The sequence below is a fragment of the Aliihoeflea sp. PC F10.4 genome, assembly GCF_054612275.1.
Genome location: NZ_JBTSWH010000001.1, coordinates 3,047,938 through 3,103,110, shown reverse-complemented (window position 1 = coordinate 3,103,110; position 55,173 = coordinate 3,047,938). Strand labels below are relative to the sequence as shown.

Sequence of the window (55,173 nt, the reverse complement as noted above, 5' to 3'; positions counted from 1 at the left end):
TCCAAGGGCATGCGCTCGATCGTCGAGAAACTCGACCTTCGCCGTGCGCTCGCCGACGACAAGACAGTCTCGCAATTGCGCATGGCCGGTTTCCGCGGCCAGAACCCTCTGACGAAGTTCCTGTTCTTCCGCCTTGTGCTGCCATTCGCGTTTCTGGCCTTCGCGGTCTTCTATGTTTTCGTGCTGGGCGTGCTTGGCGACAAGCCGCTTTTCGTGCGTCTGTTCGCCTGCATTCTTGCGGCCTATGCGGGCTTTTACGCGCCGGTCCTTTACGTTTCGAACAAGGCGACGAAGCGCAAGCAATCGATCCAGCGGGCCTGGCCCGATGCCCTCGACCTGATGCTGATCTGCGTTGAATCGGGCAATTCGGTCGAGGCGGCATTCCGGCGCGTGGCCGAAGAAGTCGGCTCGCAATCGGTGGAACTGGCAGAAGAGCTGGTTCTGACCAATGCGGAACTGTCATTCCTGCCCGAGCGGCGTCAGGCCTATGAAAATCTTGCCAGCCGCACGGGGGTGGAATCTGTGCGTTCGGTCAGCCAGGCTTTGATCCAGGCCGAGCGCTACGGCACCCCGGTTGCGCAAGCCCTGCGCGTTCTTTCGGCAGAAAGCCGCGAGATGCGCATGACCGAAGCCGAGAAGAAAGCGGCCGCTCTGCCGCCGAAGCTGACCGTACCGATGATCGTTTTCTTCCTGCCCGTTCTTTTCGCGGTCATTCTGGGGCCGGCTGGCATCCAGATTTCGCAGCAGGGAATGTTCTGAAGCCGGCCTCAGGCGCAGGAACGAAAAGCCATTCGCAAGCGTTTCTCCAACCATCCGCACACCGCGGACAGGGTAGGGGAACCGCGCCATGAAAACCGATCCGCAGCCTGCCGTTCCCGGCCCGTCGCAGCCCGACGCCGGGACGAGGGATCTTCGTCTTATCCGCAGGTTCATGCTCGGGCTTTTCCTGTTCGCACTCGTCTACGTGCTCTATTTCGCGCGCGACTTTTTCCTTCCTGTCCTGCTCGCCTTTCTTCTGGCGCTAATGCTGACGCCGATCGTCCGCTTCCTGAAGAAGCGCGGCGTGCCGGAGGCGCTGTCGGCGACGCTTCTCGTCTTCGCGTCAATGATGGGCATCGTGACGGCGGGGTACATGCTGTCCGGTCCGGCGATCGATCTGGTCAACAACGCCCCGCAGATCGGCCGCCAGCTCTCCGACCGCATGGAGGATTTCCGCCGTCCCTTCGAACGTTTCATGGAGATGTCGCGGCAGGTCGATGAAGTCGCCGAAACAGCCGGCGAGACGGACATCCAGCGTGTCGTCGTCTCGCAGCCCGGCATCATTTCGCGCGCGGCCGGCAATGTCCTGTCGGCTGGTACGACTGCCGCGATCACATTCGTCCTGTCGCTGTTCCTGCTGGCTTCCGGCACGATGTTCTACGAGAAGATCGTCCAGTCCTTCACGAGGCTGAGCGAAAAGAAACGTGCGCTGCGCGTCGTCTACGATGTCGAGCGCGAGGTGTCGCGCTACCTTTTGACGATCTCAATCATCAATACCTGCCTGGGCGTCGTCATCGGGACAGGGTTGTGGGTTATCGGGATGCCGACGCCGATCGTCTTCGGCGCGGCTGCCGCGCTGCTCAATTTCCTGCCCTATGTCGGAGCGGCGACCACCATCCTGCTCGTCGCCGTGATTTCCATCGTATCCTTCGACAGCTTTGCCTTTGCGCTGGTGGCGCCGCTTTTCGTCATGACCTGCACCATTGTCGAGGGCAACATGATCACGCCGCTGGTTGTCGGGCGGCGGCTGGAGATCAACGCGGTGGCCATCTTCATCGCCGTCGCCTTCTGGTCATGGCTGTGGGGTTTCGTCGGCGCGTTGATCGCGGTGCCGCTGCTCGTCATCATCAAGGTCTTCTGCGATCATTTCGACAGTCTGAGCCATGTCGGAAATTTTCTGTCCGCGCAGCAGACCGTTGAGGAAGCCGACGAGGACAAGGATGAAGCCAAGACGGTCGCGCCCTGACATTTGCGCGCGCCGACACCCTTCCTATATCCGGGGTCACAACAAAACCTGGATGATGCCATGACCCGCCTTTCCGTACTCGACCTTTCGCCCGTGCCAGACGGCGTTACGACGCGGCAGGCGCTGGCCAATACGCGCGACCTTGCGCAAAAAGCCGAGAGGCTTGGCTATCACCGCTACTGGCTCGCCGAGCACCATAACATGCCCGGTATCGCGAGCGCCGCGACGTCGGTCGTGATCGGACATGTCGCGGGCGCGACCTCGCGCATCCGTGTCGGCGCAGGCGGCATCATGCTGCCGAACCATTCGCCGCTCGTCATCGCCGAACAGTTCGGCACGCTGGCAGAGCTTTATCCCGGACGGATCGATCTGGGGCTGGGTCGCGCGCCCGGCACCGATCAGCTTACCGCACATGCCTTGCGGCGTTCCCTTTCGGGTGACGTGAACCAGTTTCCAAACGACGTGATCGAGCTGATGTCTTATTTCAAGTCCGCCGAGCCGAACCAGCGCGTGCGCGCGGTGCCCGGTGAGGGAACGAACGTGCCGGTCTGGATACTTGGCTCGAGCCTTTACGGAGCGCAGCTTGCGGCTGCGCTCGGCCTTCCCTACGCCTTCGCCTCGCATTTCGCACCTGCCGAACTCGACCGTGCGCTGGAAGTCTATCGCACGCGTTTCGAGCCGTCCGAACATCTCGACAAGCCGCATGTGATGCTTGGGGTCAATGTTGTCGCGGCGCCGGAAGACGAGGAAGCCGAATATCTGTTTTCGTCGCTCCAGCAGGCTTTCGTGAACCTGCGCTCGGGACGGCCAGGCAAGCTGCCCGCGCCGGTCCGGAACTTCACGGCCGGCATCGATCCGATGGCAAAGGCGATGCTGGATCAGGCTCTCACCTGCGCAATCGTCGGTTCGCCGCAAACGGTCAAGACCGGCATCGACGCGTTCATCGCACGCACGGGTGCTGACGAGTTGATGGTGACCGCGCAGGTCCATGATCACGCCGCGCGCGTCAGGTCGTTCGAAATCCTGGCAGAGGTAAGCGGCCTCTCAGCCATGGCCGAAGCGGCCGAATAGAAAAAGGCCGGCTTCGCGCCGGCCTTTTCCTTGTGTTTAGCCGATCAGCACTCGCCGCTGCGGCGGATGCGCCAGCCTGCAGCTTCCGCCTCGCAGGAATTGCCGAATGTCTGCTGCCGGTTGCCCTGAACGGCACAGACCGGCGCGTATTCGCGTGTACATGCCTGTGGTGGTCGTCCCGGGCGATTCCAGCCTGAGCCGCCGCCTGGCCGTCCGGGGCGATCCCATCCACCGCCGGAGCCACCACCACCGCGACGGCATTCGCCGGACGCGATGATGCGATAGCCTTCGGCGTCGGCCATGCAGGCATTGCCGAATGTCTGCCGATCGCCGCGCCGTTCTCCGCAAACCGGGTCGTATTGCTGCGTACACATGACCGGTCCGCCTGGTCCTGGTCCCGGACGAGGCGGCAACGGTCTCGGTCCCTCGTCAACGACGACGCAGGATGCGAGAATGCCGGCAGCGGCCACGGCAAGAACGCCGGCATGCCAGCTTCTGAATTGGATTTTGGGCATCGATTTCCCTCCGAATGGTCCCGTCCCGAGATCAACAATGCGTGAAACGGGCGGCCGGTTCCAGTCGGTTATCGAAGCTGCCGCACGATTTCTGCGTCAGGAAAGCAGGTCGGCGTCATCGAATTGCGCGCCTGCCAGTCACCGATCGCGCGGCGCGTGCGAAAACCTGCCAGTCCGTCCGCCCCACCCGTGTCGTAGCCGAGACGTTGAAGTCCGGTCTGCATCGCCGCAACGTCCGAGCGCATCAGCCCACCGACGCGCCCCCATGTGCCAGTAAAGGGCGCGGAATTGTAGGTGATGCGGTCGCCCGCATGGCCGACGAAGAGCGCGTAAAGGTCGCTCTCATTATACTCCTTCAGGACGTAGAAATTGGGCGTCACGATGAAGGCTGGACCGGAACGGCCGGCGGGCATCATCAGATAGCCTTCGCCGCGCAATTCGTGGCCGGGAAACGGTCGGCCGGAAACGCGCGTGACACCCATCGCCGCCCATTCCGAAATGGGCTTGCCGCGATCCGGCCCTTCCAGCGCGCAGGACACGTTCGTCGGCAAGTTCACCTCGAACCCCCAGTCGCGCCCGCGTACCCACCCGAAATGCGATAGATAGTTGGCGATCGAGGCAAGCGTGTCGGCCTCCGAATTCCAGATGTCGGCACGCGGGCCGCCCGAATGCGCGACGGCGTGTTCGAGATAGGAGGTGGGCAGGAATTGCGGCTGACCGAGCGCGCCTGCCCAAGAGGATTTCATGTCCGAAGCCCGCACATAGCCGCGCTCGACCATCTGGAGGGCGGCAATCGTTTCGGCACGGAACATGTCCTTGCGCGTTGCCATGAACGCCTTGGTGGCGAGCACCTGGAAAGCGTTGTGCGGAATGCGTGCCGTGCCGAATCCGCTTTCGCGTCCCCATACTGCGAGCAGGATGCCGCGCGGCACGCCATAACGATCTTCCAGTTCCTTCAGGACGCCCGAGAGATAACCCGCCCGCTGGCGTCCGCCGGCAGCCACGCCGCCGATGATGTTCTCTGCGAAATAGGAGCCGGGCGATCCGAACTCGGCCTGATGCTGGCGCTGTGGAGTCTGCGCGGCTTGGCCGGGCATGACGAGGTCGGGCAGGTCGAGATTGGCGCTGACGCCTGAAAAGGCGGCGTCGAAAGTCTGTTGCGATACGCCTGCGCGCGAGGCTTCGGGCCAAAGATCGTTGCGCAGCCACGACTGGAACTGCTGCTCGACCGATTGGGCGAGCGCAGGGGAGGCGGCGGCGAGAATGGCGATGAAGGCCAGCGCCCTGAAAATGATAATCACGCGGCATCTCCCGAAATGGCGATTCGGGCGCAGTGTGTCAGAAGGCGGTGCGCGACTTCAAGGCGGCCGTCAGCGTGCCTTCGTCGAGATAGTCAAGTTCACCGCCAACCGGCACGCCATGCGCAAGGCGAGTGACCTTGACCTCGAAGCTCGACAATTGGTCGGTGATGTAGTGCGCGGTGGTCTGGCCCTCGACCGTGGCGTTGACCGCAAGGATGATCTCAGAAACGTCGCCTTGCGCCACGCGGTCGATCAGTCCCTTGATGTTGAGATCGTCCGGTCCGATGCCGTCGAGCGGCGAAAGCGTGCCGCCGAGAACGTGATAACGCACATTCATCGCGGCCGCGCGCTCAAGCGCCCACAGATCGGCGACGTCCTCGACGACGATCAGCGTTGCATCCTCGCGGCGCGGATCGGTGCAGATCGTGCAGGGGTCGGACGTGTCGACATTGCCGCAGGTGGAGCATACGCACACCTTATCCACCGCTTCGCCCATGGCGGCGGTGAGAGGCACGAAAAGCTGCTCTCGTTTCTTGATGAGGTGCAGCGCCGCGCGCCGGGCCGAGCGCGGCCCAAGCCCTGGCACCTTGGCCAGAAGCTGGATCAGGCGTTCGATCTCGGGGCCGGCGATTCTTTTCGACATGCCGGCGATGTAATGCGTTTTGGGAGGTTTGGGTAGCGTGGCCAGCAAAGGCTCGCTATCTTTGGTGTAAGGAGGACACAGCATGGGAAGTAGCGACGTCGTCATCCGTAGGGCAGCGCCTTCGGACCATGACACGCTCGCCGCGCTGATCGGGGCCGCCTATGCAACACTTGACGACGAGCGGTATGATCGAGAAGCTCTCGTCGCAGCCATTCCGCTGATGTCCCGGCCCAATCCACAGCTGCTTGCCTGCGGGACCTATTATGTCGCGGAACTGGACGGCGAGCCGGCAGCGTGTGGCGGCTGGACCCGAGAGGAGCCAGGAACCGGCAAGGTGGACGAGGGCGTTGCGCATATCCGCCATTTTGCTGCCGATCCGCGTTTCGCGCGGCGTGGCACGGCCTCGGCATTGCTGCGGTACTGTCTCCGCCAGGCGCATGCGGCCAAGATCGAGCGGATGATGAGCCAGTCCACCTTACCCGCCGAGCCATTCTACGCCTTTGCGGGCTTTCGCCGACTGAAGATCGTCGAAACCAAAATGGGTGAAGGCGTGGCGCTGCCTGTCGTCCTGATGGAGCGGGTGATCCCTTGAGCTACTGCCCCGGTGCGGGCTTTTTCGTGCTGGCGATCAGGGCGCCGATGGCGTCGGCCTTGGCAGGCTCGATGTCGAAGGACAGCGCCGTCGCGGGCATGTCCGTGGCAACCGGTGTCGCGGCGATCTGCGCCTGCGACGGAGTTGCCGTCTGCGCAACCTCTACCGTTCCGAAACGCTCCGCCTGCGGCTGGGGGGCGGGTGCCGTTGCGGCGACCTGCTGAACGCGCGCGCCCTTGCCCTCGATACGGCCGGCCGACGCCAGTTGCGATTGCTTGCGCACGCCATTGGCGGCTCGCTCTTGCTTGCCGCGCTTTTCGTAAAACGCGTTGCCGCCGGCTTTCAGCACGTAATGCATGTTGGGGTAGGGGAAATTCAGCCCGGCTGTGTGGAAGAATTTGGCGTCCTGAACGAGAGGGTGGCGCTCGCCGGCCAAAACCGCGTCGGCAGCGGCCATCACGTCGGGCAGCGCCTTGGAGTTCATCTTCCGCGTCATGACACCGGGCGCGAACTGGTTCTTCTGGCCGACCACTCCGCAGATCGTGTCGGGATATTCACCCGATTCCACGCGGTTCATGACCACCGACCCAACCGCGACCAGCCCTTCGCGGCTTGAGCGGTGCGATTCGAAGAACATGGCGCGCGCCATGCATTCGCGATTGTCGGAGGTCGCTGCGACGGGCTTGACCGAGGACGTCACGACATCGTCGAGGAGATCACTGCTGGACGTGCAGGCGGAAACCAAAAGCGACAGTGCAACCGCCGTCGCGGCAGCCGGGAGCCGAAAGAACACGATACAAACCTCTCCGAACGGCCCCCGCCGTTGCGTGATTGTTTTGAACGGGCGATTTACGGCGAAAAAGGGGCAGGCGCTATACGCCGCGCCCGTGCCGGCAAGCCGCGGTCAGAAACAGATGTTCCTTCCGTTTTCGCCGCAACACCTTGTAAAAAGGTTAATCGCGCCTTTCCGAAGCATTTAAAAAGGCATCTTCATGCCCGGAGGGATCGGCAGGCCGGCGGTCAGTTCCTGTGTCTTCTGTTGCATGATTGCCTCAACCTTGGCCTTGGCATCATTGTGCGCGGCGAGGATGAGGTCTTCGAGAATCTCGACATCGTCCTCCTTGAAGAGAGACGGGTCGATCTTGAGCGACTTCATCTCGAACTTTCCGGCCAGCGTCACTTGGACGAGGCCGCCGGCCGACTGGCCGGACGCTTCCACATTGGCGAGTTCTTCCTGCATCTGCTGGAACTTCGCCTGCATTTCGCGGGCCTTGCCCATCATGCCGAGAAGGTCTTTCATGGTCGTCTCCGTTGATCAGATTTCGTCGTCGTCCAGATCGCCGATACCGGGATCTACAGGCACGTCGTCAGCGTCGATCTCCAATTCGGGCACTTCCGCCGCATCGGGCAGGCGCACGTCGATGATTTTCGCGCCGGGGAAACTGGCGAGGATGGCGGCGACTGCCGGATCGTTCTGCGCGTCGAGAAACGCGCTGTCGCGCCGTGCCCGTTCCTGCTCGGCGATCGTGTCGCCGCCGCGCTCGCGCGAGACGGTCACGATCCAGCGCCGGCCGGTCCAGCTAAGCAACCGCGTCGAAAGATCGTTGACGAGCAGGCGCGGCGCATCCTCCGTCAGGCTGACCTCGATGCGGCCCGGCTCGATACGCACGGGGCGAACATATTGCTTGATCTGCACCTTGAGCGCCATGTCGCGATTGGCGTCCGCCAGTGCCACGATGTCGGCGAGCGAAGTTATGCACGGACCAGCCGGAGGCGCTTCGGGTTCCGGGGCGGGCTGTGCGATCGCCGGGGCCGGTTCAGGCTCGGTCCTGACGAGGCGCATCGCCTGACCACCGCCATTCGTCGCGACCGTCACGGGTTGTGCGGCGACGGCATCGACCGGTGCGGGCGAGGGCGGCGGCATTGATGCGCGCGGCGCGGATGGCGGCTGCGAATTCGGGATCGACTGGGCAGGAGCACCGCCTTCAAGAGACTTCAACGCTTCGTCGAGTGTCGGCAGCGTCGATGCGTGGGCGATGCGGATCAACACCATTTCGGCGGCGCTGACGGGGCGCGATGCGGTCTGGACTTCACCGATGCCCTTGATCAACATCTGCCACGTGCGCGACAGGACGCGGACCGAAAGACCATCGGCCATCTCACGCCCGCGCTGGCGCTCCTCCTGCGAGATCGAGGCGTCGTCGGCAGCCGAAGGCACGAAGCGGATGCGCGTGACGAGATGGTTGAATTCGGCCAGATCGGTCAGCACCGTCGCTGGATCGGCCCCGGCATCGTACTGGCTGCGCAATTCGCTGAGCGCGCCGGCGACGTCGCCCTTCATGAGAAGTTCGAAAAGATCGATCACGCGCGCCCGGTCGGCAAGGCCGAGCATGTCGCGCACGGCCTGCGCCGTCACCGTTCCCGAACCGTGGGCTATCGCCTGATCGAGGATGGACAGGGAGTCGCGTACCGAACCTTCCGCCGCGCGAGCGATCATGGCGAGCGCATCGTCGTCGATCGTTACGCCTTCCTTGTCGGAAATGCCGCGCAGATGGGCGGTGAGCAGGCCAGCGTCTATACGGCGCAGGTCGAAGCGCTGGCACCGCGACAGGACCGTAATCGGAACTTTTCGGATTTCGGTGGTCGCGAAGATGAACTTCACATGCGGTGGCGGTTCCTCCAGTGTCTTCAGCAGGCCGTTGAAGGCCTGCGTCGACAGCATGTGAACCTCATCGATGATGTAGACCTTATAGCGCGCCGAAACGGGCGCGTAGCGGACCTGTTCGATGATGTCGCGGATGTCGTCGATGCCGGTATGCGAGGCGGCGTCCATCTCGACGACGTCGACGTGACGGCCTTCCATGATGGCTTCGCAGTGCTCGCCGGGTACGGACAGGTCGACGGTCGGCTGACTGACCTCATCGGTCTTGTAGTTGAGCGCGCGCGCCAGAATGCGGGCCGTCGTCGTCTTGCCGACGCCGCGCACGCCCGTCAGCATCCACGCCTGTGCGATGCGGCCGGTGGCAAAAGCGTTGGTGAGCGTGCGAACCATCGGCTCCTGGCCGATGAGGGCTGTGAAGTCGCGCGGACGATATTTGCGCGCCAGCACCCGGTAGGGGCCTTGTGAACGGCTCTGTTCCGTATCCGGGGTGTCGTCCATGACCTCGCTGATGCCCTTTGAATGTCTCGCGGCGCGAGTGTCGTCTTCCTCGGGGCCGCGCGTCAACGCCCGGAAGTGAGGAAAGGGTGGGAGGCTGGCACGATGACCCGTGCCGAAGCTCGTTGGGGCTGCTTCCTTCCGGACCTGACCCGGTTGGCGAGTGGCTCGTCCACCACCAACCTCCCGCGCTCCATATCGGCAATTCGGCGGATGAATGCAAGGCCGCATATGTTGCCGCAACGATCCGCTTCCATCCGGCCGCGAAACGCTCTAGCCTCACCTCATCCTTGACGAGGAGGGATCATGGACATGCCGCATAAGGCGGGCGGCTTCGAGCTAGACCGAAAGCTCGAACGCGACACGCAGGACGTGACCTGGCTCGGCCTTTGCGAGTTGCGGGTCATGAACGATGCGCGCTGGCCGTGGCTTGTCCTCATTCCGCAACGCCCCGGTGCCGTGGAAATCCACGATCTGACGCCGCTCGACCAGGCGATGCTGTCCTTCGAGACCAATCTCGTGTCGAAAACGCTGCTGGAAGCCACCGGCTGCGACAAGATCAACACCGGCGCGCTCGGCAATGTGGTGCGCCAGCTTCACGTCCATGTCGTCGCGCGGCGAACCGGCGATTCCAACTGGCCCGGTCCGGTCTGGGGTTTCGGGCAGGCCGAACCTTACCGGCGCGAGGACCTGCATTCCTTCGTCAACACCATCAAAGGTCGCCTGTGACGTTTTCTCTTTTCAACAGGCCGGCCGATGAGCCGAGCCGATTCGTCGGCTTTGCCGGCAACCGGATCGACCGGCAGTCCGAGAACCGCTCCGAAAATTCGCTCCCCGATGCGCTTGCCGATCCCCTTCTGTCCGTCCTGATCCTGCGCGGCGGCAGGCTTTGCCTGAAGATGGACGGCGATGCGCCGCAATGCCGGTTCACGCTCGACGAGGCAACGGCGCTCGACGCGAAGATGGGGCATGCCGTTCTTCTGGGAACGGATGAGGGCGGTCCCGTTATCGCCGTTCCGGGCAGTCTAGAGCCGGACGATCTGCCCGACGGCATGAAGGCTATCGACCTGCGGTCGCTGAACAGTCAGGGCTTGCTGGTCGCCGACGATCTGGGAGCGGTCGGGCAGGGAGCGTCGCTGCTCGCCTGGAACGCGAATTGCCGCTTCTGCGGAAAGTGCGGCGCGGAAACGGAATCGCAAATCGGCGGCTACAAGCGGGTATGCACGAAATGCGGCACCCAGCATTTTCCGCGTACCGACCCCGTCGTCATCATGCTGACGGTGACGAAAAAGCGCTGCCTGATGGGCCGCAGCCCGCATTTCGCGCCGGGCGTGTTTTCAACGCTCGCCGGTTTCGTCGAACCGGGTGAGACGATCGAGGATGCGATGCGCCGCGAGACGTTCGAGGAATCGGGCGTGCGCATTGGCCGTGTCGCCTATCATGCGAGCCAGCCCTGGCCGTTTCCGCATTCCTTGATGATCGGCTGCTTCGGCGAGGCGCTGAACGAGGATCTGACGCCCGATTTCACCGAACTGGAAGCTTGCCGCTGGTTCGAACGGCCGGAAGTGGAAAAGATGCTGGCCGGCACGCATCCGGACGGCCTGATCGTGCCGCCACGCGCCGCCATCGCCAGCCATCTGATCCGTGCGTGGATGGACGCGGGGCGATAGCTAGCGAGGCTGAAGAATGGCTGCAAAAAGAGATTCGGTCATAAGAGGCTTGGCTGCGGGGCTCGCGCGTCTGTCACTCGAGCATCCTGTCAGGGTTGCGGTTGACGGACGCACCGCGTCTGGGAAAACGACTTTAGCGGATGAACTGGCAATCCGCGTCAAAGAAGAGGGTCGCCCCGTCATAAGGACGTCAATCGATGGATTCCACCACCCAAAGTCCGAGCGTTACCGACGTGGCCGATATTCCGCAGAAGGCTATTATTACGATGCGCGTGATCTTTCGGCGATCAGAACGTTGCTGCTGAACCCATTGGGACCGGGCGGCGCACGGCTTTATCGCACGTTGTCATTTGATCTGGAGAACGACCAGCCAGTCGAACAAACGCCATTGTTGGCCGCACCCGACGCACTGCTGATAGTCGATGGGACATTTCTACAGCGACCCGAGCTGCACGATGGCTGGGATGTTGTGATTTTCGTGGCCGCGTCACAAGACGTTTCCGAGGATAGGGGATGTATGCGAGATGCGGAAAGGTTGGGTGGGCTGGAGGCGGCCCGTCAACTCTACGCACAACGATACCGTCCCGCCTACAACCTTTACGAGCGTCTTTGTTTGCCGGAACGCTTTGCAGATGTCATCCTGAAAAATGAGGATTTTGACTGGCCGCAGCTACATGTCCGCAAAGACGGTCGTTTGCCCGACATCTATCAAGGACGATGAGCAGACGCTTGCATTTTGCGGTCAGTCGCCCGATCGCTGCGAGACCCGGAACTCCGCGGCCGGGTAGACACCGAAGATGCGCACTTCCTTCGAGAAGAAATCGAGTTCCTTGAGCGCCTGCGCGACGTTGATGTCGTCCGGGTGACCTTCGATATCGGCATAAAACTGCGAGGCGAAGAACGTGCCGCCGAGCTGGTAGCTTTCCAGCTTGGTCATGTTGACGCCGTTGGTCGCAAAGCCGCCTGTCGCCTTATAGAGCGCTGCCGGGATGTTATGGACGCGAAAGACGAAGGTGGTCATCATCAAATCGTCGGTGCTCTTGCGCTCCGCCCACGACTTTTCTTTCGACAGGACGACGAAACGGGTGACGTTGTTATCCGTGTCCTCGACGTTTCGGTCCAGAATGTCGAGGCCGTAAAGCTCCGCCGCGAGAATAGGCGCGAGCGCGGCGGCGCTCTTGTCGCCGTCCTCTGCCACCTGCTTGGCCGCGCCGGCCGTGTCACCTGCGACGACCGGCTTCCATTTGTTCTTGCGAATGATCTTGCGGCACTGGCCGAGCGCGTGGATGTGGCTGTGGACGGACTTGATGTCCTTCAGCTCCGTGCCGGGCAGCACCATGAGCTGGAAATGGATAGGCAAAAAATATTCACCGACGATATGCAGCTTCGATTCGGGTAAAAGGTGATGGATGTCCGCCACGCGGCCCGCGATCGTGTTTTCGATCGGGATCATGGCGAGATCGGCCTTGCCGGTTTCGACCGCGTTGAACGCATCCTCGAAGGTCGCCGAGGGCAGCGGTTCCATGTCGGGAAACATGTTCCGGCAGGCTGTGTCGGAGTTGGCTCCGGGCTCGCCCTGGAATGCGATCTTGTTGGTCTTCGTCATGCGGTCACTGGTCCTGCTGAAAGTATGGCGCGGGCGCGTTCGAGGTCTTCGGGCGTGTCGACGCCGAGCGGCACGGATGACACGATCGCGGCATCGATCCGCATGCCGGCTTCGAGCGCGCGAAGCTGTTCGAGGCGTTCGCGCGTTTCGAGCGCACTTGGTCCGAGCGATACGAACCGGTCGAGCGCGGCGCGCCGATAAGCATAGATGCCGATATGATGATAGAGCGGACCTTCGCCCCATGGCGCGGTGGCGCGGGTGAAGTAAAGCGCCCTCAGGCGATGGTCTCCGATCGGTGAGCCGACGATCTTGACGACGTTCGGATTGGGCTTTTCCGCTTCGTCGACGATCTCGACGCCGAGCGTCGAGATGTCCGCGTCGCCGCTTTCCAGCGTCTGAGCACAGGTCGCGATGAGCGCCGGCTCGATGGTGGGAAGGTCGCCCTGAAGGTTGACGATCGTTTCGATATCGCCTTGCGGATCGATCGTCTGGAGCGCTTCGTGGATGCGGTCGGACCCGGATTGATGGCCGTCGGACGTCATGACGGCCTCGAAACCGGCCGCTTCGACGGCCTGCGCGACCGTCGGCGTATCTGTCGCCACGGCGATCCTGCCGACGCCGCTTTCGGCGGCGCGCAACGCGACTTGCACGATCATCGGGATACCAGCGATTTCGGCCAGCGGCTTGCCGGGCAATCGGGTCGAGGCCATGCGGGCGGGAATGAGAACGAGGCGGGACATGCCGGCTGATGAATCCTGAACTGCGTTATCGCCCGCGAAAGTGGCAAAAGGTCTCACGTGGAAACGCCCTTATATGTGTTGCCTTCGGTTAGCAAAAGACCTAGTTTCCGCGCGATTTTCACCGGCACGACCGGGTTGGGGGACGTATTGCCGCGCGCGCCGTCCGCGCGGCGGATCACCCCGGTCGAACCTTGGAGCCTTGGGTAGATGGACTCATTTGAACTGAACAAGCTGATCGGCGCGTTTCTCGGCGTCGTGTTCGTCGTCTTTTCGGTCAGCATCGCGTCGGACGCAATTTTCGCGTCCCATGCGCCTGAAACCCCTGGTTACGCGATCGAGGTTCCGGACGAGCCGGCTGCCGGCGGAGCGCCTGCCGATGCAGGCCCGAGCGCGCTCGACCTTCTGGCGACCGCCGATCCGGCTGCCGGCGAATCGACCTTCCGCCGTTGCGCGTCGTGCCACACGGTCGAGCAGGGCGGTGCCAACCGCGTCGGCCCGAACCTTTGGGGCGTCGTCGGCCGCGTCGTTGCTTCGCATGAAGGCTTTTCCTATTCCGGTGCGATGACGACCTATTCCGAGGGCGGCACGAAGCAGTGGGAATTCGAAAACATCAGCCACTTCCTGGTGAACCCTCGTTCGTACGTTTCCGGCACAACGATGGCGTTCGCCGGCATTCGCGACCCGCAGGAAGAGGCGAACCTGATCGCCTATCTCAACCAGCAGTCCGACAGCCCGCTGCCGTTGCCCGAGCCTGCCGCCGCAGAAGAACCTGCCGGTGACGAGGCTGCTGGCGACGAAGCTCCGGCCGAGAACGGCGAAGCCGCTCCCGCAGAAGGTGAGGCTGCGCCCGCTGAAAACGGTGAGGCCGCGCCGGCTGAAGGCGCTGCTCCTGCAGAAAATGGCGATGCCGCCGCTCCTGCAGGCGAGGAAGCTGCACCGGCTGCCGAGGACGCCGCGCCCGCCACGAACGGTGACGAGGCTGCTCCGGCCGATACAGATGCGACCGAAACCGATGAGGGGCCAGCGACGGAAGCTGCACCTGCCGAGCCGACGGCCGATCAGGATGGCACGGAAGCATCCCCCGAGACCGACGCCGGTCAGCCGGCCGCCGATGGCGAGACGACGGACGAGGAGCCGCGCGCTCCGGCCCAGAACTAACGAACCCGGACCTAACGGGATCGTAATCTCCGTAATCACGAAAAAGCCGGGTTTTGCCCGGCTTTTTTGTTGCGCGACGAAACGGCGCTCTGCCAAGTTTCGTGTGCTTGCCGGTTTCCAAACGCGTCCGATCGGCTAGTCTGTGCATCGCAAACAAGGAGCTGCTTCGTATGGGACTGAGCTGGTTTGGAAACGTGGCCACAAGGTCGGGAGTCGTTTCGGCGCTGTTCGCCGCGGGCATAAGCATGGCCGGCGCGCAGGACGCGCAGGAAACGGGCGGCGAATGGCGCACCACGTCCTCGCTCATCACGACGGAAGAGCCGGCCGAGGAATTCACGCGCTACCCCTATGTGAACCCCGACGCACCGAAGGGCGGCACGATGAATTCGTCCACTTTCGGCACGTTCGACAGCTTCAATCCGTTCATCGTGCGCGGCACCCCGGCCGCCGGCTTCTCGCAGTTCGGCGGACTTTTGTGGGATACGCTCATGCAGCAGTCGACGGACGAGGCGGGCACCAGCCACGGCCTTATCGCCGACGCCTTCAAATATCCCGATGACTATTCCTCGGCGACCTATCGCATCGACCAGCGCGCGCGCTGGCATGACGGCGAGCCGATCACCGCCGAGGACGTGGTCTGGTCCTTCGAAAAGCTGAAGGAGATCAGCCCGCTCTACAACCGCTATTATGCGAATGTGACCGGCGCCGTCGCCCTCAACGATCACGAGGTCGAATTCACCTTCGACCAGACCGGCAATCGCGAATTGCCGCATATCATGGGCGATCTGACCGTGCTGCCGAAGCACTGGTGGGAGGGCGAGAACGCGCGCGGCCAACAGCGCAACATCGCCAATCCGACGCTCGAAGTCCCGCTCGGCTCGGGACCCTACAAGATTTCCTCGTTCGAGGCGGGTTCGAACATCGTGTGGGAACGGGTTGAAGATTATTGGGGCGCCGAACTGCCGGTTAATGTCGGCCGCAACAATTTCGACCGGATGACCTTTACCTATTTTCAGGACGACAATGCGCAGTTTCTGGCCTTCACGCGGGGCGGCTTTCAGGATGCGCGCCGTGAATTGAGCACGCGGCGCTGGGCGACCGAATACAACTTCCCCGCCTTCGAGCGAGGCGACGTGGTCAAGCGCGAATTCGAGGCCGGCGGCATCCAGCAGATGCAGGCTTTTGTTTTCAATATGCGCCATGAGCGCTTTCAGGACCGGCGGGTGCGCGAGGCGCTGACCTACGCCTATAATTTCGAAGAGCAGAACCGCCTCCAGTTCTACGATCTCAACGAGCGCACATCGAGCTATTTCCAGCATTCCGAACTCGCATCGAGCGGGCTACCGGAGGGCGAGGAGCTGGCGATTCTGGAAGAATATCGCAACCAACTGCCGCCAGAACTCTTCACCGACGCGTTCACGCTGCCGGTCTTCGATACGCCGCAAGCCACCCGCAACAATCTGCGCGAGGCGGTGCGGCTTTTCGACGAGGCAGGCTGGGCGATCCGCGACGGGCGCATGGTCAACAAGGAAAACGGGCAGCAATTCCGCATCGAGTTTCTGGGCGGTTCGCCGACGGCCGAGGTGATTACCGGCGGCTTCATCGATAATCTGCGCCGGATCGGCATCGACGCGACGCTGCGCATCGTCGACACGTCGCAATATGTGCAGCGGGCGCAAAACTTCGAGTTCGACGCGATCACGGACGGCTTTCCGCAATCCGAATCGCCGGGCAACGAGCAGCGCGACTACTGGTCGAGCCAGGCTGCCGACGCGCCCGGTTCGCGCAATTCGCCCGGCATCAAGGACCCGGTCGTCGACGCGCTGATCGACAGGATCATCTTCGCGGCCGACCGCAAGGACCTCGTGGCGGCGACCCGGGCACTCGACCGCGTGCTTTTGTGGAACTACTACACCATCCCGCAATATTATCAGCCGACCATGCGCTATGCGATCTGGAACAAGTTCGGCATTCCCGACCAGCAGCCCGCCTATGCGGGGATCGATACGCAGTCCTGGTGGGTGTTGCAGGATCGCGAAGCCGAGATCGCGGACGAGTATGAGGAAGGCGAATGAGCCGCCTTGCCCTCGACCGCCGCGCCTTTCTCGCACTGGGCGCGGCCGGTGCCACAATGCCGTTCTTGCCGAAGAGCCTGCTCGCGCAGGCCCCCGTTGGCACACCGCTTCATGGCCTCGCCGCATTCGGGGAGTTGAAATATCCTGCCGATTTTCCGCATCTCGACTATGTGAACGTCGATGCGCCGAGGGGCGGGCGGATCGTCACGCAATCCCCCTCGCGCGCCTACAACCAGAATTTCAATACATTCGATACGCTGAACGCCTACGTTTTGCGCGGCAACGGCGCATTCGGCATGGGACTGACCTTTGCGACGCTGATGACCTCCACACTGGACGAAATCGGATCGGTCTATGCCTATGCGGCCGAGACGATCGCCATCAGCGAGGACCGGCGCGAATTGCGTTTCGCGCTCGATCCCGAGGCGAAATTCCACGACGGCACGCCGATAACCGCCGGCGATGTCGTTTGGTCGATGGAGACGCTGGCGGAGTTCGGCCACGAGAATCTGGCGACCTATCTGCGTCAGGTCGAAGCCATAGAGGCTGTCGATGAGCGGACCGTTACGGTGCGCATTCCCGCCGATGCCGGCAACGCCACGATTTTGACCATCGCGGCCGGTTGTCCGATCTTTTCGCAAGCGTGGTGGGAAGGACGCCGCTTCGACGCGACCTTGTCGGACGCGCCGCTTGGCTCCGGGCCATACCGCGTCGGCGGCTTTTCCTTCGGCAACTATATCGATCTCGACCGGGTCGAGAATTTCTGGGCGGCCGACAAGCCGATATTCAAGGGCCGGTATAATTTCGACCGCATCCGTTACGATTATTACCGGGACCGGAATGCTGCCTTCGAGGCTTTCAAGGGCGGGCGCATTCTGGTTCGCGAGGAGTTCACCTCGCGCAACTGGGCGGTCGATTACAATTTTCCCGCAGTCAACGACGGCCGTGTGAAGCGTCTCGAAATTCCCGACGAAAGCCCGTCGGGCGGGCAGGGCTGGTCGTTCAATACGCGCCGCGAAAAATTTGCCGATCCATGGGTGCGTGAGGCCATCGGGCTTTTGTTCGACTTCGAATGGACGAATGCGAACATCATGTACGACTCGTTCGAGCGTTCGCAGTCCTTCTACGAGAAGACCGAGTACAAGGCGGATGGTCTGCCGGGCGAGGACGAACTGGCGATACTCGAACCTTTGCGCGAGGAGCTTTCTGCGAAGGTTTTCGAGGAAGCTTATGTCGCGCCGGTCACCGACGGCTCGGGGCGTGATCGGACACAGGCGCGCCGCGCGATGGAGGTATTCACCGAAGCGGGGTGCCGCGTGGAGGGCGGGCGTATGCTTTTGCCGTCGGGCGAGCCGCTGACGATCGAGTTCCTCGACGATGACAACTCCTTCGAGCCGCATCACAATGCCTTCATCGCCAATCTTCGCCGGCTCGGCATTCAGGCGACCTATCGCGTGGTCGATGCCTCGCAATATACGCTTCGCCTGCGCGATTTCGATTTCGACATGACCGTCTCGCGCTATACGATGCCGCTATATCCGGACCGTTTCATCCGCCAGTTCTTCGGCTCGCAAAGCGCCGATGCGCCGGGCTCGTACAATATGGCCGGCGTCGCCGATCCGGCGGTCGACAAGGTGCTGGACCTGATCGTCAATGCCAGGACACCTGCCCAATTCACGGCGGCGAACCGGGTGCTCGACCGCATCTTGCGCGCTGGGCATTATTTCGTCTTCCAGTGGTACAAGCCGACGAGATGGGTCGCCGCATGGGATTATTACGACAGGCCCGAAACGACGCCGCCCTACGATCCGGGTATTCTCGATACGTGGTGGACACGGCCCGATCAGATTCAGGCGACCGGCTCACGTGGCTGACACAAGCTCGCGATGTGATAAGACGCAACTGAAAAGCATCCTCGAATCGGACCCCAGAAAGACCTGATGGGCGCCTATATCCTCCGACGCTTGCTGTTGATGATCCCGACTTTGCTCGGCATCATGGCTGTTTCCTTCATCGTCATCCAGTTCGCGCCCGGCGGGCCGGTCGAGCAGGTGATCGCCAACGTTACCGGGCAGGGCGGCGGCGCTTCCGACCGGCTGAGCGGCGGCGGGTCCGACTTCCAGTTCGATTCGGGCGGCGAGTCCGGCTATCGCGGCGCGCAGGGGCTCGATCCCGAATTTATCGCGCAGCTGGAACGCCAGTTCGGGTTCGACAAGCCGCCGCTCGAGCGGTTCGGGTTAATGATATGGAACTATTCGCGGTTCGATTTCGGCGAGAGCTATTTCCGCGACATCACCGTCATCGATCTGATTTTGGAAAAGATGCCGGTGTCTATCTCGCTCGGCCTCTGGATCACGCTGATCTCTTATTTGATCTCGATTCCGCTCGGCATCCGCAAGGCTGTCAGCGACGGTTCGGCCTTCGACATATGGACGAGCGGCATCGTCATCATCGCCTACGCGATCCCCGGTTTTCTCTTCGCGATCCTCCTGATGGTACTCTTCGCCGGCGGCTCGTTCTTCGACTGGTTCCCGCTGCGCGGCCTGACCTCGGAAAACTGGTCCGATCTGTCGTGGCCAGAGCGCATCCTCGACTATTTCTGGCACCTGACCTTGCCGCTGACCGCCATGGTGCTGTCGGCCTTCGCGACGACGACGCTTTTGACGAAGAACTCCTTCCTCGAGGAAATCCGCAAGCAATATGTCGTCACGGCCCGCGCCAAAGGGTTGAGCGAACGGCAGGTGCTTTACCGCCACGTCTTCCGCAATGCGATGCTGATCGTCATCGCCGGTTTCCCCGGTGCATTCATCTCGGCGTTCTTCACCGGCTCGCTCCTGATCGAGAACATCTTCTCGCTCGACGGTCTTGGCCTGCTCGGCTTCCGCTCAGTGCTCGACCGTGATTATCCGGTCGTCTTCGCCACGCTCTACATCTTCTCGCTGATCGGCCTGCTCGTCGCGCTCCTGTCGGACCTGATCTACACCTGGATCGACCCGCGCATCGACTTCGAGCGGAGGGACGTGTGATGTCGGACATTCTCTCCAAGGCGCAGGTCGAGGAAGTGCGCGAGAAGGTCGCGCGGCCATGGCTGTCGCCGCTCAACAAGCGGCGCTGGCAGAATTTCAAGGCGAACCGTCGCGGCTACTGGTCGCTCTGGCTATTCCTGATCCTGTTCGTCCTGTCGCTGTTCGCCGAATTCATCGCCAACGACAAGCCGATCATCGCCTCCTACAACGGCGAAATCCTTTTCCCCGTCGTGGTGGACTATCCGGAAGAAAAGTTCGGCGGCTTCCTTGCCGTGACGGACTATCGCGACCCGGTTATCAGCGACGAGATCGAAGCGAATGGCTGGATGATCTGGCCGCCTATCCGCTATTCCTACCGCACGGTGAACAACGAGATTCCCGTTGCCGCTCCCGCCGCCCCGTCCTGGATGTACGACCGCGAGACCCGCTGCCAGCGTTATTTCGAAGGCGCGAACGATGCCGATTGCCGGCTCGGCAACTGGAACTGGCTCGGCACCGACGATCAGGCACGCGATGTCGCCGCCCGCGTCATCTACGGCTTTCGCATCTCGGTCCTGTTCGGGCTGATCCTGACGGCGGCATCGGCGGTGATCGGCGTTTCGGCCGGTGCCGTGCAGGGCTATTTCGGCGGCTGGACGGACCTGATCTTCCAGCGCGTCATCGAAATCTGGTCGTCGATCCCGGTCCTCTATCTGATCTTGATCATTGCGGCGATCCTGCCGCCGGGCTTCTTCATATTGCTCGCCATCATGCTTTTGTTTTCATGGGTGGCGTTCGTGGGCGTGGTGCGGGCGGAGTTCTTGCGCGCGCGAAACTTCGAATATGTGAACGCGGCCCGCGCGCTCGGCGTCGGTAACGCGACGATCATGTTCCGCCATCTTTTGCCGAACGCGATGGTGGCGACGTTGACGTTCCTTCCGTTCATCCTCAACGGTTCGATCACAACGCTGACTTCGCTTGATTTCCTCGGCTTCGGCTTGCCGCCCGGCTCCGCCTCGCTTGGCGAACTCCTGCGGCAGGGCCAGCGTAACCTCAACGCGCCCTGGCTCGGCATCGTCGGCTTCCTCTCGCTCTCGATCATGCTGTCGCTCCTGATCTTCGTTGGTGAGGCCGTGCGCGATGCCTTCGATCCGCGAAAGACGTTCAAATGACCGCGCCGCTTCTTTCCGTTCAGGACCTGTCGGTCGCCTTTACGCAAGGCGGTCGCGAACAGGTTGCGGTCGATCACATCTCGTTCGATATCGCGCCGGGAGAAACGCTTGCGCTGGTCGGAGAATCCGGTTCCGGAAAATCCGTTTCCGCGCTCTCGGTATTGAAGCTTTTGCCCTATCCGGCAGCGAGCCATCCCTCGGGCAAGATCATGTTCGGCGGGCAGGACCTTCTCGGCCTGTCAGAGAAGGCGCTGCGCAAGGTGCGCGGCGACGACATCGCCATGATCTTCCAGGAGCCGATGACCTCGCTCAATCCGCTGCATACGATCGAGCGGCAGATCGGCGAAATCCTGCAGCTCCATCGTGGGATGAACAACAGCCGAGCGCGTGCGCGAACGCTCGAACTCCTGAACGAAGTCGGCATTCGCGAGCCGGAAAAGCGGCTCGGCGCCTTTCCGCATCAATTGTCGGGCGGACAGCGCCAGCGCGTCATGATCGCGATGGCGCTTGCCAACGAGCCGAAGCTGTTGATCGCCGACGAGCCGACGACGGCGCTCGACGTAACCGTTCAGGCGCAGATTCTCGAGCTTCTGGCCGAGTTGAAGACCCGCAACAAGATGTCCATGCTGTTCATCACGCATGATCTGGGCATTGTGCGGCGCATCACCGACCGCGTCTGCGTGATGACGAAGGGTAAGATCGTCGAGGAGGGGGCGACGGCTGATGTCTTCGCCAACCCGAAGCACGAATACACGCGCCATCTTCTCGCCGCCGAGCCGAAGGGCGAACCGCCCGCTGCCGACGACACCGCGCCGGTTGTCATGAAGGGCGACGACGTGAAGGTCTGGTTCCCGATCAAGGAAGGCTTCTTCCGGCGCACGGTCGATCACGTAAAGGCCGTCGACGGCATCGACGTGACGGTGCGGGCGGGTCAGACGCTCGGCGTGGTGGGCGAATCCGGCTCCGGCAAGACGACGCTCGGGCTGGCGCTGTCGCGCATGATTTCGTCCACGGGACGGATCATGCTCGGCGACCGGCAGATAAACGATTTTTCCTTCCGCCAGATGAAGCCGCTGCGCCGCGAGATGCAGATCGTCTTCCAGGACCCGTTCGGCTCGCTTTCGCCGCGCATGTCCGTTTCCGAGATCATCGAGGAAGGCCTGCGCATTCATCAGCCGAAGCTGTCGCGCGACGAGCGCGACGGGCGTGTGGTGGACGTCCTGAAGGAAGTGGGTCTCGATCCGTCAACGCGCTTTCGTTATCCGCATGAGTTTTCCGGCGGCCAACGCCAGCGCATCGCGATCGCGCGAGCGATGGTGCTGAACCCGCGCTTCGTCATGCTGGACGAGCCGACCTCGGCGCTGGACATGAGCGTGCAGGCGCAGGTCGTCGATCTTTTGCGCGATCTGCAAAAGGCGCACCAACTCGCCTACCTCTTCATCAGCCACGATCTGAAGGTCGTGCGCGCGCTGGCGAACGATGTGATTGTCATGCGCGGCGGCAAGGTGGTCGAATACGGGCCGAGCCGCCAGATTTTCGAAAACCCGCAGACCGACTACACCAAGGCGCTGATCGCTGCCGCCTTCGACATCGCGACTGCGCCGAAGGGTGTCGTCAGCGAATAGAGCATTTTGCAGTCGGACGGAAACGTCCGACGTCGCACAAATGCGGCTGGGAAAACGAACAAGAGCAATTCGGGCATTCGTCAGAATGCACGTTGCTCGAGAATACGGGATCACGACATGACGAACGACAAGGGGTGCGTCCTGCTGGCGCTCAACGGCCCTGATCCGAAAGTCTGGCAAAATCTTCTGGCGAAGGATCGCAAGGTCGTTCTCGAAGCGTCCGGGCCGGCCGATCCTGACGTCGACTACGCCGTGGTCTGGAAACATCGGCATGGAATGTTGGCCGGGCTGCCGAATCTGAAAGTTATCTTCTCCATGGGCGCGGGCGTCGACCATATCCTGACCGATCCCGATCTGCCGGACGTGCCGATCGTGCGGGTGGTGGCAAAGAACCTGACGCAGCATATGGTCGACTATGTCGTCTGGCGCGTCACGGACCATCACCGGCAGGGCATGTTCTATCGGGCCGAGCAGGCACGGAAGAACTGGCGCGAGGCGGCGCAGCCACCGTCACCCGACATTTCGGTCGGCATATTGGGCCTTGGCGAACTCGGGCGTGCGGCCGCGAAGGCGCTCGGCGCGATCGGTTATCAGGTCAAAGGCTGGACGCGTTCCCCACGAACGGTCGAGGGTGTTGAGACGTTCAGCGGTGAGGCAGGGCGGACACCGTTTTTGAATTCGACGGATATTCTCGTCGTCCTCCTGCCGCACACGCCGGCGACCGAGGGCATCGTGGACTATGATCTTCTGTCGAAGCTGCGGCGGGACAACGGTCTGGGCGGCGCATGCCTGATCAATGCGGGGCGCGGCAAGCTGCAAAAGGAAACCGACATCCTGCGTGCGCTCGATGACGGTACGCTGAAGGAAGCGAGCCTCGACGTGTTCGAGGCCGAGCCGCTGGCGGTCTCAAGCCCGCTCTGGTCGCATCCGCGCGTATTCGTGACGCCTCATGCTGCCGCGACATCGGATGCGAACCATCTGGCGCCGCTTATGCTGGAGCAGATGGCTCGGCTGGAACGCGGCGAGTCTTTGCAGCATGTCGTAGACCGCGCGGCAGGATATTGATCAGGGTCGCCTGAAGCCCGTCGGCCCGCCATAAAGATAGCCGATGCGCTCTATGGCATTAGACAGCGTTTCGCGGGCCACCGTCATCGTATGACCGTTGGCATGGATCATCGTCGTCGCGTCCAGCATGATTGCGACATGGCCCTTCCAGAAGACGAGGTCGCCGCGTTGAAGACCTGCGAGATCGCTGCCGATGTCGAGGGGAGTGCCTATGGTCGTCGCCTGCATGTCCGTGTCGCGCAGCACGCTGATGCCCGCTATACGCATCGACAATTGAACGATGCCGGAGCAGTCGATGCCGAAGCCGGACGTCCCGCCCCAAAGATAAGGCGTATGCTCGAACCGTTCGGCTACCGCCACATAATCGATCTCGACGCTTTCGACCTGACGCAGATGATCGAGGATCATCGCTTCGCCGGTGTCCAGCAACCCATAACGCGTGCCGCGCGTCTCGGCTTCGCCGACGATGCGGACGGTCGCGCCCATCGAATGGGCTTCGGTGCGGTCGAAACGAAGGTCTGCGCCGCGATAGACGAAGCTGCGCTGCGCGGTGACGACATGGGTATTGTCCTCGACCGGGCCGAGCGCGGACGAGGAAGCATACCCCACATAGCCGTCCGCTTCGGCCTGCAGCCAGGCCCAGCCTTCCGCCTCGTCGAGGACGCGGACACTCGCCCCATGAAGAAGCTGCGTGTCGATGCCGCCATCGGCCCGAGGTGTCGGTCTCAGGTCCAGAACCGGCACCTTGACCTGCGCAAGCCGCCCCTCGACGAAGCGCGGCGCATCGACTTTTCCGCGCAGCTTTTCGCTGGCGAGGTCCGGCCTGAAGGCATTCAGACGACGGTCGAGGCCGGTCATTTGGCAAAGCGGCTTTCGAGGATTTGCATCAAGGCGCGGATCGCCTGTGCCTCGCCGCCGATGGGCGCGTGTGGTTTTTCCACCGGGTTCCAGCCGAAGACGTCGAAATGAACCCAGCTTTTTGCGTCCTCAACGAAGCGCTGGAGGAAAAGCGCGGCGGTGACCGCACCGGCAAACCCGTCGGTCGTCACATTGTTCAAATCGGCGATGCGCGAGGAAAGCTTCTTGCCATACGGTTTCCAGAGCGGCATGCGCCAGACGGGATCGGCGGCGGTCTCTCCGGCTCGCCCAAGTGCCAGAGCAAGATCCTCGTCGTCGGTGAAGAAGGGCGGCAGGTCCGGCCCGAGTGCCACGCGCGCAGCACCGGTCAGCGTCGCCATGTCGATCAGAAGCTCCGGCTTTTCTTCGTCAGCGAGCGCAAGCGCATCGGCAAGCACGAGCCGCCCTTCCGCATCCGTGTTGCCGATCTCGACAGTGAGGCCCTTGCGGCTGGTCAGAACGTCGCCGGGGCGAAAGGCGTTGGCCGAAATGGAGTTCTCGACGGCGGGGATGAGGACACGCAGGCGCACGTTCAGCCCGGCGGCCATGATCATCGAGGCAAGGCCGAGCACGTTCGCGGCACCGCCCATATCCTTTTTCATCAAAAGCATGCCGCTTGCCGGCTTGATGTCGAGCCCGCCCGTGTCGAAGCAGACGCCCTTTCCGACGAGCGTGATCTTCGGCGCGTCCTTCGCCCCCCATGTCAGGTCGATGAGGCGCGGCGCGCTGGCGGACGCGCGTCCGACCGCGTGGATCATCGGGAAATTCTGCTTCAGGAGCGCGTCGCCTTCGACGGTCGAAACCTTCGCCTTGTGACGGGCGGCAAGTTCGCGTGTGGCGGTTTCGAGTTCGGCCGGCCCCATGTCGCTCGTCGGCGTGTTGATGAGATCGCGCACGAGGCGAACGCCGTCGGCCTCGCGGGTCACACGGGCAAGATCGGCACCGGCGGGTAGCTGAAGGCGGATGTCCTTGTCCTGCGCCTTGCGGTAGCGCTCGAAGCGGTAGCCGCCCAAAAGCACGGCGAGCGCTGCGATGTGCGGGTCGTAGCCGCCGGGCGCGAAAGTCCACTCGCCGGCGGGCAAGTCGCGGCCCAGCCGGCCAAGCGCCATCGAGCGGGCCGCGCCGGTTTCTTCGCCAGTCCCCGCAAGCGCACCGGCGATACCGCCCTGCGCGTCCGGCAGGACGAGAATTCGCCCGGCCTGTCCGGAAAAGCCGTTGGTCGCCGCCCATCCATGCGCCGACGCATCAACCGGAGCGGCGTCGACGCCTCCCTTCGAGACAACGTGAATCGTCTTCGCTTTCGAAAGCGGCGTGTCTGTGATTTCGAGGGGCATGAATTCTCCTGATACGCGAGGCGGCTCGTCTTCTTTTAACGCTCCGTTAGGGTTAACGGAATATTTCTCGACCTGTTAACGGGTGCGTTTGCACCGTTCCTTTGTGGAGGTCGGACCGATGTCGATCAATCGCCAAAATGCATCGAAGCTGAAAAGGGCGGGTGTTCTGGTCGCGCTGGCGCTGATGCTGGGCGGTTGCGCGAATGTGCGCCAGATGACGACCGGCTCGGTCGACCGCACCACGACCGGCTCCGTTACGCAGATGTCCGCGCCGGAGCTTCGCTCCACGGCCAACCAGCTCGGCAACGCCTATACGCGCAATCCCGGCGATATGAATGTCGCGATGCAATATGCCGAAGTGCTGCAGATGGACGGGCGCGCCGAGCAGGCGCTTGCCGTGATGCGCAAGGCCGCGATCGATCATCCCAGCGACCGCAGCGTTCTTGCCGCCTATGGCAAGGCGCTGGCAGCGGCCGGCGATCTTCAGCCCGCGCTCGACGCCGTTCGCCGCGCGCAGACGCCCGAATATCCCGACTGGAAGCTGATGTCGGCCGAAGGCGCGATCCTCGACCAACTCGGTCAGCCCACTGAAGCGCGCAGGCTTTATACCCGCGCGCTCGACCTCGCGCCGAACGATCCGAGCGTACTGTCCAATCTGGGCATGTCGCATCTGCTCGAAGGTGATCTGAAGGGGGCTGAAACCTACCTCCAGACCGCCGTCACCCAGCCCGGCGCCGACAGCCGCGTTCGCCAGAATCTGGCGCTTGTCGTCGGTTTGCAGGGCCGCTTTTCGGATGCGGAGGCGATCGCGTCGCGCGAGCTTTCACCCGAGCAGGCGCAGGCAAACGTCACCTATCTGCGCTCTATGCTGGCCCAGCAAAACGCGTGGAACGATCTGGCGCGCGAAGACGGCTGAGGTCATGCCGCCGTCCGTTTCGCGCCGACGGCCTTTTTCACCTCAGGTGCAACACGCGTTCCGAAGATCTCGATCGCCTTCAGGAGCTTGGAATGCTCCATGACGCCGACCGCCATCTGAATCACGAAGCGGTCGAAGCCGAAAATCTCGTGATGCGCGAGGATCTTGTCGGTAAGCTCTGAGGCGTCGCCGACGAACTGCGCGCCGCGCGGGCCGGCAGCCGCCTCGAACTGCGCCCGGCTGGTGGGCGGCCAGCCGCGCTCGCGTCCGATCCGGTTCATGACCTCGGCCTGCGCCGGGTAGAAGATTTCAATCGCTTCCTTGCGCGTTTCGCCGACGAAACCGTGGACGTTGATCGAGGTCTTCAGCGTTGTCGGATCGCGTCCGAACTTTTCCGCCGCCTCGCGATAAAGCTTGAAGAACGGAACGAAACGCGCCGGCTCGCCGCCGATGATGGCAAGTGCAAGCGGCAGGCCAAGCATCGCCGCGCGTCCGACGGACGCCGGCGTTCCGCCGACCGCGAGCCAGATCGGCAGCTTGCCGTTGACAGGACGTGGATAGACGCCCCGTTCGGAAACGCGCGGCGTGTGCTGGCCGCCCTCCCATGAAAAGATTTCGCCTTCGTTGAGCGCGAGGAGCATTTCGAGCTTTTCGGCGAACAGCGTGTCGTAATCGCCGAGGTCGTAGCCGAAGAGCGGAAAGGATTCGATGAAGGAGCCGCGCCCCGCCATGATCTCGGCGCGGCCGTTCGACAGATTGTCGAGCGTGGCAAACTGCTGGAATACGCGGATCGGATCGTCCGAGGAAAGCACCGAGACGGCGCTCGAAAGCTTGATGTTCTTTGTGCGCGTCGCAGCGGCGGCCAAAGCGACGGCCGGCGATGAAACAGCATAGTCGGGCCGGTGATGTTCGCCGACGCCGAAAAGGTCGAGGCCGAGCTGATCGGCCAGTTCGATCTCCTCGACGAGATTGGTCAGGCGCTGTGCGGACGTCGTTGCCTTGCCCGTGACGGGATCGGTGCCGACATCGCCGAATGTGTGAAGGCCGATTTCCATAAGCGATATTCCTTCATGAATTGAAGGCGGAGGTATGGATTTCGACGATCAATTGCCAGTCGCCCGATTGTGAACAGTCTATTCGTCGTCGACGATACGAAGGCGCAGCGAACCGGAACGCGTCTCGGCCGAGCGAGCCTCCGCCTTGTCCTCGATCTGGGGGGCGTCGAGTTCCAGCGCCTCGATCTTTTCGCCGCGCTTGGTGAGCTTTTCGGTCGAGGTCAGGATCTGGTCGATATCGCGGTTGGCTTGCCCGAAATGGGTCTGGAGCTTGCGCACCCGGTCGTCCAACCGCCCGAGATCATCCATCAGGCGCACCACCTCGCCCTGGATCAGATGCGCCTGTTCGCGCATGCGCGCGTCCTTCAACACGGCCTGGATAACCTGGATCGAGAGCATCAGGAGCGAGGGCGACACGATGACGATGCGCGCGCGATGCGCCTTTTGGACGAGCGCTTCGAAATTCTCGTGGATTTCGGCGAAGATGGATTCGGACGGCACGAACATGAAGGCCGTGTCCTGCGTCTCTCCCTGTATGAGATATTTGTCGGCGATCGCCTTGAGATGCACTTCAACATCGCGGCGGAAATTCTGCGCCGCATGTTTTTGTGCGTCCGCGTTTTCCGCCTCGGCCGCCGCGCGGATCGCATTCCACGCTTCGAGCGGGAATTTCGCATCGATGACGAGGTCCGGCGCGCCGTTGGGCATGCGGATCGTGCAGTCGGGGCGGCTGCCGTTCGACAGCGTCGTCTGGAATTCATAGGCGCCGTTCGGCAGCCCGTCCGCGACGATCGCCTCCATGCGCGCCTGTCCGAACGCGCCGCGCGTCTGCTTGTTCGACAAGATGTGCTGAAGCTGGACGACCTGACCGGCAAGCGACTGGATGTTCGATTGCGCGGTGTCGATGACGGCGAGACGTTCCTGCAATTTTGCGAGGTTCTCGTGGGTCGATTTCGTCTGTTCGGTGATCGATTGGCCGAGCCGAGAAGTCATGCCGTCGAGGCGTTCGCCGATCGCCTTGTTGAGTTCGGCCTGACGCGAACCGAACACTTCCGCGATCGTGCCCATCCGGCCCTGCATTTCGACTTGCGCGCGGGTGATCTCGGCAAGACGCGCGTCGGCCTCGCGGGCGCGGGCGGCATTTTCCTCTGCGATCTCGGCCTGCGCGCGGGCGGCGCGCGACAGCGCCACGACGAGCAAAATCACGAGAACCACGACCAGAACGACGACCGCGATCATCGCATGACCGACAGTGATCGTGGTCGCGCCAAGCTGAAAGAGCGGAGTGGCGAAAAGCGTTTGCGAAGCGTCCATCGAAGGACACTAGACGATTCGCATCTCCAATATAAGATCAAAACGTGAACGTTTCTAAGCGATCAAGTTGACGGGCGCGGCATGACGGACTACCTCACGGCGATGACGATCAAGCCTCTCATCATTTTGCCCGATCCGCTTTTGCGCGATATCTCGAAGCCTCTGGAACGCGTCGACGACGCGGCGCGCAAATTCGCCGACGACATGTTAGAGACGATGTACGACGCGCCCGGCATCGGCCTTGCCGCGATCCAGGTCGGCGAGCCGATCCGCATGCTGGTCATCGACCTTGCCAAGGAAGGTGAGGAAAAGACGCCGCACGTCTTCATCAACCCGGAAGTCGTCACGTCTGGCGACAGCGTTTCGATCTATGAGGAAGGCTGCCTGTCGATCCCCGATTATTATGCCGAGGTCGAACGTCCCGAGACGGTGACGGTCAGCTATCTCGACCGTGACGGCAAGGCGCAGGAGATGACCGCCGACGGGCTGATGGCGACGTGCCTTCAGCACGAGATCGATCATCTGAACGGTATCCTGTTCATCGACCACATTTCCAAGCTCAAGCGCGATATGGTCGTTCGCAAATTCAAGAAACTCGCCCGCGACAAGGCGCCGTCGCGTCTGGCGGGCTAGGTCGTGGCGCTGCGCATCGTCTTCATGGGGACGCCGGAGTTTTCTGCGACTACGCTTAAAGCCTTGGCGGATGCGGGTCACGAAATCGTCGCCGCCTATTCGCAGCCGCCGCGTCCGGCCGGACGGCGTGGGCTGGAACTGAAGAAATCGCCCGTGCACGAACTTGCCGAAGAACTCGGCATCGATGTGCGAACGCCGATTTCGCTCAAGGGCGAGGCCGAGCAGGCAGCGTTCCGCGCGCTCCACGCCGATGTCGCGGTCGTCGTCGCTTATGGTCTTTTGCTGCCGAAGGCGATCCTCGAAGGTACACGGCTTGGCGCGTTTAACGGCCACGCGTCGCTTTTGCCGCGCTGGCGCGGGGCGGCCCCGATCCAGCGGGCGATCATGGCCGGAGACGACGAGACAGGCATGATGATCATGCGGATGGATGAAGGTCTCGACACCGGCCCTGTCGCACTGACCGAAAAGGTCGCGATCGGCGCGGACATGACAGCCGGCGAATTGCACGACGCGTTGCGCGATGTCGGCGCGGCATTGATGGCGGACGCGATGGCTCGCCTCGAAGCCGGAACGCTGGCGACGCAGCCGCAGGCGGGCGAAGCGACCTACGCGGCCAAGATTTCCAAGGACGAGACACGCATCGACTGGTCGCGGCCGGCGCGCGAAGTTCACGATAAAATCCGCGGTTTGTCGCCGTTTCCCGGTGCATGGTGCGAGGCGCATATCGGCGGCAAGGCCGAGCGCCTGAAGCTGTTGCGCTCCACGATGGGCGCAGGCGCAGGCTCGCCCGGAACATTGCTCGACGACGCGCTCACCGTCGCGTGCGGTTCAGGTGCCGTTCGTCTCATCGAAGTCCAGCGCGCGGGCGGGCGTTCGGTAGCGGCAGCGGATTTCCTGCGCGGGGCCGGGCTGAAAAAGGGGGATGTGCTGTGAAGCGCGGTCTCGTGATCCGGCCTTTCGAGACGGACGACGCCGAGGAAGTGCGCTGGCTTCTGGAAGAGGCGTTCGGCGGGCCGGCCGAGGCGCGTCTGGTCGATGCGCTGCGTGCAAACGGCGATGACGTGCTCGAACTCGTCGCGCTCCACGAAGGGCAGCTTTACGGCCATGTGCTTTTCTCGCGCCTTATGGTGGAATCGAAGAACCGCAGCGCCGATGCCGTGGCGCTCGCGCCGGTCGCCGTGCGTGCCCAAAGCCGTGGCATCGGTGTCGGCAGCGCACTGATCGAAAACGCGCATCACATGCTGCGCGCCGCCGGCGAGGAACTATCCGTGGTGCTGGGCGATCCGGCCTATTACGGCCGCTTCGGTTATACGCGTGCCCGTGCCGCGAAGTTCGAAAGCGATTGGCAGGGCGATGCCTTGCAGGCGTTGGCGTTTTCGCCGGAAGCTCCGACCATGGGGCGGTTGATCTACGCTCCTGCCTTTTCGGACCTATAGATGCCGCGCTACCGGCTCGATATCGAATATGACGGCATGCCCTATTCCGGCTGGCAGCGGCAGGCGGATTTGCCGACCGTGCAACAGGCGATCGAGGAGGCGATTTCGCGTTTTACCGGCGAGACCGTTTCGATCCGAGGCGCGGGGCGTACCGATGCCGGCGTCCATGCGAGCGGGCAGGTCGCGCATGTCCATCTGGAACGCGACTGGACTGCCGACAAGCTCATGGGCGCGCTCAACGCGCACCTGAAGCTGGCCGGCGACGCGATCGCTGTCTTCGCCGTTCAGGCGGTGGAGGCAGACTTCGACGCGCGCTTTTCCGCCACCGCACGGCACTATCTCTACCGCATCCTGAACCGACGTGCGCCCGCTGCGCTCGACCGGGGCCGTGCGTGGCATGTGCCGAAGGCGCTCGACGCGGCTGCCATGCACGAAGCCGCGCAGACGCTTCTCGGCAGGCATGACTTCACCACCTTCCGTTCGGTCCAGTGCCAGGCCAACAGTCCGGTCCGCACGCTCGACCGGCTCGACGTGAAGCGCGACGGCGACATCATCGAGATACGCGCATCGGCGCGGTCCTTCCTGCACAATCAGGTGCGTTCGATGGTCGGCACGCTGAAGCGCGCAGGCGAGGGGGCGTGGAGCGCAGCCGATGTGCGCGCGGCGCTCGATGCCGCCGATCGGCCGCGTTGCGGACAGGTCGCGCCGCCCGACGGCCTGTTCCTGATCCGCGTCGATTATCCGGCCTGAACGAGCCCGAACACGCCCTGAAGCGTGAAAAGCACGACCAGCGAGGCGAAGAACATCGCCGAGAAAACGCCCGTTGCGTAGGCTGCGCCCTTGTCGAGCACGGCGTTTGTCAGCCGCCATGACAGGACCATGGTGAAGAAGAAGAGGCCAAGGGAAAAGGCCGTCAGACTTTCACCGGCATCCGGCCAGAACAGCCGCACGAGAGACGGCGGCAGCATGATCCACACATAGATCGCCGCGCCCCAGTTCGAGGCGACGACGTAATGGACCAGACGATTGGCCATGCCGGCCAGCTTTGCAACGAGAACGAGCATGCCGAGCGGGATGATCCACGCCAGCATGTCGATCGCTGCCAGCCGCAGCACGATCGATAATCGGCTGCCGATGCCGTCGCCCTGAAAGGCAAGGTCGTTGGCCAGCGTCACCCACCCCACCGTCATGGCGGGCAGCGAGATGACGATCGCAAAGAAGGATGTCCAGAAACCGTCCGCCGAAAGATCCAGAAAGCGAACGCCGTCTTTCCTGCCGGCCATCAGCCGGGCCGCGCCGGAAAGCGATTGCTGGATATAGTCTGCCGACGGCATTTTCAGTTTACCCGAACCAGTTCTCGAGGAAGCGAAGATAGATTTGCGTCAGCGTTTCCAGATCGGCAAGAGCCACGCGCTCGTCCACCATATGCATGGTTTGGCCCACGAGCCCGAATTCGACGACGGGACAGAAATCCTTGATGAAGCGCGCGTCGGATGTTCCGCCCGAAGTCGAAAGCTGCGGTGTCCGGCCGGTGACGGTCTGAACGGAAGCAGCCAGCGTCTCGGTCAGCTTCTCGTCGCGCGTGAGAAAAACCGGGCTAGGACGCCCGAGCCAGACGAGGTCGAAATCGACCGGCTCCTCGCGGCCGGGGCGCAGTCGCGCATCCGTGGCGGCCTGGTCGAGCCTATTATGGATTTCGGCCTGCAGCGTCTCGGCCGTCCACGTGTCGTTGAAGCGGATGTTGAACTTCGCGCTCGCCTTGGCGGGGATGACGTTGACGGCCGCGTTGCCGACATCGACCGTGGTGATTTCCAGATTGGTCGGCTGGAACTCGTCCGTGCCCGTATCGAGCGGCGGATGCATCAGCGCGTCGAGGAGCGGCACGATCCCGCGCACCGGATTGTCGGCGAGATGCGGATAGGCCGCGTGGCCCTGCCGACCGTTGATTGTCACCTGACCGGAGATCGAGCCGCGCCGGCCGATCTTGATCATGTCGCCGAGCGCGTTCGGGTTCGTCGGTTCGCCGACGATCGCGGCGTCCCATTCCTCGCCCTTGGCCTTCGCCCAGTCGAGAAGCTTCGTCGTCCCGTTGATCGCCGGGCCTTCCTCGTCGCCGGTGATGAGCAGCGAGACCGAACCTTTGAGCTTGCCGTGCTTTTCCACGTAGCGCGCGACGGCGGCGACGAAGCAGGCGATGCCGCCCTTCATGTCGACCGCGCCGCGTCCATACATCATCCCGTTCGCCACTTCCGCCGAAAAGGGCGGATGCGTCCACGATGCCTCGTCGCCGGGCGGCACGACATCCGTGTGGCCCGCGAACATCAGATGCGGCCCGTTGCCCGATAGGCGGGCGTAGAGGTTCTCAACGTCAGGCGTGCCGTTTTCCGAGAAAGTCGGCCGGTCGACGGAAAATCCCATCGGCTTCACCATCGCCTCCAGCGCGGACAGCGCGCCGCCTTCGGCGGGCGTCACGGACGGGCAGCGGATGAGAGTGGAAAGATTGGCGGCGGGATCGATCGGTAGGGTCATGCCGCTTCGATAGTCCAGAGCGGCGCTGCTGTCATCAGTTCAAAGCAATTGCAGCAAAAGTGCGAAGCGATTTTGCGTCCGTCAGTTCGGCGCGTTGGCGACCGTGCCGTATTTGTTCGGTCCCGGCTGGCCGGGAATGAGGCATAGCGCGACGAAGGCGACGAAATTGACCAGGGGAATGAACATCGTGACCGCGAGAATGCCCGGACGGCCGAAGTCGTGCAGACGCTTGGCGGCCAGCGCCGCCTGGCACCAGAGCGAAACGAAGACCACGACCGACAGCACCGTGTTCCAGAACTGGAATGCCTGATCCTGATCTTCCGCCGCAGACATGCGGTAGAGCACGAAAAAGGTTACGACTGTCATCAACAACCCGCCGAGCAGGAACGCGACGCGGCTGATGCGGCCCTTGAGGCCGAAGAACAGCCAGAAGATGGGTGCCTGGGTCAAGATTGGTCTCCGCTGGAGCATGATGTAGCCAAATGGGCCGCTTGGCGTCGCAGACATGCGACAAAATATTGAGTTAGACCCTGATGTCGCCCGAAAACCGGTTCCCACTTTTTGACATCATGGTCTAGGCGCGCAGCAATTCGTTGATCGAGGTCTTGGAGCGGGTCTTCTCATCAACCTTCTTCACGATGACCGCGCAGTAGAGGCTCGGTCCCGGTTCGCCATTCGGAAAATTCTTGCCGGGCAGGGTGCCGGAAACGACGACCGAATAGGCCGGGACCTCGCCCATATGGATTTCACCGGTTTCGCGGTCCACGATCTTGGTCGACTTGCCGATATAGACGCCCATGCCGAGAACCGCGCCCTCACGCACGATGCAGCCCTCGACGACTTCCGAACGCGCGCCGATGAAGCAATTGTCCTCGATGATGGTGGGTCCGGCCTGAAGCGGCTCAAGGACGCCGCCGATGCCGACGCCGCCTGAAAGATGCACGTTCTTGCCGATCTGCGCGCAGGAGCCGACCGTCGCCCAGGTGTCGACCATCGTGCCTTCGCCGACATAGGCGCCCAGATTGACGAAGGACGGCATCAGCACCGCGCCCGGCGCGATGAAGGCGGAGCGGCGCACTACCGCGTTCGGAACGGCGCGGAAGCCTGAGCGCTCGAACTCGTTCGCCGACCAGCCTTCGAACTTGGACGGCACCTTGTCCCACCAGACCGAATCGCCCGGCCCACCCTTGATGATTTCCATCGGGTTCAGGCGAAAAGACAGGAGCACAGCCTTCTTCAACCACTGATTGACGGTCCATGCGCTGTCGGACTGACGCTCGGCGACACGGGCCTCACCCTTGTCGAGAAGATTGAGCGCGGTCTCGACCGCTTCGCGGACTTCGCCTTTGGTTTCGGTTCCGATCCCGTCGCGTGCGTCGAATGCTTTTTCTATGGTCTGTTCGAGCGCGCCGAGGTCGGGCCGTGTCATCAATTTGCTCCATTATCAGGTCTGTTAGGAAGCCGCGCGCCGGGAGAACTTGCGGGCGGGCAAAGTCGCGCGGAAACTAGGGCAAGCGCAGGGGCGGGTCAATCAGTGGAAAGGTTGGCGCAGGCTTGTCTTGCAAGGCTTGGCACTTCCGTTATCTGACTTCGTATGAGTCGGCGTTTGATGCGCCGCAGGCAACGAAAAAGGACATGCCTTTTCATGGATGCAAAGAACGAACGCAGCTGGTCGCCGCTGCCGCACTCCAGCGAGGATCGCGAGCGGGCGAAAAGCGTGCCGGAGACACCGCAGACGCTTGCGCCGACCTATCGGCTTGCCTGGGACGACGCCGAATTCATGACGCGGCGCGAATTGCGGCCGGTGCGTCTTCAACTCGAGCTTTTGAAACCGGACCTGGCGCTGCAGGAACGCGGCATCCAGTCGACCGTGATCCTGTTCGGCGGCGCGCGTATTCCGGAGCCGGGCGGCGAAGCCTGGGCGGCCAAGAACGAGGTGCAGGCGAAGAACCTTCTCGCCAACGCCAAATATTACGAGGAAGCGCGCGAATTCGCGCGGCTGTGCTCGCAGCATTCGGCCAGGTTCGATCACCGTGAATTCGTGGTCGTGACCGGCGGCGGGCCGGGCGTGATGGAAGCGGGAAACCGTGGTGCGGCAGATGTCGACGCGCCCTCGATCGGGCTCAACATCGTTCTTCCGCATGAACAGGCGCCGAACCTCTACGTGACGCCCGAGCTTTGCTTCAACTTCCACTACTTCGCCATTCGCAAGATGCACTTCGTCATGCGCGCCAAGGCGGTCTGCGTCTTTCCGGGCGGCTTCGGCACGATGGACGAATTCTTCGAGACGCTGACGCTGATTCAGACCGGCCGCATGGAGCGCGTCCCGGTCATCTGCTTTGGCAAGGCGTTCTGGGAACGCGCCGTCGATCTCGATTTTCTTGCCGAGCAGGGCACGATCTCGCCCGGCGATCAGGACATCATCGATTTCGTCGATACCGCGCAGGACGCATGGGACATTATCGCGCGTTTCTACGAGATCGCGTGACGAAAGGCCGGAAAGGGCCGTTGTCGAAATGAATATGGCCATGCTTCGTATCGCGGCAGCCGGATTGATCGGCTTTGCATTCGTTTCCGCTCCGGCGACGGCGGGCAGAAGCGATTGCCCTACAAGCGCAACAACGAGCCTTTCCGGCTGCGTCGACATCGAAACGGTGATGGCCGGAGATCTTCAGCTTTCCGGCGCGAGGATCGACGCTATGGAGTGGGGCCAGACATCGGCGAGCGTCCATCTGAAAATACTCAATCGCGGCAGAGCCGCCGACCGGCTTCTGGGCGCAAGCTCGGTGGCGGCCGCCCGCGTGGAATTGTCCGGCGATAGGGGCGACGATGGCGTCGCGATCAAACCGGGCGACAGCGTTGAGTTCGCTCCAGGTGCGCTGCGCTTCGTGATGAGCAACGTCGACGGCTATCTTCGACCCGGCGGCGAGGTCGAGGTGACGCTGGACTTCGAAAAGGCCGGAAGCGTCGTCGTTTCCTTTCCGGTGCGCGCGTCCGCGTCGACGGCATCGGCGGCGCATTGACGGAACAGGCGGCCGGCGATGGCGTTTCTCCAGCAAAGGAGAACGGTTATGGACGGACGCACCAGCACCGACGACGACATCATCCGCGATCAGCAGGAAAAGGATTTCGGCCACCCCGAACGACCGAGCGATCGCCCGCAGGATTCCTTGCCGGACGAGGCTGAAAAGCGCGACGGCGAATTTGAAAAGGACAAGCGGCCGGGCGTCTCCAGCGCCGAGCAGCTTGGCGACCTGCCGCCCTCGCGCAACGCCGGCACGACGCCGGAAGATGCTGTCGATCCCGTAGCGGACCGCACCTCCGATCCGCGCCTCTAACTCTTCTGGAGGACTGATCCGAGAAACGATGTCAGATCGTCGGTGACGTAATCGACGTCGTCTTCGTGATCGGGGTCCTGTTCCCAGATTTCCGTGAAAGTCGGCTCGAAATTGCGCGGGACGATCAATACCGTCGTCATGCCGAGCGCCTTGGGTGCCGCAAGGTTGCGCGCCAGATCCTCGAACATCGCCGCGTTCGGCCCGGCGACTTTGTGTAGCGCAACGAACTTGTCATAGGTCGCGCGCGCGGGCTTCGGGTTCAGCCCGGCGGCTACGATGTCGAAGATGTCGTCGAAATGGTCGAGAATACCGAGCTGCCGTGCCGTGTTTTCGGCATGCTTGCGGTCGCCATTCGTGAATATGAACTTGCGACCGGGCAACGCCTTGATGGCCGTCCCCAGTTCAGGCGAGGCCTCGACCGGCGAATAGTCAATGTCATGGACCTTTTGCAGGAAATCGTCCGGGTCGATGGCATGGCGCTCCATCAGCCCTTTCATCGTCGTCCCGTATTCCTTGTAGAGCTCCTTTTGCATGATGCGCGCCTGATCGGACGGCAATTCAAGAAGGTCTGCGATATAGCGCGTCATGCGAACGTCGATCTGCGCGAAAAGGTTCGTGTGGTGCGGGTAAAGCGTGTTGTCGAGATCGAACACCCAGTCGGTGACATGGGCGAAGCGGGCGGGATCGGGGCGATTTGTCATGACGCTCTTATGAAGCCTCGCGCGCGATGGTCCAAGAGATTTCGCTGCGGCGGCAGTTGTGCTGGTGGCGCGTCTGGGCTAGCGGCGATCCATGGAACTTTGGATACCCATCACCATCGCAGCCGCATTCCTGCAGAACCTGCGGTCGGCCGGACAAAAACACCTGAAAAGCGTGATGGGCACGACCGGAGCGACATTCGTGCGTTTCGGCTTCGGCGTTCCCTTCGCCCTCGCCTTCGTCGCCGGGCTTCATTTTTTCGCCGGATACGAATTGCCGAGCCCGAACACCGGCTTCTTCTTCTGGGCCTTAATCGGTGCGCTTGCCCAGATTGCGGCGACGTTTCTGCTGATCCATCTCTTCTCGTTCCGCAATTTTGCGGTCGGCACCGCCTATTCGCGCACCGAACCCGCACAGGCGGCCATATTCGCGCTCATCTTTTTCGGCGAGGTCGTCACAGCCGGCGCCATCGCGGCCATCGCGATCAGCGTCTTCGGCGTCATGCTGATTTCAGTGGCGCATACGCAATTGACATGGCGCAACCTCATCGCCTCCGTTTTCGCGCGAAACGCGTTGATCGGCCTCGCGTCGGGCGCGTTCTTCGGCGTTTCGGGCGTCTCCTACCGCGCCGCTTCGCTCGCGCTCGGCGGGCCGAACTTCATGATGCAGGCAGCCGTCACGCTCGCCTTCGTCATCGTGTTCCAGACATTGATCATGGCAGGATGGATGCTGTGGCGCGACCGTGCGGAGATCGGCCGGATCGCTCGTGCATGGAAGCCTGCCCTTTTTACCGGTCTGATGGGCGCGACGGCATCCTTCGGCTGGTTCATGGCGATGACGCTTCAGCAGGCGGCCATCGTCAAGGCGCTTGCTCAGATCGAGATGATCTTCACCTTCGCCGCCTCGGTACTGTTCTTCAAGGAGCGCATCAACCGCATGGAAATCGCCGGCTGCGTGCTGATCGTCGCGGGTATCGTCGTGCTGGTTCTGATGCCCTAGTTTGTTCGGCAGGTCGAATTTAAGGAGACGACGCTATGACGATGACGGGACCGCTATGCTGCGCCGGACGGGCGCTGGTTGAAATTTCGCGCGAGAAGCTCGCACGCCTGTCGGGCATCGACGAAGCCGTGATCGAGGCGTTCGAGCGCCGGATTTCCGAGCCGGATTCGGCGACTGTCGCGACCCTCCAAAGCACTCTGGAAAAGCTCGGCGCGGTCTTTATCCCCGAAGACAGCCGGGGCGCAGGCGTGCGCCTGAAATTCACCGTATCGGAGCGAAAGCGGATCGCGCGGCTCGAAGGCGAGGGCGGCATCGTCGCCCATGACGACGTGCCGTGAGCGCTCAGGCGGCGTTTTCCGAGGAGTAATCACGCGTTTGATCGCCGCGACCGCGCAGCAATGCGGCGATCGAAATATCCTCGTCGAGCTCCTCCCAGTGCAGCCCTCGTGTACTGATCGTCACCCGTTGCAACTGATCGATGGAGGCATGAAGAAGGCGCGGAAACCACGCAAGCGGCACGCCCAGTGTGCGACCGTCAGAGAGTTCAACCCAGAAACTATCGACGTCAAATCGTACGTTAGTTGCTTTCACCAAAGAATTCATTCCATGCCCTCGCGATTTCCGGGCGGCGATCGGCGATGATTTCGACCAGTTCGCGTAACGTTTTGGCATTATAGCCGTCATTGTATGCCACGCCTACCTCCGGCCAAAGCCAGAATTTGGCGTCTATGCCGTCCTTGACGGCATGAATATGCATCGGTTCGCGTGGATCGCCTTCATTGGAATAGAAGATGAACCTGAGACCGCGATGACGGAAGACGACCGGCATGTCGTTACGGCACGATCAATGTGCCCGCGCCGTGTTCGGTAAAAAGCTCCAGCAGTACCGAATGCGGCGTCTTGCCGTTGAGGATGACGACGCCTTCGACACCGCGCTCGATCGCCTCGATGCAGGTCTCGACCTTGGGGATCATGCCGCCGGAAATCGTACCTTCGGCGATGAGTTGCCGCGCCTCGGACACCGTCAATTCGTCGATCAGCTTCTTGTTCTTGTCGAGGACGCCCGGCACGTCGGTGAGGAACAGGAGGCGCGAGGCGCTGAGTGCGCCCGCGATGGCACCGGCGAACGTGTCGGCGTTGATGTTGTAGGTGTGGCCGTCGCGGCCGGGGGCGACGGGGGCCAGCACCGGGATCATCTCCGAACGCGCCAGAAGGTCGAGCAGCGTGCGGTCGACCTCGACTGGCTCGCCGACGAAGCCGAGATCGAGAACCCGCTCGATATTGGAATCGGGATCGACGAATTTCTTCTGCGCCTTTTCGGCAAAGACCATGTTGCCGTCCTTGCCGCAAAGCCCGATGGCCCATTCGCCTTCGGCATTGATCAGGGCGACGATCTCCTTGTTGATCGAGCCGGCCAGAACCATCTCGACGATCTCGACCGTCTTTTCGTCGGTGACGCGCAGGCCGCCCTCGAACTTCGATTCGATGCCCATTTTAGTCAGCATCGCGCCGATCTGCGGCCCGCCGCCGTGAACGACGATCGGGTTGACGCCCGATTGCTTGAGAAGCGCGATATCGCGCGCAAAGGCGCGGCCGAGCTCGATATTGCCCATGGCGTGGCCGCCATATTTCACCACGACTGTTTTGTTCTCGTAGCGCTGCATGAAGGGCAGGGCTGCGGAGAGAAGGCGGGCCTGCTCCTCGGCGGTTCCGAGCTTTTCGGTCGTCATGGGTTTCCTCGCGCGAAATGAAAGCGGTCGCTCTTTACCGGCAATCGGCGAAGCGGGCAAATGCGAACAGCGGGTTTGCCCGGGGGTCATTGCAAAAGCGCCGAAGGCCGCTAGTTTGTTGGCGATGACGGCTACCGACATCTCCAAGCTGATCGTTCGAACGTCGCTGCGCGACCGGGCGGCGTTCGATTTGCTGTATCGCCGTACCAACGCGAAACTTTTCGGCGTGTGCTTGCGTGTCTTGGATGATCGGGCAGAAGCCGAGGAAGCGTTGCAGGAAGTCTACGTCAAGATCTGGACGAAGGCCGACCGGTATGCGGTCTCGGATTTAAGTCCGATTTCCTGGCTTGTCGCGGTTGCGCGAAATCATTCGATCGACCGGATCAGGGCACGGCGCACGAAGCAGACCTCGCTCGACGAGGCGGCCGAAATCGTCGATCCCGCACCGGGTCCTGAAGCGCAGACGCTTTCGGGGGATGAAAATGCGCGCGTCCATCACTGCCTGGAGGAACTCGAGGTGGATAAAGCCGCCGCAGTGCGCGGCGCTTATCTGGTGGGTGACAGCTACGCCGAACTTGCGGAACGCCACAACGTACCGCTCAACACGATGAGAACCTGGCTGCGCCGCAGCCTCATGAAATTGAAGGATTGTCTCGAACGATGACGCCGACCGATCAACACGAACCGGAACTTGGAGGCGACGAAGCGCTCGCTGCCGAGTACGTCCTGGGCGTGCTGCCGGCGTCCGAGCGGCAGGAGGTGGCACGCCGTCTGGAAGCCGACGCGGGTTTCGCGAGGCTCGTCGATCGGTGGGAGGCCCATTTTTCACCGCTGGGACAGGCCTACGAGGCGGTCGAGGCACCCGCTTCGGTCAAGCAGGCGATCGACCGGCGCATCTTTGCGTCGGCCACGCCTGCGCAACAGCCATCCTTGTGGGGCAGTCTTGCGCTGTGGCGCGGGCTCGCAGCCGCCTGCGTTGTTGCGCTGGCAATCATGACGGTCTGGGCCATGCAGCCGCCGGCCGAACAGCCGGCCGCCCCGCGCATGGTCGCGTCGCTCGAAAGCGACGAGACCGATGTGCGATATCTCGCATTTTACGACGAAGCGGCGGGAACGATCCATCTGTCGCATGTTGCTGGCTCGGCTGCGCCCGACAGGGACTTCGAGCTCTGGGTGATCGAAGGTAATGAACCGCCGGCATCGCTCGGTGTGATCGCCGCCGGTGACCGCTTCGATATTCGTCCGGACGATACATTGCAGGCGAAGCTGGCGGCCGGTGCCGTCCTGGCGGTTTCTCTTGAGCCGGGCGGTGGCTCTCCGACCGGTCAACCGACAGGGCCTGTGGTCGCCGCTGGCGATCTTCGAAGCATCTAGTCGCGCCTGGCTTCGCATCATCAGTTAACAGAACTATAATATTGCTTCACGTCATTTTTTGAGAGGTGACGTGAGTTTATTTTCTCAACCTAGACACTGAAGATGTAATCTCTATCTTGTTGGTGGGTTGGGAAATTTAATGAATTTTGAGGTGAACATCATGAAGCGCATTCTTGCTTTCCCGCTTATTGCTCTTGGTCTTCTGGCGATGGCCGCATGCACGGACGACGCCGGAACTGATCAGTCGACGGGTATGGAATCGCCTCCGGTGGATTCGGCGCCCGCGCCGGTTGAGTGAGCTGAAAACGCTCCTTGGCACTTTCTAAAGATTGAAATCGGTCGGCTCATCGCCGGCCGATTTCTTTTTTGCTGGTGCTGAAACCCTTGAAACTTCTTCATCGGCCGGTTCGTGCCTTGTCCTGTGCGCCCCATTTCGAGGGCTCGAACAGGAGGTTCGAACATGCGTAGCTTTACTCAGGTGCTTCTTGCTGGAACGATTGCCGTGTCGGCTCTTGCCGGGGCGGCTTTCGCCCAGGACAATCCGATGGTCGGCGGGGCGGAAATGTTCCCTGACAGGAACATCGTCGAGAATGCGATGAATTCGGCCGATCATACGACGCTGGTGGCCGCGGTGCAGGCAGCCGGTCTGGTCGAAACGCTTCAGGGTGCCGGGCCGTTCACGGTCTTCGCGCCCACGAACGAAGCGTTTGACGCGCTACCGGCAGGCACGGTCGACAATCTGCTCAAGCCCGAAAACAAGGAGCAGCTTACGAAGGTGCTGACCTGTCACGTCGTTGAAGGCGCGGCGATGTCGGACGCGATCGCAACCATGATCTCCGACGATGGCGGCGAGCATGACATCGCCACCGTGGGCGGCTGCGTCGTGAAGGCTTCCATGGAAGGCGACAATATCGTTCTCACAGACGAGAACGGTGGAGCCGCGAATGTGACAATCGCGGATGTGCGGCAATCGAATGGCGTCATCCATGTGATCGACGCGGTTCTGTTGCCCAAGATGTAACGAACCGTCACGGCAACCGGCCGGGACGTACCCTCTCTCCGTATGATCCCGTGGCCGCTCTGGCCCGCCATCGCTACCGAGCACGGGCGATGGCGGGTCTTTTCGACAGGATCGCGAAATTCGCTCAAGCCGAATTGATGCCGGTTCGAAGGGCGCGCGGTGTAGGATCGACCGCAAATTGGAGAATGTCCGATGACACGCAGAAAGTTTCTTTATGGAAGCGCAGGTGTTTTCGCACTGGCGACTTTTGGCGGAGGCCCCTTTCAGCGCCTGATCTCGACCGAGGCGATGGCGGCTGCCGAAGGCAATTTCGAAGTGACGAAGACCGATGCCGAATGGCGCGCGATGCTGAGCGACATGCAGTATAGCGTATTGCGTCAGGAGGGGACGGAGCGTGCCTTCACGAGCCCGCTTAACGACGAAAAGCGTACCGGCATGTTTCACTGCGCCGGTTGCGACAACGCCGTCTACTCATCGCAGGTGAAATACGATTCCGGTACGGGTTGGCCGAGTTTCTGGCAATCCGAAGATGGCGCAGTCGGCACCAAGGTCGACAACTCGATGTTCATGACCCGCACGGAATGCCATTGCGCACGCTGCGGCGGTCATCTCGGCCATATTTTCGACGATGGTCCGCAGCCGACCGGCAAGCGGCACTGTATCAACGGCGTGGCGATGAATTTCAAGCCTGGCGCATCCGTCGCCGGCTGATCGGTCAGGCGGTGTCGCCAAGCACGTCCTCGATGTAGAGGCGCTTGACGAGAACCATCATGACGGCTGCGAACGGGGTCGCGAGAATGATTCCGACAAAGCCGAACAACAGTCCCATGATGACGAGCGACGCCATGATGAGCGCCGGTGGCAGGCTTATCGCCTTGCCCTGTATGAGCGGCGTCAGCACGTTTCCTTCCATGAACTGGACGACGCAGTAGACGGCGAGCGCATAACCGACGACCCACCAGTCTTGCGACATGGCGACGAGAACGATGGGAATTCCGGCAAGGATCGGTCCCAGAACCGGAATGAAATTGAGCACGCCCGCCGTCAGGCCGAGCAAGATCGCGCCGGGCATTCCGACGATGGCGAGCGCGGCATAGACGACGAGCCCAATGATGCCCATCGTCACGAATTGCCCTATCAGCCAGAACCGAAGCGTGACGCCGATCTCGTCCATGACGGCGCCGAAACGCGGCCGGCTTTCGACCGATACGAGCTTGACTGCGCCGTTGCGATAAAGCTGCGGCTGGGCGGCAAGGAAAACACCGACGATCAGGATCACGCCGATATTGCCGATGACGCCGAACGTCGTCGCGAAGGCGGCGCGCACCTGACCGAAAAGTCCGGACGGATCGGGCAACCAGTCGGAAATACCTCCCGAGCGTGAGGAAGAACTGCCGGTTTCCTCGCCTGTGCCGTCTTCGCCGGCGATCTCTTCGCTGACGAGGTCCACGACATTATACTCCTGAAGCATCTGCTCGATGCTTCGAATTTCGCGTTCCAGCGTCCGGATCAAATCCGGCGTCTGTGCGACGGCGGTCACGCCGACGCTGGTGACAAAGCCGATGGCGGCCAGCGAGGTGACGATGCAAACGATCGTCAGGCGAAGTCCGCGTGCGATCGGCAGGACATGGCCGAGCGCGCGTGTCAGCGCATCGAGGAACACGGCGAACAGGATGCCCGCGAAAAGAAGCAGGAAGCCGCTTGCCGCATAGATGATCAGGAACAGGCAAAGCGCGATCGCCAGCACGACACCGGCAATGGTGGCCGTGCGCCAGCCGAGCGAGGCGCGCGTCGTGCGTTTTGCAGGCGCGGTGTGGGCGGAAAGATCGTTCACCTGAATTCAATCGCCCGTCGCCGCGTTCTTGTCCAGACGCGATGAAGGGCTCGTGGTTACGAATTCGTCAACGGTGGGACTGCGAGCCGTCGGCGTTGACGTAGCGGAGCCGCTGGCGAACTTAGACTTAAGTATGAAAATTCCATCTCCGGTCCATGCTAGAAGATTGATTAAAAAGGGTTTTGTGCAGCGCGGAACGTAGTTTTCGTGTGATCTTGCATATGCTGCGCTGCCGTGCATTCATTGCGCAACAACAAGCGCCCGGATGGACGGGGCGTCGCACGGGTCGGCCTCGGGGGGAGGCACATAGGCCGGGTGACGCGCACGGTCGGGGTGTCGAGGAGGAACATATCTGCATGACTGACAGCGTCATTCTGTCGGCGCGTGATCTGACGAAGGAGTTCAAGGGCTTCTTCGCGGTGGAAGGCGTCGACCTGAGCGTGAAGCAGGGAACGATCCATGCGCTGATCGGCCCAAATGGGGCCGGCAAGACGACGTGCTTCAATCTTCTGACGAAGTTCCTGCCGCCCACGCGTGGTGCGATCACCTATAAAGGACAGGACATCACGACGATGTCGCCGGCCGACATCGCGCGGCTGGGCCTTGCCAGGTCATTTCAGATTTCGGCCGTCTTCCCGAACCTGACCGCGATGGAGAACGTGCGGATCGCATTGCAGCGTAAGCGCGGCGACAGCTTCGATTTCTGGCGTTCCGAAAAGGTGCTGGCGGATTACGACGACCGCGCCCACGAACTGCTCGCCGATGTCGGCCTGACGCAATTCGCCGACACGTTCGCGGGCGAACTCTCCTACGGCCGCAAGCGCGCGCTGGAGATCGCGACGACGCTGGCGCTCGATCCCGAAATGCTGCTTCTCGACGAGCCGATGGCCGGCATGGGGCAGGAGGACATCGACCGCATAGCCGCCCTGATCAAGCGCATTTCCGCAAACCGGACCGTGCTGATGGTCGAGCACAATCTGTCGGTCGTCGCCTCGCTTTCCGACACGATCACGGTGCTGGCGCGCGGTAAGGTGCTGGCCGAAGGCGATTACGAGACCGTTTCCAAAGACCCCCGCGTGATCGAAGCCTATATCGGAGCCGGCCATGCATGACGCCGCCCTTGCCGAAAAATCCGCTGCCGCATCCACCGCGCCGCTTCTTGCCATTCGCGACCTCAACGCGTGGTACGGCGAGAGCCACGCGCTGCACGGCATCAATTTCGAAGTGAGGCCGGGAGAGGTCGTCACGCTTCTGGGTCGCAACGGTGCCGGCAAGACCACGACGCTCAAGGCCATCATGGGTATTTTGGGCAAGCGTACCGGTTCGGTCACCTTCGAGGGCAGGGAAACGATCAAGCTGCCTGCACGCTCTATCGCGCGGCAGGGCATCGCCTATTGCCCGGAGGAGCGGGGCATCTTCTCTTCGCTATCGGTCGAGGAGAATTTAATGCTGCCCCCGCAGGTCAAGTCGGGCGGCATGAGCGTCGATCGCATCTTCGAATTGTTTCCGAACCTGAAGGAACGGCTACAGTCGCAGGGCACCAAGCTGTCGGGCGGCGAGCAGCAGATGCTGGCGATCGGCCGCATCCTGCGCACCGGTGCCAAGACGCTGCTTCTGGACGAGCCGACCGAGGGGCTTGCCCCCGTCATCATCCAGCAGATCGGCAAGACCATCGCGCGGCTGAAGCAGGAGGGCTTCACCATCGTTCTGGTCGAGCAGAACTTCCGCTTCGCATCGACCGTCGCGGACCGTCATTTCGTCGTCGAGCAGGGCAAGGTCGTCGACCACATCCTGAACGACGAACTCGATGCCAACATCGGGAAACTGCACGCCTATCTGGGCGTCTGAGAGAGGAAGCACGCGCCTGAAAGCGCGGCATGAGGAGGAGTGACCACATGAACATGAAGACGATTCTTCTGGGATCGATCGCCGCTGCGGTCTTCGCCGCGCCGGCCTATGCCGTCGACGTGAAGATCGGCGTTCTCAACGACCGTTCCGGTCTTTACGCCGATATCGGCGGCGAGGGCTCGGTCGTCGCGGCACGCATGGCTGTCGAGGATTTCGACGCCGAATCGAAGGACATCAATGTCGAGATCGTCTCGGCCGACCACCAGAACCGGCCGGATGTCGGGTCGACCATCGCGCGCCAGTGGTACGACCAGGAAAATGTCGACGTGATCGTCGACGTTCCAACCTCTTCGGTGGCGCTCGCGGTTCATGACATCACGCGCGAAGCGGACAAGGTATTCCTGAATTCCGGTGCCGCGACTTCCGATCTGACCGGTTCCGCCTGTTCGCCCAACACGATCCACTGGACGTACGACACCTGGCAGCTTGCCAACGGTACGGGCCGCGCGGTCGTGGAAAATGGCGGCGATAGCTGGTTCTTCCTGACGGCGGACTACGCCTTCGGTCACGCGCTTGAACGCGACACGACCGCGGTCATCGAGGCAAGCGGCGGAACCGTCGTCGGTTCGGTTCGCACGCCGTTCCCCGGCACCGACTTTTCCTCGTTCCTTCTTCAGGGCCAGTCTTCTGGAGCCAAGGTTATCGGCCTTGCCAATGCCGGCGGCGATACGGTCAACTCGATCAAGCAGGCATCCGAATTCGGTATCACGCAGGCAGGCCAGTCGCTCGCCGGTCTTCTCGTCTTCATCAACGACATTCACGCGCTTGGGCTCGATGTCGCGCAGGGGCTGCTTCTGACCGAGAGCTTCTACTGGGACCTGAACGACGGCACGCGCGAATGGTCGGCCCGCTTCGAGGAGCAGACCGGCAACAAGCCGTCCATGATCCAGGCCGGCGTCTACAGCGCGGTGCTTCATTACCTGAAAGCGGTCGAGAATCTGGGTGACAAGGAATCGCAGGCCGTTGTCGCGAAGATGAAGGAACTGCCAACCGACGACGTGCTCTTCGGGCAGGGTGAGGTGCGTGCCGATGGCCGCAAGATCCACGATTCCTACCTCTTCCGCGTAAAGACCCCGGACGAGTCGCAAGGTCCTTGGGACTATTACGAGACCGTGTCGACGACACCGGCCGCGCAGGCTTTCCGCCCGCTTGAGGAAGGTGGCTGCCCGCTGGTTGAGTAGGTTTTCACAAGATGAGTGGCGCGCGGGCACGGTCCGCGCTCCGCTTCGCACCCATTACGTCCTCGACCACGGGAAGCGCACATGTTCGAGCTCATAGGCATTCCGCCGCAGGCTCTTTTCGGCCAGCTTCTGCTCGGCCTCATTAACGGCTCGTTCTATGCGATGCTGTCGCTCGGGCTGGCGATCATCTTCGGCCTGCTCAACATCATCAACTTCACCCATGGCGCGCAATATATGCTCGGCGCCTTCGTGGCGTGGATGCTGCTCAATTACCTGGGCATCAACTATTGGTGGGCGCTGCTTCTGGTCCCGATCATCGTTGGGGCAACCGGCATCATCATCGAGCGGCTTCTAATTTCGAGGCTCTACCATCTCGATCATCTCTACGGCCTGCTCCTGACTTTCGGCCTCGCGCTGATCCTGCAGGGCGTTCTGCGCAACAATTACGGCATATCTGGCCTGCCCTACGGCATCCCGCCGGCACTCGCGGGAGGCCAGAACCTCGGCTTCATGTTCCTGCCGAACTATCGCGGCTGGGTGGTCGTCGCTTCGCTGATCGTGTGCCTCGGCACGTGGTTCGTGATCGAGAAGACGCGGCTTGGCGCTTATCTGCGCGCAGCGACCGAAAACCCGACGCTCGTAGGCGCTTTCGGAATCAACGTGCCGCTGATGATCACGCTGACCTACGGCTTCGGCGTGGCGCTGGCCGGGTTTGCGGGCGTTCTCGCCGCGCCGATCTATTCGGTCAATCCGAACATGGGCGCCGAACTCATCATCGTCGTCTTCGCGGTGGTCGTCATCGGCGGGATGGGCTCGATCCTCGGTTCGATCCTCACCGGCTTCGGGCTCGGTCTGGTCGAAGGGCTGACGCGCGTCTTCTACCCTGAAGGCTCCGCCGTCGTCATCTTCGTCATCATGGCCATCGTCCTGATGATCAAGCCAGCCGGACTGTTCGGGAGGACCGCCTGATGACCGCCGTCACCGAGACCGACACCGCCTCGGCCATCGCCGAACCGCGCATCCGCCGCAAGGTGATGGGCATGCCTGTCCATCACATGGCGATCTTCGTCCTGTTGCTCGCAGCCGGCTCCATCGCACCGTTCATGCTTTACCCGGTCTTCGTCATGAAGATCCTGTGCTTCGCGCTCTTCGCCTGCGCGTTCAATCTCCTGCTCGGCTTCGGCGGCCTCCTGTCCTTCGGCCACGCCGCCTATTTCGGATCGGCAAGCTATGTCGCGGCCCATGCGGCAAAGGTCTGGGGCCTGTCGCCGGAACTGTCGATCCTGGCGGGTACCGCCGCCGCCGCGGTGCTTGGCCTCGTTTTCGGTTCGCTCGCCATTCGCCGTCAGGGCATCTATTTCGCGATGGTGACGCTCGCCTTCGCGCAGATGATCTACTTCTTCTCGTTGCAGGCTCCGTTCACCGGTGGCGAGGACGGTATTCAGGGCGTGCCGCGCGGCAATCTGTTCGGTTTCATCCCGATCCAGAGCCATTTCGCGGTCTACTGGATGGTGCTGGCCATCGCCTTCATCGGCATTCTGCTGATCTACCGGATCATCCATTCGCCTTTCGGGCAGGTGCTGAAGGCGATCCGCGAGAACGAGCCGCGCGCCGTCTCCCTCGGCTATCACGTCAACCGCTACAAGCTGACCGTGTTCGTCCTGTCGGCAACGCTGGCCGGTCTTGCCGGCGCGACCAAGGCGTTCGTGTTCCAGCTTGCTTCGCTGACGGATGTGCATTGGACGATGTCGGGCGAAGTCGTTCTAATGACCCTTCTGGGCGGCATGGGAACCGTTTTCGGCCCGATCGTCGGCGCAGCCGTCATCGTGAGCATGCAAAATTATCTGGCGACATGGGGCGCTTGGGTGACGATCGTTCAGGGCATCGTCTTCGTCGTCTGCGTCATGCTCTTCCGGGAAGGCATCGTCGGCGTCATCCAGAAATGGATAAGAAAGCCGCTCTAGCAGAAACGTGAAAGAAGAACGGCCCGGCAAGTTTCGCCGGGCCGTTTTGATTCCAGTCGCCTTCTTCTATCGGCTCGTATCCCTGCCGGAGCGGACCGGGACCGGAGAAAGCTCTTTGCCCTGCACCACGATCCGGCGCGGCTCCTTCGCAGCACCGCGAATGAGCCTGCGATACCAGTCGATGTAATAGGCAAGCGCGAACTGAAGCGCGACGCCTACCAGCACGATGGCGATGTCGGACACGATGGTCGGCGGGAAAACGCCGCGCCATGCCTGCGCCGCCATCGACAGGATGGTGCCGACGACGAAGACGGGAAGCGCATGACGGCCGAGTACGGCAAGCGGATTGTCGAGCGTCGTGCGGAACACGTTCGAGATCGCGGGCAGGGCGTAGATCAGGTACGCGATGGCGATGACGTGCAGCATACGTGGCAGCGACAGGAACGTCTTGCTAAAGCCGGTGAAGATGCTCGGCAGCCCCATCGAGGCGTCGATGCCCCAAAGCGGTATGCGAACCCACATGAGTGCAATCGTCAGGTAGAGTGCCGCAGCACCGATGAGCCAACGATTGACCGGTATGTTTCCACCTCGTTTGACATGCATCATCGCCGCCATGCCGAGCACGAACAAAAGCTGCCAGGAGAACGGGTTGAGAAACCAGTATCCATTATTGGGAAAATGCGGCGGCGCGATCGGAAGCAACCCGGCGACCATCCACATGATGCCCGACGCTGCCACCATCCAGCCGATGCTGAACGTTCCGATCAGGAGGAAAAGCGGCAGCATGAGGAGAACGACGGCATACATCGACAGGATGTTGTTGTAGCCGAGCTGGTGGCCGAGTGTAACGACCCCGAGAAGGGCGGCCGCCGTATCCGTCATCACCGGCTCGATATTGATCTTGGCGAGCAGGTGCGGTGCGCCGAAGTAAAGGGCGAAGAAGGCGAAGATGCCGATCGTCGCCATGGTCGTTCCAAGCTGCGCGATGTAGAGAACGCCGGCGCGACGCCACGTCTTCAGCGTAACGATGAGCCGGTTGCCAGCCTCGAATTTCAAGCCGTAGGCAAGCGCAGCCGAAATGCCCGAGACGAGGACAAAAGCTTCCGCCGCATCGGAGAACCCGAAATTCTTGTGCGTGATGACCTCGATCGGATTTCCGGGAACATGGTTCACGAAGATCGTCAAAAGCGCGATGGCTCGGACGACGTCGATGCGCGTATCTCGAAGGGATTGATTGCCATTATTCATGCGTACGAGTTCCCACTAGCGAAACGGTTCATGCCGCTTCGCAAAGGTCAGGCGTCCCTTCCTGAGGCTAAGTCGCGCTGTGCGGACCGATGCATTGGAAATGAGCACAGGTGTCGAAGCGCTTGTTAACGTGCCAAATAGCCAATTCGATCCATGGCGGCCATCACGTTTGGCGAAACTTCGTTTCAGCATCCACTAAAAAAGAAAGGCCACCCGATGGGGTGGCCTTTTTGATGTGTGCATGAGGCAGTTTCAGGCTGCCTCGATGGCAGGTGCCAGACGGATGGAGCGGCGAACCTGATCGTCGTCGAGCAGACCGCCCGCACGCAGAAGACCTGCGAAGCGGCCGTTGCGGCGAGCGAGTTCATCGAAGCCACCCATCTCAACGATGCGCCCGTGATCCATGAAGATCACCATATCGGCGTCTCGAACCGTCGACAGGCGGTGCGCGATGACGAAGGTCGTGCGGTTCTCGCGCAGCCGGTCGATCGCTTCCTTCACCTGCTCCTCGGTTTCCACATCGAGCGCGCTCGTCGCTTCGTCGAGAACGAGGATCGGCGCATCCTTCAAGATGGCGCGCGCGATCGCAATGCGCTGGCGCTCACCACCCGAAAGCTGACCGCCGCGTTCGCCGACGACGGTGTCGTAGCCGTCAGACTTACCGAGAATGAACTCCTCGGCAGCCGCAGCGCGTGCGGCATGGTGGACATCGTCGTTCAACGCCCCTTCGCGGCCAAGGCGAATATTGTGCTCGATCGAACGGTTGAGCAGGCCAGCGTCCTGGAAGACGGTCGCCATCTGGCGGCGCAGCGAGCCGCGCAGAACGCTGCGCGTATCGACGCCATCGATGGTGATCGTGCCCGAATACGGGTCGAACACACGCTGCAACAGGTTGATCAGCGTCGTCTTGCCCGCACCCGTGGGACCGACGATGGCGACGGTCTGGCCAGCCTCGACGGCAAACGAGATGTCGCTCACGCCTTCGCTGGTGCCGGGGAAGCGGAAATTGACGTTGTCGAACACGATGCGACCTTCGACGTCGTGAAGTTCCTTGGCTCCAAAGGTCTCGGAGCGCTCTTCGACGGCATCCTCGACCTCGTAGAAAGCCTCGAGCTTGGCGCGCGCCTCGAACACCTGGTTCACAAAGCCGGTGATCTGGTCGAGACGGCTGATGAGCAGCGTCGCGAAACCTGTGAACGCCACGACATCGCCGATACGCAACTCGCCGCGCGAGACCAGCAGGGCGCCGATGATCAGCACGACCATCATCGAAATGGTCGACGACAGGCGCTGCAAGGCGCTAGCGAGCGCCCACCAGTCGAGGACCGGGTACTGCGCGTTGATAAGGCGCTGGACGTGTTCCTTGAGCGCCTGCGTCTCCTGCTGCACACGGCCGTAGCTCTGCAGGACCGACACGTTCGACACAGAGTCGCTCACATGCGCGAAAACCTTGTGGTAGTGCTGCTCGACCGCGGCCTGACCGTCCTTGGTGCGCTTCATGACGATATGGTTGATCGTCACATACGAAACGCCGAGCGCGAACAGCACCATCGCCATGCGCAGATCGAGCGAAATGGCCGTCGGGACCAAAAGAACGAGCGCCACTGCCGTGGACAGGTGCTGGCGCATGAATTCCAGCCAGAGCGAGAACATCGCTTCGACGCCGCGCAAAAGCGTGTGCAGCGAATAGGATGTTCCGCGCTTGGAGTGCCATGCGAGCGGCATGGTGATCATGTTCTCATACGAACGCGAAAGGACATCGCCGCGCACCTTGTGCGCCAGCCTGTCAGCCCCGCGCGAAACGAGAACGAAGGCAATGATGTTGAACACACCGAGGCCTGCCCACGCTGCAAGCGTCGGCGTCACATCCGCCTTTTCCGTGATCGCGTCGATGATGCGACCGAACAGGATCGGCTCTGCGATTGCGACCATGGCGAGGAGAACATTGGAGGCGCAAATGACAGCTACCTTGCCGCGTGCTGCGGCAAGATAAGTCAACGCTCTCCAGTACACTTCCACAAGGGACACGATGCAGACCTTTCACTGGAATTGTGCAGTGCAACAAGGATTGCACTACTTCCAAACACGGACTCGGACAATTGCGTATGAGAAGAATGGTTTCGTTGCGCGCTTCACGAATGCGCGCTGGGTCGTTATTTTCCGTGATGCTTTAACAATCGGAAATCTTTGATCAATTGGCAGGTTGCTGGCCAATTGCGGTGCCATTGCGGCATTCGCGCTCTAGCCTGTTTCACCCTTTGCAACCGTTACGACAACCTCGTGAACGCCACCCTGTGTCAACGGGATTTGCTGCACCTGCGTTCCGTCGACGCGGATCGAATTTTCGGCTCCGCGCTCGACGACGATGTCGTAGCGAGCGTTGCGGATGTTCAATTTTGCCTTGAATTCCATCCAGTTAGCCGGAATCTGCGGCGCGAGCGTAAAGGCGTCGCCGGCCACGTTAAGACCGATGATCCCCTCCACCGCCGCTCGGTAAAGCCATCCAGCCGACCCGGTATACCAAGTCCAGCCGCCCCGTCCGGCGCGGTTCGATTCCGAATAAACGTCGGCTGCGACGACGTATGGCTCGACCCGATAGAGGTCAGCATGCTTGCGGTCGCGGGCGTGATTGACCGGATTGATCACGGAAAATGCATGATAGGCGTCGTCGCTGCGACCGAGTGCCGCAAGGGCGAGAACGAACCATGTGGCCGCATGCGTGTACTGCCCGCCATTCTCGCGTACGCCCGGCGGATAGCCCTTGATGTAACCGGGCTCTTTCGTCGTGTTCTGGAACGGCGGTGTGAAGAGGCGGATGAGACTGTTCTGCTCGTCCATCAGGTGCGATTGCGCACTCGTCATCGCCTGGTTTGCCCGATCGAGCGGGCCGAGGCCCGAAAGGACGGACCATGATTGCGCAAGTGAATCGATCCGGCACTCGTCTGACAGGCTTGAGCCGAGCGGCGAGCCATCGTCGTAATAGCCGCGCCGATACCATTCCCCGTCCCAGCCGGCGTCTTCGATGGCGATCTTGAGCGTGTCGAGATGGCGCTCCCACGCTTCCGCCCTGGCTGTGTCGCCACGCTTCGACGCGATGGGCGCAAAGTCGCGCAAGGTTGCGGCAAGGAACCAGCCGAGCCACACGCTCTCGCCGCGTCCGTTCTCGCCCACGCGGTTCATGCCGTCGTTCCAGTCACCACCGAGGATCAGCGGCAGGCCGTTCGGTCCCGTGCGTTTGATCGCCAGATCGAGCGCACGTGCGCAATGCTCGTAAAGAGGTACGGTGTCCTTGGAAATTTCAGGCGTATAAAAGGCGTCGTGCTGGCCTTCCTCGAGCGCCGCGCCTTCGAGGAACGGCAGTTCCTCATCGAGGATCGCTTCGTCGCCAGTGACGCTGACATAGCGATGCGTGCCATGTGCGAGCCACACCACGTCGTCGGAAATCGTGGTGCGCACGCCAGCACCGGAAAGCGGCAGCCACCAGTGCTGCACATCGCCTTCGGCGAACTGCCGGCTTGCGGCGTTCAGGATCTGTGTTCGCGCCAGCGACGGGTCCTGCAGAAGGAGGGCGAGCGTGTCCTGCAACTGGTCGCGGAAGCCATAGGCACCGCTGGCTTGATAGAAAGCCGCGCGGGCGCGGATGCGGCAGGCGAACGCCTGATAGGGGAGCCAGTGATTGACCAGCGCGTCGAAGGCCGGGTCGGGCGTTTCGACCTGGAGAGCGTCCGCGAAGGTGTCCCACTGGCGGGCATTGGCGTCGAGCCTGTCGGTGAACGAAAGCGTTCGATGGTGGCCGACGAGTTCGCGCGCTTCGGCCGCCGATCCCGCGTCGCCCATGAAGAATTGCAACGCTTCCTCGCCGCCCGCCGCAATGTCGATGTCGAAGGCGAGCGCGCCGCAGATGTCGCGGCCGGCTTCAACGGTTCCCGACAGGGAAGCGCCAGCGATGACCGATGCCGGATATTCCGAGCAACCGCGCTGACCGAGAAATTCGGATCGGTCGCAGGTGAAGGACTGGACCGGCCGGTCTCCGGCAAGAAATGCGACCCGGTCCCCATAGTCGAGATGATAGGGGTTTTGCGCCGTGACCATGTTTGCGCCTGCGTCGTGACCGGGAATGGTCGTCGCGCTCGTGCGCGTGCGGTTCACGCCCATGACCCATTCGGCATAGACATAGACGCGAAGGCGCGAGGGCGTCGTGCCGCCATTCTTCAGCTTCAGACGCGAGACGCGAACGGGATCGACCGGATCGACCAGATGTTCGAGTTGTGCGCCAAGGCCGTTGCGCTCGACATGGAAGGCCGAAAGACCCGCGCTGTGGCGCGCCTCGTAGACGAGCGACGGGTCGCGCAGCATGGCGGCG

At 62.1% G+C, this 55,173-nt stretch carries 58 protein-coding genes and 1 other RNA gene (2 of these 59 cut by a window edge); 34 read left to right on the top strand and 25 right to left on the bottom strand.

Annotated elements, in window-relative coordinates; all coding sequences use genetic code 11:
- From ACX82Z_RS15540 to ACX82Z_RS15530, 3 genes are all read left to right on the top strand, one after another.
- On the top strand, positions 1-759 hold the 3' portion of the coding sequence (locus tag ACX82Z_RS15540) for a type II secretion system F family protein (RefSeq protein WP_459589982.1). 231 nt of this gene lie to the left of the window's left edge; 759 of the gene's 990 nt are visible here — the last part of the coding sequence; the start codon falls outside the window, past its left edge; it ends in the stop codon at positions 757-759.
- A gap of 88 nt (positions 760-847) precedes the next feature.
- On the top strand, positions 848-2,005 hold the full coding sequence (locus ACX82Z_RS15535; protein WP_459589981.1) for an AI-2E family transporter: 1,158 nt from the start codon (positions 848-850) through the stop codon (positions 2,003-2,005).
- Between the two features lie 60 nt (positions 2,006-2,065).
- Complete coding sequence (locus ACX82Z_RS15530; RefSeq protein ID WP_459589979.1) at positions 2,066-3,076, top strand: LLM class flavin-dependent oxidoreductase; 1,011 nt, start codon at positions 2,066-2,068, stop codon at positions 3,074-3,076.
- 44 nt (positions 3,077-3,120) lie between these two features.
- Here ACX82Z_RS15530 and ACX82Z_RS15525 read toward each other — a convergent pair whose 3' ends face one another.
- From ACX82Z_RS15525 to recR, 3 genes are all read right to left on the bottom strand, one after another.
- Entirely contained in the window at positions 3,121-3,591 is a 471-nt protein-coding gene (locus ACX82Z_RS15525) for a Kazal-type serine protease inhibitor domain-containing protein (protein WP_459589978.1), read from the bottom strand.
- 68 nt (positions 3,592-3,659) lie between these two features.
- Positions 3,660-4,892: a lytic murein transglycosylase gene (locus tag ACX82Z_RS15520; protein WP_459589977.1), complete on the bottom strand. Its 1,233-nt coding sequence runs from the start codon at positions 4,890-4,892 to the stop codon at positions 3,660-3,662.
- A gap of 37 nt (positions 4,893-4,929) precedes the next feature.
- Entirely contained in the window at positions 4,930-5,535 is a 606-nt protein-coding gene (gene recR, locus ACX82Z_RS15515) for a recombination mediator RecR (protein WP_459589976.1), read from the bottom strand.
- An 82-nt stretch (positions 5,536-5,617) separates the two neighbouring features.
- Between recR and ACX82Z_RS15510 the strand changes: the two genes are divergently transcribed.
- Positions 5,618-6,127 carry a GNAT family N-acetyltransferase gene (locus tag ACX82Z_RS15510; protein ID WP_459589975.1) on the top strand — a complete coding sequence of 170 codons (510 nt, stop codon included), beginning with the start codon at positions 5,618-5,620 and terminating at the stop codon, positions 6,125-6,127.
- A 1-nt stretch (position 6,128) separates the two neighbouring features.
- Here the strand turns inward: ACX82Z_RS15510 and ACX82Z_RS15505 are convergent, their stop codons facing one another.
- The 4 genes from ACX82Z_RS15505 to ffs form a co-directional block, all read right to left on the bottom strand.
- The gene (locus ACX82Z_RS15505) at positions 6,129-6,923 is read right to left on the bottom strand and encodes a cell wall hydrolase (protein ID WP_459911826.1); all 795 of its coding nucleotides are present in this window, start codon (positions 6,921-6,923) and stop codon (positions 6,129-6,131) included.
- A 180-nt stretch (positions 6,924-7,103) separates the two neighbouring features.
- A complete protein-coding gene (locus ACX82Z_RS15500) occupies positions 7,104-7,427 on the bottom strand; it encodes a YbaB/EbfC family nucleoid-associated protein (RefSeq protein WP_459589974.1) in 324 nt (107 codons plus the stop codon).
- A 15-nt stretch (positions 7,428-7,442) separates the two neighbouring features.
- Positions 7,443-9,287 carry a DNA polymerase III subunit gamma/tau gene (locus tag ACX82Z_RS15495; protein WP_459589973.1) on the bottom strand — a complete coding sequence of 615 codons (1,845 nt, stop codon included), beginning with the start codon at positions 9,285-9,287 and terminating at the stop codon, positions 7,443-7,445.
- Between the two features lie 86 nt (positions 9,288-9,373).
- Positions 9,374-9,471, bottom strand: an RNA gene (gene ffs, locus ACX82Z_RS15490) — signal recognition particle sRNA small type.
- A 125-nt stretch (positions 9,472-9,596) separates the two neighbouring features.
- Here ffs and ACX82Z_RS15485 point away from each other — a divergent pair.
- The 3 genes from ACX82Z_RS15485 to ACX82Z_RS15475 are packed head-to-tail and all read left to right on the top strand — an operon-like array spanning position 9,597 to position 11,675.
- A complete protein-coding gene (locus tag ACX82Z_RS15485) occupies positions 9,597-10,013 on the top strand; it encodes an HIT domain-containing protein (protein ID WP_459911825.1) in 417 nt (138 codons plus the stop codon).
- Positions 10,010-10,954 (top strand): NAD(+) diphosphatase, encoded by a 945-nt coding sequence (nudC, locus tag ACX82Z_RS15480; protein WP_459589972.1) that lies wholly within the window; start codon positions 10,010-10,012, stop codon positions 10,952-10,954. Before ACX82Z_RS15485 ends, nudC begins: the two co-directional genes overlap by 4 nt.
- Positions 10,955-10,970: 16 nt before the next feature.
- Complete coding sequence (locus ACX82Z_RS15475; protein WP_459589971.1) at positions 10,971-11,675, top strand: uridylate kinase; 705 nt, start codon at positions 10,971-10,973, stop codon at positions 11,673-11,675.
- Between the two features lie 21 nt (positions 11,676-11,696).
- Here ACX82Z_RS15475 and ACX82Z_RS15470 read toward each other — a convergent pair whose 3' ends face one another.
- A complete protein-coding gene (locus tag ACX82Z_RS15470) occupies positions 11,697-12,560 on the bottom strand; it encodes a prephenate dehydratase (protein ID WP_459589970.1) in 864 nt (287 codons plus the stop codon).
- Entirely contained in the window at positions 12,557-13,300 is a 744-nt protein-coding gene (locus ACX82Z_RS15465) for a 3-deoxy-manno-octulosonate cytidylyltransferase (protein ID WP_459589969.1), read from the bottom strand. The genes ACX82Z_RS15470 and ACX82Z_RS15465 overlap by 4 nt, the downstream gene beginning before the upstream one ends.
- Positions 13,301-13,507: 207 nt before the next feature.
- On the opposite strand from ACX82Z_RS15465, the gene ACX82Z_RS15460 reads away from it, so the two are divergent.
- From ACX82Z_RS15460 to ACX82Z_RS15430, 7 genes are all read left to right on the top strand, one after another.
- Entirely contained in the window at positions 13,508-14,458 is a 951-nt protein-coding gene (locus ACX82Z_RS15460; protein WP_459589968.1) for a c-type cytochrome, read from the top strand.
- Between the two features lie 245 nt (positions 14,459-14,703).
- A complete protein-coding gene (locus ACX82Z_RS15455) occupies positions 14,704-16,533 on the top strand; it encodes an extracellular solute-binding protein (RefSeq protein ID WP_459589967.1) in 1,830 nt (609 codons plus the stop codon).
- Positions 16,530-18,407, top strand: coding sequence for an extracellular solute-binding protein (locus ACX82Z_RS15450; RefSeq protein ID WP_459589966.1), 1,878 nt, complete (start codon positions 16,530-16,532; stop codon positions 18,405-18,407). Before ACX82Z_RS15455 ends, ACX82Z_RS15450 begins: the two co-directional genes overlap by 4 nt.
- A gap of 66 nt (positions 18,408-18,473) precedes the next feature.
- Positions 18,474-19,559, top strand: coding sequence for a microcin C ABC transporter permease YejB (locus tag ACX82Z_RS15445; protein WP_459589965.1), 1,086 nt, complete (start codon positions 18,474-18,476; stop codon positions 19,557-19,559).
- Positions 19,559-20,710 carry an ABC transporter permease gene (locus ACX82Z_RS15440; RefSeq protein WP_459589964.1) on the top strand — a complete coding sequence of 384 codons (1,152 nt, stop codon included), beginning with the start codon at positions 19,559-19,561 and terminating at the stop codon, positions 20,708-20,710. Before ACX82Z_RS15445 ends, ACX82Z_RS15440 begins: the two co-directional genes overlap by 1 nt.
- Entirely contained in the window at positions 20,707-22,335 is a 1,629-nt protein-coding gene (locus ACX82Z_RS15435) for an ABC transporter ATP-binding protein (RefSeq protein WP_459589963.1), read from the top strand. Before ACX82Z_RS15440 ends, ACX82Z_RS15435 begins: the two co-directional genes overlap by 4 nt.
- Positions 22,336-22,452: 117 nt before the next feature.
- Entirely contained in the window at positions 22,453-23,400 is a 948-nt protein-coding gene (locus ACX82Z_RS15430; RefSeq protein WP_459589962.1) for a 2-hydroxyacid dehydrogenase, read from the top strand.
- Here ACX82Z_RS15430 and ACX82Z_RS15425 read toward each other — a convergent pair whose 3' ends face one another.
- Entirely contained in the window at positions 23,401-24,258 is an 858-nt protein-coding gene (locus tag ACX82Z_RS15425) for a C40 family peptidase (RefSeq protein ID WP_459589961.1), read from the bottom strand. It lies immediately after the preceding gene.
- Positions 24,255-25,631, bottom strand: coding sequence for a leucyl aminopeptidase family protein (locus ACX82Z_RS15420; RefSeq protein ID WP_459589960.1), 1,377 nt, complete (start codon positions 25,629-25,631; stop codon positions 24,255-24,257). Before ACX82Z_RS15420 ends, ACX82Z_RS15425 begins: the two co-directional genes overlap by 4 nt.
- Before the next feature lie 118 nt (positions 25,632-25,749).
- On the opposite strand from ACX82Z_RS15420, the gene ACX82Z_RS15415 reads away from it, so the two are divergent.
- Positions 25,750-26,547 carry a tetratricopeptide repeat protein gene (locus ACX82Z_RS15415; protein ID WP_459589959.1) on the top strand — a complete coding sequence of 266 codons (798 nt, stop codon included), beginning with the start codon at positions 25,750-25,752 and terminating at the stop codon, positions 26,545-26,547.
- Positions 26,548-26,549: 2 nt separating this feature from the next.
- Here ACX82Z_RS15415 and ACX82Z_RS15410 read toward each other — a convergent pair whose 3' ends face one another.
- Together ACX82Z_RS15410 and ACX82Z_RS15405 are read right to left on the bottom strand one after the other, a co-directional pair.
- On the bottom strand, positions 26,550-27,602 hold the full coding sequence (locus tag ACX82Z_RS15410) for an Atu2307/SP_0267 family LLM class monooxygenase (RefSeq protein WP_459589958.1): 1,053 nt from the start codon (positions 27,600-27,602) through the stop codon (positions 26,550-26,552).
- Between the two features lie 78 nt (positions 27,603-27,680).
- Positions 27,681-28,916: a DNA recombination protein RmuC gene (locus ACX82Z_RS15405; protein ID WP_459589957.1), complete on the bottom strand. Its 1,236-nt coding sequence runs from the start codon at positions 28,914-28,916 to the stop codon at positions 27,681-27,683.
- A gap of 102 nt (positions 28,917-29,018) precedes the next feature.
- Here ACX82Z_RS15405 and def point away from each other — a divergent pair, with 102 nt between their 5' ends.
- From def to truA, 4 genes are read left to right on the top strand one after another with little or no spacing between them, the layout of a single operon-like run.
- Positions 29,019-29,549 (top strand): peptide deformylase, encoded by a 531-nt coding sequence (gene def, locus ACX82Z_RS15400; protein ID WP_459911823.1) that lies wholly within the window; start codon positions 29,019-29,021, stop codon positions 29,547-29,549.
- Positions 29,550-29,552: 3 nt separating this feature from the next.
- Positions 29,553-30,482, top strand: a complete 930-nt coding sequence (gene fmt / locus ACX82Z_RS15395; protein WP_459589956.1) for a methionyl-tRNA formyltransferase — start codon at positions 29,553-29,555, stop codon at positions 30,480-30,482.
- Positions 30,479-30,985: a GNAT family N-acetyltransferase gene (locus ACX82Z_RS15390; protein ID WP_459589955.1), complete on the top strand. Its 507-nt coding sequence runs from the start codon at positions 30,479-30,481 to the stop codon at positions 30,983-30,985. The genes fmt and ACX82Z_RS15390 overlap by 4 nt, the downstream gene beginning before the upstream one ends.
- Positions 30,986-31,735, top strand: a complete 750-nt coding sequence (gene truA / locus ACX82Z_RS15385) for a tRNA pseudouridine(38-40) synthase TruA (protein ID WP_459589954.1) — start codon at positions 30,986-30,988, stop codon at positions 31,733-31,735. It begins immediately after the preceding gene.
- On the opposite strand, the gene ACX82Z_RS15380 is transcribed toward truA, so the two are convergent.
- From ACX82Z_RS15380 to dapD, 4 genes are all read right to left on the bottom strand, one after another.
- Complete coding sequence (locus ACX82Z_RS15380) at positions 31,723-32,319, bottom strand: transporter (RefSeq protein ID WP_459589953.1); 597 nt, start codon at positions 32,317-32,319, stop codon at positions 31,723-31,725. The genes truA and ACX82Z_RS15380 overlap by 13 nt on opposite strands.
- Before the next feature lie 7 nt (positions 32,320-32,326).
- Positions 32,327-33,514 carry a succinyl-diaminopimelate desuccinylase gene (dapE, locus tag ACX82Z_RS15375; RefSeq protein ID WP_459589952.1) on the bottom strand — a complete coding sequence of 396 codons (1,188 nt, stop codon included), beginning with the start codon at positions 33,512-33,514 and terminating at the stop codon, positions 32,327-32,329.
- Positions 33,515-33,595: 81 nt separating this feature from the next.
- Positions 33,596-33,964: a DUF805 domain-containing protein gene (locus ACX82Z_RS15370; RefSeq protein WP_459589951.1), complete on the bottom strand. Its 369-nt coding sequence runs from the start codon at positions 33,962-33,964 to the stop codon at positions 33,596-33,598.
- 124 nt (positions 33,965-34,088) lie between these two features.
- Entirely contained in the window at positions 34,089-34,943 is an 855-nt protein-coding gene (dapD, locus tag ACX82Z_RS15365; RefSeq protein ID WP_459589950.1) for a 2,3,4,5-tetrahydropyridine-2,6-dicarboxylate N-succinyltransferase, read from the bottom strand.
- Between the two features lie 216 nt (positions 34,944-35,159).
- On the opposite strand from dapD, the gene ACX82Z_RS15360 reads away from it, so the two are divergent.
- The 3 genes from ACX82Z_RS15360 to ACX82Z_RS15350 are packed head-to-tail and all read left to right on the top strand — an operon-like array spanning position 35,160 to position 36,852.
- The gene (locus ACX82Z_RS15360) at positions 35,160-36,002 is read left to right on the top strand and encodes an LOG family protein (RefSeq protein WP_459589949.1); all 843 of its coding nucleotides are present in this window, start codon (positions 35,160-35,162) and stop codon (positions 36,000-36,002) included.
- A gap of 34 nt (positions 36,003-36,036) precedes the next feature.
- Positions 36,037-36,537 carry a copper chaperone PCu(A)C gene (locus ACX82Z_RS15355; RefSeq protein WP_459589948.1) on the top strand — a complete coding sequence of 167 codons (501 nt, stop codon included), beginning with the start codon at positions 36,037-36,039 and terminating at the stop codon, positions 36,535-36,537.
- 48 nt (positions 36,538-36,585) lie between these two features.
- Positions 36,586-36,852 (top strand): hypothetical protein, encoded by a 267-nt coding sequence (locus ACX82Z_RS15350; RefSeq protein WP_459589947.1) that lies wholly within the window; start codon positions 36,586-36,588, stop codon positions 36,850-36,852.
- Here the strand turns inward: ACX82Z_RS15350 and ACX82Z_RS15345 are convergent.
- Positions 36,849-37,553, bottom strand: a complete 705-nt coding sequence (locus tag ACX82Z_RS15345) for a pyrimidine 5'-nucleotidase (RefSeq protein ID WP_459589945.1) — start codon at positions 37,551-37,553, stop codon at positions 36,849-36,851. The two genes, ACX82Z_RS15350 and ACX82Z_RS15345, sit on opposite strands and share 4 nt — an antisense overlap.
- A gap of 91 nt (positions 37,554-37,644) precedes the next feature.
- Between ACX82Z_RS15345 and ACX82Z_RS15340 the strand changes: the two genes are divergently transcribed.
- Complete coding sequence (locus tag ACX82Z_RS15340) at positions 37,645-38,550, top strand: EamA family transporter (protein WP_459589944.1); 906 nt, start codon at positions 37,645-37,647, stop codon at positions 38,548-38,550.
- Between the two features lie 35 nt (positions 38,551-38,585).
- Complete coding sequence (locus ACX82Z_RS15335) at positions 38,586-38,888, top strand: XRE family transcriptional regulator (RefSeq protein WP_459589943.1); 303 nt, start codon at positions 38,586-38,588, stop codon at positions 38,886-38,888.
- 4 nt (positions 38,889-38,892) lie between these two features.
- On the opposite strand, the gene ACX82Z_RS15330 is transcribed toward ACX82Z_RS15335, so the two are convergent.
- Genes ACX82Z_RS15330 through argB form a run of 3 tightly spaced genes read right to left on the bottom strand, consistent with a single transcriptional unit; the run spans position 38,893 to position 40,280 of the window.
- Positions 38,893-39,153, bottom strand: coding sequence for a DUF2442 domain-containing protein (locus ACX82Z_RS15330; RefSeq protein WP_459589942.1), 261 nt, complete (start codon positions 39,151-39,153; stop codon positions 38,893-38,895).
- The gene (locus ACX82Z_RS15325) at positions 39,128-39,379 is read right to left on the bottom strand and encodes a DUF4160 domain-containing protein (protein ID WP_459589941.1); all 252 of its coding nucleotides are present in this window, start codon (positions 39,377-39,379) and stop codon (positions 39,128-39,130) included. The genes ACX82Z_RS15330 and ACX82Z_RS15325 overlap by 26 nt, the downstream gene beginning before the upstream one ends.
- A 4-nt stretch (positions 39,380-39,383) precedes the next feature.
- Positions 39,384-40,280, bottom strand: coding sequence for an acetylglutamate kinase (gene argB / locus ACX82Z_RS15320; RefSeq protein ID WP_459589940.1), 897 nt, complete (start codon positions 40,278-40,280; stop codon positions 39,384-39,386).
- Positions 40,281-40,404: 124 nt separating this feature from the next.
- Here argB and ACX82Z_RS15315 point away from each other — a divergent pair, with 124 nt between their 5' ends.
- The 5 genes from ACX82Z_RS15315 (at position 40,405) to msrB (ending at position 43,386) form a co-directional block, all read left to right on the top strand.
- Complete coding sequence (locus ACX82Z_RS15315; protein WP_459911821.1) at positions 40,405-40,944, top strand: sigma-70 family RNA polymerase sigma factor; 540 nt, start codon at positions 40,405-40,407, stop codon at positions 40,942-40,944.
- Positions 40,941-41,654: an anti-sigma factor gene (locus ACX82Z_RS15310; protein WP_459589939.1), complete on the top strand. Its 714-nt coding sequence runs from the start codon at positions 40,941-40,943 to the stop codon at positions 41,652-41,654. The genes ACX82Z_RS15315 and ACX82Z_RS15310 overlap by 4 nt, the downstream gene beginning before the upstream one ends.
- A 160-nt stretch (positions 41,655-41,814) precedes the next feature.
- Positions 41,815-41,952, top strand: coding sequence for a hypothetical protein (locus ACX82Z_RS15305; protein WP_459589938.1), 138 nt, complete (start codon positions 41,815-41,817; stop codon positions 41,950-41,952).
- Between the two features lie 162 nt (positions 41,953-42,114).
- On the top strand, positions 42,115-42,675 hold the full coding sequence (locus ACX82Z_RS15300; protein WP_459589936.1) for a fasciclin domain-containing protein: 561 nt from the start codon (positions 42,115-42,117) through the stop codon (positions 42,673-42,675).
- A 192-nt stretch (positions 42,676-42,867) separates the two neighbouring features.
- Positions 42,868-43,386: a peptide-methionine (R)-S-oxide reductase MsrB gene (gene msrB, locus ACX82Z_RS15295; protein ID WP_459589935.1), complete on the top strand. Its 519-nt coding sequence runs from the start codon at positions 42,868-42,870 to the stop codon at positions 43,384-43,386.
- 4 nt (positions 43,387-43,390) lie between these two features.
- On the opposite strand, the gene ACX82Z_RS15290 is transcribed toward msrB, so the two are convergent.
- On the bottom strand, positions 43,391-44,509 hold the full coding sequence (locus ACX82Z_RS15290) for an AI-2E family transporter (protein ID WP_459589934.1): 1,119 nt from the start codon (positions 44,507-44,509) through the stop codon (positions 43,391-43,393).
- Between the two features lie 356 nt (positions 44,510-44,865).
- On the opposite strand from ACX82Z_RS15290, the gene ACX82Z_RS15285 reads away from it, so the two are divergent.
- From ACX82Z_RS15285 to ACX82Z_RS15265, 5 genes are all read left to right on the top strand, one after another.
- Positions 44,866-45,621 (top strand): ABC transporter ATP-binding protein, encoded by a 756-nt coding sequence (locus ACX82Z_RS15285; protein ID WP_459589933.1) that lies wholly within the window; start codon positions 44,866-44,868, stop codon positions 45,619-45,621.
- Positions 45,614-46,357: an ABC transporter ATP-binding protein gene (locus tag ACX82Z_RS15280; RefSeq protein ID WP_459589932.1), complete on the top strand. Its 744-nt coding sequence runs from the start codon at positions 45,614-45,616 to the stop codon at positions 46,355-46,357. The genes ACX82Z_RS15285 and ACX82Z_RS15280 overlap by 8 nt, the downstream gene beginning before the upstream one ends.
- 53 nt (positions 46,358-46,410) lie before the next feature.
- Positions 46,411-47,598, top strand: coding sequence for an ABC transporter substrate-binding protein (locus ACX82Z_RS15275; RefSeq protein ID WP_459911819.1), 1,188 nt, complete (start codon positions 46,411-46,413; stop codon positions 47,596-47,598).
- Between the two features lie 81 nt (positions 47,599-47,679).
- Entirely contained in the window at positions 47,680-48,567 is an 888-nt protein-coding gene (locus tag ACX82Z_RS15270) for a branched-chain amino acid ABC transporter permease (RefSeq protein WP_459589931.1), read from the top strand.
- A gap of 71 nt (positions 48,568-48,638) precedes the next feature.
- A complete protein-coding gene (locus tag ACX82Z_RS15265; protein WP_459911817.1) occupies positions 48,639-49,562 on the top strand; it encodes a branched-chain amino acid ABC transporter permease in 924 nt (307 codons plus the stop codon).
- A gap of 66 nt (positions 49,563-49,628) precedes the next feature.
- Here the strand turns inward: ACX82Z_RS15265 and ACX82Z_RS15260 are convergent, their stop codons facing one another.
- The 3 genes from ACX82Z_RS15260 to ACX82Z_RS15250 form a co-directional block, all read right to left on the bottom strand.
- A complete protein-coding gene (locus ACX82Z_RS15260) occupies positions 49,629-50,810 on the bottom strand; it encodes an OpgC family protein (RefSeq protein ID WP_459589930.1) in 1,182 nt (393 codons plus the stop codon).
- A gap of 252 nt (positions 50,811-51,062) precedes the next feature.
- Positions 51,063-52,838: a glucan ABC transporter ATP-binding protein/ permease gene (locus ACX82Z_RS15255; protein ID WP_459589929.1), complete on the bottom strand. Its 1,776-nt coding sequence runs from the start codon at positions 52,836-52,838 to the stop codon at positions 51,063-51,065.
- Between the two features lie 213 nt (positions 52,839-53,051).
- Positions 53,052-55,173, bottom strand: partial view of a GH36-type glycosyl hydrolase domain-containing protein gene (locus ACX82Z_RS15250; protein WP_459589928.1) — the 3' portion only. 6,404 nt of this gene lie beyond the right edge of the window; 2,122 of the gene's 8,526 nt are visible here — the last part of the coding sequence; its start codon lies off the right edge, out of view — the gene reads right to left on this strand; it ends in the stop codon at positions 53,052-53,054.

What these genes read in the sequence shown, in the direction of transcription:
- ACX82Z_RS15535 (WP_459589981.1), top strand. Translation starts at nt 848, where the DNA reads ATGAAAACCGATCCGCAGCCTGCCGTTCCCGGCCCGTCGCAGCCCGAC.
- ACX82Z_RS15530 (WP_459589979.1), top strand. Translation starts at nt 2,066, where the DNA reads ATGACCCGCCTTTCCGTACTCGACCTTTCGCCCGTGCCAGACGGCGTT.
- ACX82Z_RS15525 (WP_459589978.1), bottom strand. Translation starts at nt 3,591, where the DNA reads ATGCCCAAAATCCAATTCAGAAGCTGGCATGCCGGCGTTCTTGCCGTG.
- recR (WP_459589976.1), bottom strand. Translation starts at nt 5,535, where the DNA reads ATGTCGAAAAGAATCGCCGGCCCCGAGATCGAACGCCTGATCCAGCTT.
- ACX82Z_RS15510 (WP_459589975.1), top strand. Translation starts at nt 5,618, where the DNA reads ATGGGAAGTAGCGACGTCGTCATCCGTAGGGCAGCGCCTTCGGACCAT.
- ACX82Z_RS15500 (WP_459589974.1), bottom strand. Translation starts at nt 7,427, where the DNA reads ATGAAAGACCTTCTCGGCATGATGGGCAAGGCCCGCGAAATGCAGGCG.
- ACX82Z_RS15495 (WP_459589973.1), bottom strand. Translation starts at nt 9,287, where the DNA reads ATGGACGACACCCCGGATACGGAACAGAGCCGTTCACAAGGCCCCTAC.
- ACX82Z_RS15485 (WP_459911825.1), top strand. Translation starts at nt 9,597, where the DNA reads ATGCCGCATAAGGCGGGCGGCTTCGAGCTAGACCGAAAGCTCGAACGC.
- ACX82Z_RS15475 (WP_459589971.1), top strand. Translation starts at nt 10,971, where the DNA reads ATGGCTGCAAAAAGAGATTCGGTCATAAGAGGCTTGGCTGCGGGGCTC.
- ACX82Z_RS15470 (WP_459589970.1), bottom strand. Translation starts at nt 12,560, where the DNA reads ATGACGAAGACCAACAAGATCGCATTCCAGGGCGAGCCCGGAGCCAAC.
- ACX82Z_RS15465 (WP_459589969.1), bottom strand. Translation starts at nt 13,300, where the DNA reads ATGTCCCGCCTCGTTCTCATTCCCGCCCGCATGGCCTCGACCCGATTG.
- ACX82Z_RS15460 (WP_459589968.1), top strand. Translation starts at nt 13,508, where the DNA reads ATGGACTCATTTGAACTGAACAAGCTGATCGGCGCGTTTCTCGGCGTC.
- ACX82Z_RS15455 (WP_459589967.1), top strand. Translation starts at nt 14,704, where the DNA reads ATGGCCGGCGCGCAGGACGCGCAGGAAACGGGCGGCGAATGGCGCACC.
- ACX82Z_RS15450 (WP_459589966.1), top strand. Translation starts at nt 16,530, where the DNA reads ATGAGCCGCCTTGCCCTCGACCGCCGCGCCTTTCTCGCACTGGGCGCG.
- ACX82Z_RS15445 (WP_459589965.1), top strand. Translation starts at nt 18,474, where the DNA reads ATGGGCGCCTATATCCTCCGACGCTTGCTGTTGATGATCCCGACTTTG.
- ACX82Z_RS15440 (WP_459589964.1), top strand. Translation starts at nt 19,559, where the DNA reads ATGTCGGACATTCTCTCCAAGGCGCAGGTCGAGGAAGTGCGCGAGAAG.
- ACX82Z_RS15435 (WP_459589963.1), top strand. Translation starts at nt 20,707, where the DNA reads ATGACCGCGCCGCTTCTTTCCGTTCAGGACCTGTCGGTCGCCTTTACG.
- ACX82Z_RS15430 (WP_459589962.1), top strand. Translation starts at nt 22,453, where the DNA reads ATGACGAACGACAAGGGGTGCGTCCTGCTGGCGCTCAACGGCCCTGAT.
- ACX82Z_RS15425 (WP_459589961.1), bottom strand. Translation starts at nt 24,258, where the DNA reads ATGACCGGCCTCGACCGTCGTCTGAATGCCTTCAGGCCGGACCTCGCC.
- ACX82Z_RS15420 (WP_459589960.1), bottom strand. Translation starts at nt 25,631, where the DNA reads ATGCCCCTCGAAATCACAGACACGCCGCTTTCGAAAGCGAAGACGATT.
- ACX82Z_RS15415 (WP_459589959.1), top strand. Translation starts at nt 25,750, where the DNA reads ATGTCGATCAATCGCCAAAATGCATCGAAGCTGAAAAGGGCGGGTGTT.
- ACX82Z_RS15410 (WP_459589958.1), bottom strand. Translation starts at nt 27,602, where the DNA reads ATGGAAATCGGCCTTCACACATTCGGCGATGTCGGCACCGATCCCGTC.
- ACX82Z_RS15405 (WP_459589957.1), bottom strand. Translation starts at nt 28,916, where the DNA reads ATGGACGCTTCGCAAACGCTTTTCGCCACTCCGCTCTTTCAGCTTGGC.
- def (WP_459911823.1), top strand. Translation starts at nt 29,019, where the DNA reads ATGACGATCAAGCCTCTCATCATTTTGCCCGATCCGCTTTTGCGCGAT.
- truA (WP_459589954.1), top strand. Translation starts at nt 30,986, where the DNA reads ATGCCGCGCTACCGGCTCGATATCGAATATGACGGCATGCCCTATTCC.
- ACX82Z_RS15380 (WP_459589953.1), bottom strand. Translation starts at nt 32,319, where the DNA reads ATGCCGTCGGCAGACTATATCCAGCAATCGCTTTCCGGCGCGGCCCGG.
- dapE (WP_459589952.1), bottom strand. Translation starts at nt 33,514, where the DNA reads ATGACCCTACCGATCGATCCCGCCGCCAATCTTTCCACTCTCATCCGC.
- dapD (WP_459589950.1), bottom strand. Translation starts at nt 34,943, where the DNA reads ATGACACGGCCCGACCTCGGCGCGCTCGAACAGACCATAGAAAAAGCA.
- ACX82Z_RS15360 (WP_459589949.1), top strand. Translation starts at nt 35,160, where the DNA reads ATGGATGCAAAGAACGAACGCAGCTGGTCGCCGCTGCCGCACTCCAGC.
- ACX82Z_RS15355 (WP_459589948.1), top strand. Translation starts at nt 36,037, where the DNA reads ATGGCCATGCTTCGTATCGCGGCAGCCGGATTGATCGGCTTTGCATTC.
- ACX82Z_RS15350 (WP_459589947.1), top strand. Translation starts at nt 36,586, where the DNA reads ATGGACGGACGCACCAGCACCGACGACGACATCATCCGCGATCAGCAG.
- ACX82Z_RS15345 (WP_459589945.1), bottom strand. Translation starts at nt 37,553, where the DNA reads ATGACAAATCGCCCCGATCCCGCCCGCTTCGCCCATGTCACCGACTGG.
- ACX82Z_RS15340 (WP_459589944.1), top strand. Translation starts at nt 37,645, where the DNA reads ATGGAACTTTGGATACCCATCACCATCGCAGCCGCATTCCTGCAGAAC.
- ACX82Z_RS15335 (WP_459589943.1), top strand. Translation starts at nt 38,586, where the DNA reads ATGACGATGACGGGACCGCTATGCTGCGCCGGACGGGCGCTGGTTGAA.
- ACX82Z_RS15330 (WP_459589942.1), bottom strand. Translation starts at nt 39,153, where the DNA reads ATGAATTCTTTGGTGAAAGCAACTAACGTACGATTTGACGTCGATAGT.
- ACX82Z_RS15325 (WP_459589941.1), bottom strand. Translation starts at nt 39,379, where the DNA reads ATGCCGGTCGTCTTCCGTCATCGCGGTCTCAGGTTCATCTTCTATTCC.
- argB (WP_459589940.1), bottom strand. Translation starts at nt 40,280, where the DNA reads ATGACGACCGAAAAGCTCGGAACCGCCGAGGAGCAGGCCCGCCTTCTC.
- ACX82Z_RS15315 (WP_459911821.1), top strand. Translation starts at nt 40,405, where the DNA reads ATGACGGCTACCGACATCTCCAAGCTGATCGTTCGAACGTCGCTGCGC.
- ACX82Z_RS15310 (WP_459589939.1), top strand. Translation starts at nt 40,941, where the DNA reads ATGACGCCGACCGATCAACACGAACCGGAACTTGGAGGCGACGAAGCG.
- ACX82Z_RS15305 (WP_459589938.1), top strand. Translation starts at nt 41,815, where the DNA reads ATGAAGCGCATTCTTGCTTTCCCGCTTATTGCTCTTGGTCTTCTGGCG.
- ACX82Z_RS15300 (WP_459589936.1), top strand. Translation starts at nt 42,115, where the DNA reads ATGCGTAGCTTTACTCAGGTGCTTCTTGCTGGAACGATTGCCGTGTCG.
- msrB (WP_459589935.1), top strand. Translation starts at nt 42,868, where the DNA reads ATGACACGCAGAAAGTTTCTTTATGGAAGCGCAGGTGTTTTCGCACTG.
- ACX82Z_RS15285 (WP_459589933.1), top strand. Translation starts at nt 44,866, where the DNA reads ATGACTGACAGCGTCATTCTGTCGGCGCGTGATCTGACGAAGGAGTTC.
- ACX82Z_RS15280 (WP_459589932.1), top strand. Translation starts at nt 45,614, where the DNA reads ATGCATGACGCCGCCCTTGCCGAAAAATCCGCTGCCGCATCCACCGCG.
- ACX82Z_RS15275 (WP_459911819.1), top strand. Translation starts at nt 46,411, where the DNA reads ATGAAGACGATTCTTCTGGGATCGATCGCCGCTGCGGTCTTCGCCGCG.
- ACX82Z_RS15270 (WP_459589931.1), top strand. Translation starts at nt 47,680, where the DNA reads ATGTTCGAGCTCATAGGCATTCCGCCGCAGGCTCTTTTCGGCCAGCTT.
- ACX82Z_RS15265 (WP_459911817.1), top strand. Translation starts at nt 48,639, where the DNA reads ATGCCTGTCCATCACATGGCGATCTTCGTCCTGTTGCTCGCAGCCGGC.
- ACX82Z_RS15260 (WP_459589930.1), bottom strand. Translation starts at nt 50,810, where the DNA reads ATGAATAATGGCAATCAATCCCTTCGAGATACGCGCATCGACGTCGTC.